This is a genomic window from Streptomyces sp. M2CJ-2 (assembly GCF_016757295.1).
Lineage (GTDB): Bacteria > Actinomycetota > Actinomycetes > Streptomycetales > Streptomycetaceae > Streptomyces.
Map to the genome: position 1 here is coordinate 1 of NZ_JAESIF010000004.1, position 57,671 is coordinate 57,671.

General features: G+C 71.6%; 47 protein-coding genes, 1 pseudogene and 2 riboswitches (1 of these 50 running past the window's edge). Of the genes and pseudogenes, 32 read left to right on the top strand and 16 right to left on the bottom strand.

The window, feature by feature from the left end; translation table 11 throughout:
* A partial coding sequence (locus JL475_RS05595; RefSeq protein WP_202275975.1) for a maltotransferase domain-containing protein occupies window positions 1-687 on the bottom strand: 687 nt, incomplete at its 3' end.
* 282 nt (window positions 688-969) lie between these two features.
* On the bottom strand, window positions 970-2,193 hold the full coding sequence (locus tag JL475_RS05600) for a S8 family peptidase (protein WP_202275976.1): 1,224 nt from the start codon (window positions 2,191-2,193) through the stop codon (window positions 970-972).
* A gap of 306 nt (window positions 2,194-2,499) precedes the next feature.
* On the opposite strand from JL475_RS05600, the gene JL475_RS05605 reads away from it, so the two are divergent.
* The gene (locus tag JL475_RS05605) at window positions 2,500-5,169 is read left to right on the top strand and encodes a glycosyltransferase family 1 protein (RefSeq protein ID WP_202275977.1); all 2,670 of its coding nucleotides are present in this window, start codon (window positions 2,500-2,502) and stop codon (window positions 5,167-5,169) included.
* 42 nt (window positions 5,170-5,211) lie between these two features.
* Here JL475_RS05605 and JL475_RS05610 read toward each other — a convergent pair whose 3' ends face one another.
* The 4 genes and pseudogenes from JL475_RS05610 to JL475_RS05625 form a co-directional block, all read right to left on the bottom strand.
* Window positions 5,212-5,733 carry a DUF1990 family protein gene (locus JL475_RS05610; RefSeq protein ID WP_202275978.1) on the bottom strand — a complete coding sequence of 174 codons (522 nt, stop codon included), beginning with the start codon at window positions 5,731-5,733 and terminating at the stop codon, window positions 5,212-5,214.
* 144 nt (window positions 5,734-5,877) lie between these two features.
* Window positions 5,878-7,557: pseudogene (locus tag JL475_RS05615) on the bottom strand (M4 family metallopeptidase); the annotation flags it as partial.
* Between the two features lie 321 nt (window positions 7,558-7,878).
* A complete protein-coding gene (locus JL475_RS05620; protein WP_202275979.1) occupies window positions 7,879-9,741 on the bottom strand; it encodes an ABC transporter ATP-binding protein in 1,863 nt (620 codons plus the stop codon).
* Window positions 9,738-11,567: an ABC transporter ATP-binding protein gene (locus JL475_RS05625; RefSeq protein ID WP_202275980.1), complete on the bottom strand. Its 1,830-nt coding sequence runs from the start codon at window positions 11,565-11,567 to the stop codon at window positions 9,738-9,740. Before JL475_RS05625 ends, JL475_RS05620 begins: the two co-directional genes overlap by 4 nt.
* A gap of 381 nt (window positions 11,568-11,948) precedes the next feature.
* Here JL475_RS05625 and JL475_RS05630 point away from each other — a divergent pair, with 381 nt between their 5' ends.
* The 5 genes from JL475_RS05630 (at window position 11,949) to JL475_RS05650 (ending at window position 17,080) form a co-directional block, all read left to right on the top strand.
* The gene (locus JL475_RS05630; protein WP_237406342.1) at window positions 11,949-13,289 is read left to right on the top strand and encodes a transposase; all 1,341 of its coding nucleotides are present in this window, start codon (window positions 11,949-11,951) and stop codon (window positions 13,287-13,289) included.
* A gap of 43 nt (window positions 13,290-13,332) precedes the next feature.
* Window positions 13,333-14,274, top strand: a complete 942-nt coding sequence (locus JL475_RS05635) for an ABC transporter ATP-binding protein (protein WP_202275981.1) — start codon at window positions 13,333-13,335, stop codon at window positions 14,272-14,274.
* Entirely contained in the window at window positions 14,271-15,032 is a 762-nt protein-coding gene (locus JL475_RS05640; protein WP_202275982.1) for an ABC transporter permease, read from the top strand. Before JL475_RS05635 ends, JL475_RS05640 begins: the two co-directional genes overlap by 4 nt.
* 142 nt (window positions 15,033-15,174) lie before the next feature.
* Window positions 15,175-16,425, top strand: coding sequence for a sensor histidine kinase (locus tag JL475_RS05645; RefSeq protein WP_202276358.1), 1,251 nt, complete (start codon window positions 15,175-15,177; stop codon window positions 16,423-16,425).
* Window positions 16,418-17,080: a response regulator transcription factor gene (locus tag JL475_RS05650; protein ID WP_202275983.1), complete on the top strand. Its 663-nt coding sequence runs from the start codon at window positions 16,418-16,420 to the stop codon at window positions 17,078-17,080. The genes JL475_RS05645 and JL475_RS05650 overlap by 8 nt, the downstream gene beginning before the upstream one ends.
* 39 nt (window positions 17,081-17,119) lie before the next feature.
* Here JL475_RS05650 and glgX read toward each other — a convergent pair whose 3' ends face one another.
* Window positions 17,120-19,402 carry a glycogen debranching protein GlgX gene (gene glgX / locus JL475_RS05655; protein WP_202275984.1) on the bottom strand — a complete coding sequence of 761 codons (2,283 nt, stop codon included), beginning with the start codon at window positions 19,400-19,402 and terminating at the stop codon, window positions 17,120-17,122.
* A gap of 254 nt (window positions 19,403-19,656) precedes the next feature.
* Here glgX and JL475_RS05660 point away from each other — a divergent pair, with 254 nt between their 5' ends.
* The 4 genes from JL475_RS05660 to JL475_RS05675 all read left to right on the top strand — a co-directional run bounded on the left by JL475_RS05660 (window position 19,657) and on the right by JL475_RS05675 (window position 24,152).
* Window positions 19,657-20,895 (top strand): Ig-like domain-containing protein, encoded by a 1,239-nt coding sequence (locus JL475_RS05660; RefSeq protein ID WP_202275985.1) that lies wholly within the window; start codon window positions 19,657-19,659, stop codon window positions 20,893-20,895.
* A 327-nt stretch (window positions 20,896-21,222) separates the two neighbouring features.
* Window positions 21,223-22,401: an Ig-like domain-containing protein gene (locus JL475_RS05665; RefSeq protein ID WP_237406344.1), complete on the top strand. Its 1,179-nt coding sequence runs from the start codon at window positions 21,223-21,225 to the stop codon at window positions 22,399-22,401.
* A gap of 206 nt (window positions 22,402-22,607) precedes the next feature.
* Window positions 22,608-23,375, top strand: coding sequence for an enoyl-CoA hydratase/isomerase family protein (locus JL475_RS05670; protein ID WP_202275989.1), 768 nt, complete (start codon window positions 22,608-22,610; stop codon window positions 23,373-23,375).
* A 273-nt stretch (window positions 23,376-23,648) separates the two neighbouring features.
* Window positions 23,649-24,152, top strand: coding sequence for an ATP-binding protein (locus JL475_RS05675; protein WP_237406346.1), 504 nt, complete (start codon window positions 23,649-23,651; stop codon window positions 24,150-24,152).
* Between the two features lie 23 nt (window positions 24,153-24,175).
* Here the strand turns inward: JL475_RS05675 and JL475_RS05680 are convergent, their stop codons facing one another.
* Together JL475_RS05680 and JL475_RS05685 are read right to left on the bottom strand one after the other, a co-directional pair.
* Window positions 24,176-24,733: a GH25 family lysozyme gene (locus tag JL475_RS05680; RefSeq protein WP_202275993.1), complete on the bottom strand. Its 558-nt coding sequence runs from the start codon at window positions 24,731-24,733 to the stop codon at window positions 24,176-24,178.
* 170 nt (window positions 24,734-24,903) lie between these two features.
* The gene (locus JL475_RS05685; RefSeq protein ID WP_109381225.1) at window positions 24,904-25,308 is read right to left on the bottom strand and encodes a cold-shock protein; all 405 of its coding nucleotides are present in this window, start codon (window positions 25,306-25,308) and stop codon (window positions 24,904-24,906) included.
* Window positions 25,309-25,623: 315 nt separating this feature from the next.
* On the opposite strand from JL475_RS05685, the gene JL475_RS05690 reads away from it, so the two are divergent.
* Entirely contained in the window at window positions 25,624-26,484 is an 861-nt protein-coding gene (locus JL475_RS05690; protein ID WP_237406348.1) for an SGNH/GDSL hydrolase family protein, read from the top strand.
* 37 nt (window positions 26,485-26,521) lie between these two features.
* Here the strand turns inward: JL475_RS05690 and JL475_RS05695 are convergent, their stop codons facing one another.
* From JL475_RS05695 to gcvT, 4 genes are all read right to left on the bottom strand, one after another.
* On the bottom strand, window positions 26,522-27,889 hold the full coding sequence (locus tag JL475_RS05695; RefSeq protein WP_202275997.1) for an L-serine ammonia-lyase: 1,368 nt from the start codon (window positions 27,887-27,889) through the stop codon (window positions 26,522-26,524).
* A gap of 194 nt (window positions 27,890-28,083) precedes the next feature.
* Window positions 28,084-29,343: a serine hydroxymethyltransferase gene (gene glyA, locus JL475_RS05700; RefSeq protein WP_202275999.1), complete on the bottom strand. Its 1,260-nt coding sequence runs from the start codon at window positions 29,341-29,343 to the stop codon at window positions 28,084-28,086.
* 15 nt (window positions 29,344-29,358) lie between these two features.
* A complete protein-coding gene (gene gcvH / locus JL475_RS05705; protein WP_202276001.1) occupies window positions 29,359-29,736 on the bottom strand; it encodes a glycine cleavage system protein GcvH in 378 nt (125 codons plus the stop codon).
* 159 nt (window positions 29,737-29,895) lie between these two features.
* Entirely contained in the window at window positions 29,896-31,023 is a 1,128-nt protein-coding gene (gcvT, locus tag JL475_RS05710) for a glycine cleavage system aminomethyltransferase GcvT (RefSeq protein WP_202276013.1), read from the bottom strand.
* Between the two features lie 190 nt (window positions 31,024-31,213).
* Window positions 31,214-31,311, bottom strand: a riboswitch (glycine riboswitch).
* Window positions 31,312-31,528: 217 nt separating this feature from the next.
* Here gcvT and JL475_RS05715 point away from each other — a divergent pair.
* From JL475_RS05715 to JL475_RS05765, 11 genes are all read left to right on the top strand, one after another.
* Entirely contained in the window at window positions 31,529-32,194 is a 666-nt protein-coding gene (locus JL475_RS05715; RefSeq protein WP_202276015.1) for an AAA family ATPase, read from the top strand.
* 99 nt (window positions 32,195-32,293) lie between these two features.
* Window positions 32,294-33,085, top strand: a complete 792-nt coding sequence (locus tag JL475_RS05720; RefSeq protein ID WP_202276017.1) for an enhanced serine sensitivity protein SseB — start codon at window positions 32,294-32,296, stop codon at window positions 33,083-33,085.
* A gap of 181 nt (window positions 33,086-33,266) precedes the next feature.
* A complete protein-coding gene (locus JL475_RS05725; RefSeq protein WP_202276360.1) occupies window positions 33,267-34,016 on the top strand; it encodes an enhanced serine sensitivity protein SseB C-terminal domain-containing protein in 750 nt (249 codons plus the stop codon).
* Window positions 34,017-34,442: 426 nt separating this feature from the next.
* Window positions 34,443-36,113, top strand: coding sequence for an ABC transporter substrate-binding protein (locus JL475_RS05730; RefSeq protein WP_202276019.1), 1,671 nt, complete (start codon window positions 34,443-34,445; stop codon window positions 36,111-36,113).
* A 117-nt stretch (window positions 36,114-36,230) separates the two neighbouring features.
* Entirely contained in the window at window positions 36,231-37,235 is a 1,005-nt protein-coding gene (locus tag JL475_RS05735; RefSeq protein ID WP_202276021.1) for an ABC transporter permease, read from the top strand.
* Between the two features lies 1 nt (window position 37,236).
* Window positions 37,237-38,196, top strand: coding sequence for an ABC transporter permease (locus JL475_RS05740; protein WP_202276023.1), 960 nt, complete (start codon window positions 37,237-37,239; stop codon window positions 38,194-38,196).
* Window positions 38,197-38,202: 6 nt separating this feature from the next.
* Window positions 38,203-39,204 carry an ABC transporter ATP-binding protein gene (locus JL475_RS05745; RefSeq protein WP_202276025.1) on the top strand — a complete coding sequence of 334 codons (1,002 nt, stop codon included), beginning with the start codon at window positions 38,203-38,205 and terminating at the stop codon, window positions 39,202-39,204.
* Window positions 39,201-40,463 carry an ABC transporter ATP-binding protein gene (locus JL475_RS05750; protein WP_202276038.1) on the top strand — a complete coding sequence of 421 codons (1,263 nt, stop codon included), beginning with the start codon at window positions 39,201-39,203 and terminating at the stop codon, window positions 40,461-40,463. The genes JL475_RS05745 and JL475_RS05750 overlap by 4 nt, the downstream gene beginning before the upstream one ends.
* A 144-nt stretch (window positions 40,464-40,607) precedes the next feature.
* Window positions 40,608-41,267, top strand: coding sequence for a trimeric intracellular cation channel family protein (locus JL475_RS05755; RefSeq protein ID WP_202276040.1), 660 nt, complete (start codon window positions 40,608-40,610; stop codon window positions 41,265-41,267).
* Between the two features lie 70 nt (window positions 41,268-41,337).
* Window positions 41,338-42,201, top strand: a complete 864-nt coding sequence (locus tag JL475_RS05760) for a thioesterase family protein (protein ID WP_202276042.1) — start codon at window positions 41,338-41,340, stop codon at window positions 42,199-42,201.
* Between the two features lie 217 nt (window positions 42,202-42,418).
* Window positions 42,419-43,588, top strand: a complete 1,170-nt coding sequence (locus JL475_RS05765; protein WP_202276044.1) for a cysteine desulfurase family protein — start codon at window positions 42,419-42,421, stop codon at window positions 43,586-43,588.
* Between the two features lie 20 nt (window positions 43,589-43,608).
* Window positions 43,609-43,785, bottom strand: a riboswitch (TPP riboswitch).
* A gap of 84 nt (window positions 43,786-43,869) precedes the next feature.
* On the opposite strand, the gene JL475_RS05770 is transcribed toward JL475_RS05765, so the two are convergent.
* A complete protein-coding gene (locus tag JL475_RS05770) occupies window positions 43,870-44,535 on the bottom strand; it encodes an N-acetylmuramoyl-L-alanine amidase (RefSeq protein WP_202276046.1) in 666 nt (221 codons plus the stop codon).
* Between the two features lie 59 nt (window positions 44,536-44,594).
* Between JL475_RS05770 and mnmA the strand changes: the two genes are divergently transcribed.
* The gene (mnmA, locus tag JL475_RS05775) at window positions 44,595-45,740 is read left to right on the top strand and encodes a tRNA 2-thiouridine(34) synthase MnmA (RefSeq protein WP_202276048.1); all 1,146 of its coding nucleotides are present in this window, start codon (window positions 44,595-44,597) and stop codon (window positions 45,738-45,740) included.
* 108 nt (window positions 45,741-45,848) lie between these two features.
* Here the strand turns inward: mnmA and JL475_RS05780 are convergent, their stop codons facing one another.
* The gene (locus JL475_RS05780) at window positions 45,849-46,628 is read right to left on the bottom strand and encodes an alpha/beta fold hydrolase (RefSeq protein ID WP_202276050.1); all 780 of its coding nucleotides are present in this window, start codon (window positions 46,626-46,628) and stop codon (window positions 45,849-45,851) included.
* An 80-nt stretch (window positions 46,629-46,708) separates the two neighbouring features.
* On the bottom strand, window positions 46,709-47,050 hold the full coding sequence (locus JL475_RS05785) for a DUF427 domain-containing protein (RefSeq protein WP_202276052.1): 342 nt from the start codon (window positions 47,048-47,050) through the stop codon (window positions 46,709-46,711).
* Window positions 47,051-47,158: 108 nt separating this feature from the next.
* Here JL475_RS05785 and JL475_RS05790 point away from each other — a divergent pair, with 108 nt between their 5' ends.
* The 9 genes from JL475_RS05790 to gatB form a co-directional block, all read left to right on the top strand.
* A complete protein-coding gene (locus JL475_RS05790; protein ID WP_202276054.1) occupies window positions 47,159-47,698 on the top strand; it encodes a TIGR00730 family Rossman fold protein in 540 nt (179 codons plus the stop codon).
* Window positions 47,699-47,716: 18 nt separating this feature from the next.
* Window positions 47,717-48,415, top strand: a complete 699-nt coding sequence (locus tag JL475_RS05795; RefSeq protein ID WP_202276056.1) for an SDR family oxidoreductase — start codon at window positions 47,717-47,719, stop codon at window positions 48,413-48,415.
* Window positions 48,416-48,472: 57 nt separating this feature from the next.
* On the top strand, window positions 48,473-49,480 hold the full coding sequence (locus JL475_RS05800; RefSeq protein ID WP_202276058.1) for a methionine synthase: 1,008 nt from the start codon (window positions 48,473-48,475) through the stop codon (window positions 49,478-49,480).
* Window positions 49,481-49,494: 14 nt separating this feature from the next.
* Complete coding sequence (ligA, locus tag JL475_RS05805; RefSeq protein ID WP_202276060.1) at window positions 49,495-51,690, top strand: NAD-dependent DNA ligase LigA; 2,196 nt, start codon at window positions 49,495-49,497, stop codon at window positions 51,688-51,690.
* 259 nt (window positions 51,691-51,949) lie between these two features.
* Window positions 51,950-54,340, top strand: coding sequence for a bifunctional diguanylate cyclase/phosphodiesterase (locus JL475_RS05810; RefSeq protein WP_202276062.1), 2,391 nt, complete (start codon window positions 51,950-51,952; stop codon window positions 54,338-54,340).
* A gap of 251 nt (window positions 54,341-54,591) precedes the next feature.
* The gene (gene gatC / locus JL475_RS05815; RefSeq protein WP_031117542.1) at window positions 54,592-54,888 is read left to right on the top strand and encodes an Asp-tRNA(Asn)/Glu-tRNA(Gln) amidotransferase subunit GatC; all 297 of its coding nucleotides are present in this window, start codon (window positions 54,592-54,594) and stop codon (window positions 54,886-54,888) included.
* Window positions 54,889-54,893: 5 nt separating this feature from the next.
* Window positions 54,894-56,387, top strand: a complete 1,494-nt coding sequence (gene gatA, locus JL475_RS05820; protein WP_202276064.1) for an Asp-tRNA(Asn)/Glu-tRNA(Gln) amidotransferase subunit GatA — start codon at window positions 54,894-54,896, stop codon at window positions 56,385-56,387.
* A complete protein-coding gene (locus JL475_RS05825) occupies window positions 56,384-56,623 on the top strand; it encodes a hypothetical protein (RefSeq protein ID WP_202276066.1) in 240 nt (79 codons plus the stop codon). The genes gatA and JL475_RS05825 overlap by 4 nt, the downstream gene beginning before the upstream one ends.
* Window positions 56,624-56,638: 15 nt before the next feature.
* Window positions 56,639-57,671, top strand: the 5' portion of a protein-coding gene (gatB, locus tag JL475_RS05830; RefSeq protein ID WP_202276068.1) for an Asp-tRNA(Asn)/Glu-tRNA(Gln) amidotransferase subunit GatB. Its footprint extends 482 nt past the window's final position; 1,033 of the gene's 1,515 nt are visible here — the first part of the coding sequence; the start codon lies at window positions 56,639-56,641; its stop codon lies off the right edge, out of view.

The window sequence follows — 57,671 nt, forward strand, 5'->3', positions numbered from 1 at the left end:
CCAGGAGCCGTACAGGGCGCGTTCGCGTTCCACCAGCAGGGGCATCGGGTCGCCGGTGGTGACCGGTTCGCGCAGTGGGTGGCGGGCCAGGACCGCGTCCACCTCCGGCGTCAACGCCGCCGCCAACCGGGTGGCCGTCGGCCGCCGTTCGTCGCGCAGCGCGTCCACCGCGGCGAGGAGCACGGCCCGTCGGTCCGGTTCCGGCACTTCGGCCGCCGCCCGTTCGTGGAGCAGGGCGCCCTCCTCCAGCACCAGCTCCGTGTCCGTACCCGCCGGGATCTTGATGTGCGCGTGGCGGCGCCAGGTCGTCACCGGGTCGCCCCACGCCTCCACGGTGTACGTCCAACGCCCCGTCGCGTCGGCGCAGACGGTCGCCCCCCACCGGTCCGTGCCCGGCGCCAGCTCCCGCATCGGGATGAACGGCCGCCGACGGCCCTCGGGGTCCTTCAGGACGACGTTGGCGGCCACCGCCTCGTGCCCCTCACGGAACACGGTGGCCGTCACCTCGAACGTCTCACCGACGACGGCCTTCGCCGGCCGGCGCCCCTGAAGGACCATCGGCCGGACGTCGAGGACGGGGATGCGCCCCAGGGAAGTCGAGTTCACCGCGGCCGGTGGGGGCGCTCCGGCGGCGGGCTTCGGAGAAGGCGTCGGGGGGGCCGACGACGAATGATGCGTGGCGGGCATGACCGCTCCTGTCCGCGTCAACGTGGGTGGGCGGATGACTGTGGGGAGGTGGGTCCTGCTTGATGCTGCGTGAGGTTCCTGAGGGGTGTACCGCAGGAGCCTTCCCACACTGTTCGGGTGGGCAATCCGGCGCTTTGTTAACTACTCGCGCGTATGTCGACATACAAGACCGGCCCCGTCCGTGTGGGACGGAGCCGGTCCTGGAAGAGCCCGCTCCCGACTCCCGCCCGCTTCCCCGCGGGTGCCCGGGTGATCGTGGTGCGGGAGCCCGGCAAGCGCGCACTACCGCGTCGGTGTCCGGAGCAGCCGGTCCGGCGAACCGAGCCCGCGGCCGCTCACCTTCCCGCTCGTCGACCCTTTGACCAGAGCGTTCGTCACCTGTGCCGGGGTGGCCCGCCGATGCTCGGCGAGGTACAGCGCCGCCGCGCCCGCCGCGTGCGGGGACGCCGTCGACGTGCCCGAGGCGGTGGTGTGCCCGGTGTCGCTCGCGGCCGACGCCGAGGTGATGGACACCCCCGGGGCGAACAGATCGACGGCGGAACCGTGGTTGGAAAAGGCCGGTTTCTTGTCCTGCCGGTCGGTCGCACCCACCGTGATCGCCTGCTTCACACCCGCGGGCGAGTACAGCGCCGCAGCCGCCCCCTCGTTTCCCGCGGCGACGGTGTAGCTGACGCCGGACGCGATGGACGTCCGTACGGCGGCGTTCAGTTGGGCGTTGTGGAAGCCGCCGAGGCTGAGGTTGGCGACCGCGGGCTTGACCGCGTTCCGGGTCACCCAGTCGATGCCCGCGAGCACCTGGGCCGTGGTGCCCGAGCCGTTGTCGTCGAGCACGCGGACGGAGACGATCCTGGCCCGCTTCGCGACGCCGTGGCTCTTCCCCGCGATGATGCCGGCCACATGGGTGCCGTGGCCGTTGCCGTCCTGGGCGGTCCGGTCGTTCTGGACGAAGTCCCAGCCGTGCCGGGCCCGGCCGCCGAAGTCGCGGTGCGATATTCGTACGCCGGTGTCGACGACGTAGACCGTCACCCCCGCGCCCGCCGCGGTCGGCACGGTGTACCGCTCGTCCATCGGCAGGTTCCGCTGATCCACGCGGTCCAGTCCCCAGGACGGCGGGTTCTGCTGCGTGTCGTTCGGCCCCTTCGGCGTTCGGGCCGGTGTCACCCGGGTGTCCTGGGTGACCGAGGCGACCTGTGGGTCGGCCGCGAGCCGCGCTGCCGCTCTCGCGTCGGCCCGGACGGCGTAGCCGTTGAGCACGGTGCCGTAGGTATGGCTGATTCTCGCCCCGTAGCGCCGCACGAGATCCCTGCCGATCGCCGAGCGTGCCGCGGTCCCCTTCTCCAGTGTCACCAGGTAGCTGCCGGCCACGGAGCCGGGTGCCCCGGCGCCGGATATCCGCCCCTCAGGCGCGGCGTGCGCGGGCAGGGTCGCGGCCGAAACCGTCGCGGTGCACAGGACCGCCGTCATGACCCCCGCCCGGTGCAGACGCCGCGTTCGCGTCCGTGCCATGGTCAGAGTTCCCCTCCTTGACTCCGCGTACGGCGAATCGGTGTACGGCGTCGTGGCCGGGGCGCACCCGGCGCGCGACGCCGTACGCCACCGTGGCAGCGTCTCGTGCGGAACGGAACGCCACAAGGACGCCTGCGGGTGGGGAATCGGCCATATCCGCCATGAGGTGAATCGTTCAGGTCGGGGTACGGCGGGGCCGGATTGCCCGGCTTCCGCCGTGGAGGGCGTTCCCGCCGGTACTGTCGTGCGCGACGACCGGACGCACACAGCCGTCCTTCCGCACCGCGACTCGCGCCGAGGTGGAACTTGAAGGCGATCCGTCGATTCACCGTCCGACCCGTTCTCCCCGACCCCCTCCGGCCCCTCAGCGAACTGGCCCGGAACCTGCGCTGGTCCTGGCACACGCCGACCGGCGACCTGTTCCGATCCGTCGACCCCGAACGCTGGACCGCCTGTGGCCGAGACCCCGTACGGCTGCTGGGCAGTGTGCCGCCCGACCGGCTCACGGAACTGGCCGGGGACCGCCCGTTCCTGGACTGTCTCGACGCCGTCGCGGGCGACCTGCACACGTACATGACCGGCGACCGCTGGTACCAGGACCGGTCCGGTCCCCGGTCGCAGGGTGACCGACTGCCCGCCGCCATCGCCTACTTCTCCCCGGAGTTCGGCATCACGGCCGCCCTGCCGCAGTACTCCGGCGGGCTCGGCATCCTCGCCGGCGACCACCTCAAGGCAGCCAGCGACCTCGGCGTCCCGCTGATCGGCGTCGGTCTGCTCTACCGGCACGGCTACTTCCGCCAGTCGCTGTCCCGGGACGGCTGGCAGCAGGAGCACTACCCCGTCCTCGACCCCAACGAACTGCCCCTCGCCCAGCTCAAGGAACCCGACGGCACCCCCGTCCTGGTGATCCTCGCGCTGCCCGGCGGCCGCTCGCTGCGCGCCCGGATCTGGCTGGCCCAGGTGGGCAGGGTCCCGCTGCTCCTGCTGGACTCCGACGTCGAGGAGAACGACCTCGGCGAACGCGGCGTCACCGACCGGCTCTACGGAGGCGGCAGCGAGCACCGCCTGCTCCAGGAGATGCTGCTCGGCATAGGAGGGGTCAGGGCGGTGCGCGCGTACTGCAGGCTGACCGGGCATGCGCCGCCCGAGGTGTTCCACACCAACGAGGGCCACGCCGGTTTCCTCGGCCTGGAACGCATCGCCGAACTGCGCGCCGAAGGACTGGAGTTCGGCCCCGCACTGGAGACGGTCCGGGCGGGGACCGTGTTCACCACGCACACCCCCGTACCGGCCGGCATCGACCGCTTCGACCGCGGGCTGGTCGCCCGCCACTTCGGCCCCGACGCCGAACTGCCGGGCATCGAGGTCGACCGCATTCTCCGGCTCGGCATGGAGACGTACCCCGGCGGCGAGCCCGACCTCTTCAACATGGCCGTCATGGGCCTGCGCCTGGCCCAGCGCGCCAACGGCGTCTCCCTGCTGCACGGCAGGGTCAGCCGTGAGATGTTCGCCGGGCTCTGGCCCGGATTCGACCCCGAGGAGGTGCCCATCACCTCCGTGACCAACGGGGTGCACGCGCCGACCTGGGTCGCCCCCGAGGTGCTCCGGCTCGGCGCCCGGCAGATCGGCGCCGAGCGCGCCGAGGAGGCGCTGAGCGTCGGCGGCTCGGACCGCTGGGACTCGGTCGGGGACATCCCCGACGGGGACATCTGGGAGCTGCGTAGGTCCCTGCGCTCGCTGCTGGTGACGGAGGTGCGGGAGCGGCTGCGCGCCTCGTGGCGGCAGCGCGGCGCGGGGACGGCGGAGCTCGGCTGGATCGACCGGGTGCTCGACCCGGACGTGCTGACCATCGGGTTCGCCCGGCGGGTTCCCTCGTACAAGCGGCTGACGCTGATGCTGCAGGACCGGGACCGGCTGACGGACCTGCTGCTGCACCCCGAGCGGCCGGTGCAGATCGTGGTCGCGGGCAAGGCGCACCCGGCGGACGAGAGCGGCAAGCGGCTCATCCAGGAGCTGGTCCGGTTCGCCGACGACCCGCGGGTGCGGCACCGGATCGTCTTCCTGCCCGACTACGGCATGGCGATGGCGCAGAAGCTCTACCCCGGCTGCGACATCTGGCTGAACAACCCGCTGCGTCCGCTGGAGGCGTGCGGGACCAGCGGTATGAAGGCCGCCCTCAACGGCTGCCTCAACCTCTCGGTGCTGGACGGCTGGTGGGACGAGTGGTTCCAGCCCGACTTCGGCTGGGCCGTCCCCACCGCGGGCGGAGCGGGCGGGGGCGCCTCCACGCTTTCGGCAGTGGGGGACGACCCGGACCGGCGCGACGCCGTGGAGGCCGCCGCGCTGTACGACCTGCTGGAGCAGCGGATCACGCCGCGCTTCTACGAGCGCGGTGAGAGCGGGCTGCCCGACCGGTGGCTGGAGATGGTCCGGCACACCCTGAGCCTGCTCGGCCCGAAGGTGCTGGCCGGCCGCATGGTCCGCGAGTACGTCGAGCGCCTGTACGCGCCCGCCGCGCGCGCCCACCGGGCGATGGGACCCGACCGTGCGCGCGACCTCGCCCGGTGGAAGACCCGGGTGCGCGCCGCCTGGCACGAGGTGAGCGTCGACCACGTCGAGACGTCCGGGACGACGACGGCCACCGCGGAGCTCGGCACCACCCTCGCGCTGCGGGTGCGCGTCGGCCTCGGCGACCTCGATCCGGACGACGTCGAGGTCCAGGCGGTCTCCGGGCGGGTGGACGAGGAGGACCGCATCACCTGCGCGACGCCCGTCCCGCTGAAACCGGTGGGGGCCGCCGACCTGGAGGGCCGCTGGGTGTACGAGGGCCCGCTCTCCCTGGACCGCACCGGGCCCTTCGGCTACACGGTCCGTATCCTGCCCAGCCATCCGCTGCTGGCGCACGGCACCGAGATGGGTCTGGTCGCGGTCCCCTCGGAGGAGGTGTCCGATGCGGCGGGGCTGCTGATGCGATAGGCCGCAGCACCGGCGGACGGACCGCAGGTGACGCGAAGGGCCTCAGAACTCCTCGAGGCCCTTCGTGGCCAGGCGCCGCAGCACCGTGCCGCAGCGGCGGGCGTAGGCGTGCTGCATTCCGCGGGCCGCCGGACCGGCCGCACGGGCGTACCAACGGGCCGCCTTGCTGAACGCGGAGACGGTCAGCCAGACCGTTCCGTCACCGGTGCGGTGCACGACGAAGGCCTCTTCGCCGCACTCCGGGTGACCGGGTAGGGTGCCGTACGCCCAGCCGGCCCTGCGGTCCTCCTCCACCGTCCAGACCACCCGGCAGGGTGCCTTGACCACCCCGGCGAGCGTGACGGTGACGTCGACACCGGGCGCCGCGCGGTCGGCGGTGGTGGCGAGGCCGACGCCCAGCGCCCGGTGCAGTTCCCAGGTGAGCACCGCCTCCGCGCCCTGGCGGAAGACCGCCTCGCCCTCGCCGAGGCGGGTGCGTACGTGCAGGGGATGGAACCCGGGAGGGCAGAAACCCGGCTCCCGGGTCGCGCCGACGTGGTCGTAGGTGAAGTCCGCCGAAGACATGGAACCCAAGGGTAGGGCGGCCCCGCACACCCGGTGGCACGGGGGCGCCCGTACCGGAGGATCGGACTCCGGTACGGGCGCCCCCGTGCCGCGTACGGCGGGCCCGCGGCCTACCGGCCGCCCGGCGCGGCGCCCTCAGCCACTGGCGCGGGCGCCGACGTTGACGGCGGCCCAGGCGTTCTGCACCGCCTTGTACTCGGCGCTGTTCGTGCCGTACAGCTCACCGGTCGCCGCCAGGGTGCCGGTGCGGGCGCCGGCGTAGTTGGTGGTCGAGGTGAACTTGGTGGTCAGCGCGCGGTACCAGATCTTCTCCGCCTTGGCGCGGCCGATGCCGGTGACCGGCAGGCCGTCCGAGGTGGGCGAGTCGTAGCTGACGCCGTTGATGGTCTTGGCGCCGCTGCCCTCGCTCAGCAGGTAGAAGAAGTGGTTCGCGGGGCCCGAGGAGTAGTGCACGTCGATCGAGCCGAGCCCGGAGTACCAGGAGTCCTTGGACGAGCCGTCCTTGCTCGGCTTGTCCATGTAGCGCAGCGGGGTGCCGTTGCCGCGGATGTTGATCTTCTCGCCTATGAGATAGTCACCGACGTCCGAGGAGTTGCCCGCGTGGAACTCGACCGTCGCGCCGAAGATGTCGCTGGTCGCCTCGTTGAGGCCGCCGGACTCCCCGCTGTAGCGCAGGCCGGCGGTGTTCGAGGTGAGGCCGTGGGTCATCTCGTGCGCGGCCACGTCGATCGAGGTCAGCGGGTTGGCGTTGCCCGATCCGTCGCCGTAGGTCATGCAGAAGCAGCTGTCCGACCAGAAGGCGTTGACGTAGTTGTTGCCGTAGTGGACCCGGGAGTAGGCGCCCACCCCGTCGCCGCGGATGCCGTTGCGGCCGTGCACGTTCTTGTAGTAGTCCCAGGTCAGCGCGGCCCCGTAGTGGGCGTCGGCGGCGGCCGACTCCGCGTTGGAGGGGCTGCCGTTGCCCCAGACGTCGTCGGAGCCGGAGAACAGGGTGCCGGTGCCGGAGGTGCCGCGGTTCAGGTTGTACGTCCTGTGGTTGCCGCGCGCCCCGTCGGTGAGGTTGTACGACGACCCGGATCGGGCGGTCGTCAGGCCGACGGTGCCGCTGTAGACGGTGTGGCCGGTGCCGGTCTGGACGGCCTGCCACTCGTACAGCTTCTCGCCCGTGGTGGCGTCGGTGACGACGTGCAGCTCCTGCGGGGTGCCGTCGTGCTGGAGCCCGCCGACGACGGTCTCGTACGCGAGGGTCGGCGCACCGTCCGCGGCCCAGACGACCTTGCGCGGGGCGCCCTCGACGTCGGGGCTCTTGGCGTCCTCGGCCTTCGCGGCGCCGAGGGCCTGCTGCTCCGCCTCGGCGGCGGGCACCGCGGCCTTGGTGGTGGCGGGCTTCACCGAGGCCCGGGTGGCCTTGACGACCGACTCGGTCTCGCCGGGCTTCTCGCCCTGCACGACCAGGTCGCCGCCGAGGACGGGCAGGCCGTCGTAGGTGCGCTCGTAGCGGACGTGGACGGTGCCGTCGCGGTCCTTGAGGACGTCACGGACGACGAGCTGCTCCTTCTCGCCCAGGCCGAGGTCCGCGGCGGTGTCCGCCTTGGTGGCGTTCGCCTCACGGATCAGCTCGGCGCGCTGGGCGGGGGTGAGCCGGACCGACTCGGCGGCCGGGTTCGCCCGGCTCGCGGCCGACGGGGTGTCGTCCGGGGCGGCGGTGGCGCTGCCGGACTGCACGGCCGTGGCGACCAGGGCGGCGACCCCGGCGAGGGCGACGGCGGCGGTGCGGCGGCGTGCGGTGTGGGGGGTGCGTCCGTGGGAGGACCTGCTTCTCAACACTGACTCCTTCTGCGCGGCCGCGGGTTGTGCGGCCAGGGGAGACCGGCCGACTGGTGAGCCGGCCGGGCAGAACAAGGCGGTACGCGGTACCACGTGCTGCTGTGCTGGAGCGGTGGCCGGGGCACGACGGTTCGACGGCGCTGTGGGGTTGCCGCGCGGTGGCCTTGGGAAGAGTCGCAGGAGACCGCGGTTCCTGTCAGGAGCGCGTCAAGACATTGGCCGAAAACGCCCCGTTGTCCGGGAGTTCGGGTTCGATAAACGGAGCGTTTCGCCGGCGGTGGCGGTGGTGGCGGTGACTTCGCGTTTGCCCGCTTCCGTCTAGGCCAGGCTGTCCCGCCAGGCGCGGTGGAGGTCCGCGAAGCGGCCGGTGCCCGCGATGAGTTCGGCCGGGGTGCCGTCCTCCACGATGCGGCCGTGTTCCATCACCAGGACGCGGTCCGCGATCTCCACGGTGGACAGACGGTGGGCGATCACCACCGCCGTGCGCCCCCGCAGGACCGTCGCCATCGCCCGCTGCACCGCCCGCTCGCCAGGGATGTCCAGGGAGCTGGTCGCCTCGTCCAGGATCAGTACGGCCGGGTCGGCGAGCAACGCCCGGGCGAAGGCCACGAGTTGGCGCTGACCGGCCGAGATGCGGCCGCCGCGCTTGCGTACGTCGGTGTCGTAGCCGTCGGGCAGGGCGGCGATGAAGTCGTGCGCGCCGATCTCCTTCGCGGCCCGCTCGATCTCCGCACGGGTGGCGTCCGGGCGGCCGATGGCGATGTTCTCGGCGACCGTGCCGGAGAACAGGAACGCCTCCTGCGTCACCATGACCACCCCGCACCGCAGTTCGGGCCCCGCGAGGTCGCGCAGGTCGACGCCGTCCAGCAGGACCCGGCCGTCGGTGGGGTCGTAGAAGCGGGCGAGCAGTTTGGCCAGCGTCGACTTGCCCGCGCCGGTCGAGCCGACGACGGCGACGGTCTGCCCGGCCGGGAGGGTGAGGTCGAAGCGGGGCAGCACCTCGCCGCCGGTCCGGTACGCGAAACGGACCGAGTCGAAGACGACTTCGCGCCCCGGGTGCCGCGAGGGCGCCTCCGGAAGCTCCCGGGGGGCCGCGGGCTCCGGCACGGACGGGACCTGTGCCAGGAGTCCGGCGATCTTCTCCAGCGAGGCGGCCGCCGACTGGTACGCGTTGAGGAACATGCCCAGCCGGTCGATCGGGTCGTACAGCCGCCGCAGGTACAGCACCGCCGCCGCCAGCACACCGAGCGCGAGCGTCCCGTCCGCGACCCGGTAGGCACCCCACAGCACGATCAGCGCGACCGTCGTGTTGGCGACCACCCGGGAACCGACGACATAGCGGGCCATCTCCAGCAGGGCGTCCCCGTTGGTCCGCTCGTGCCGCCGGTTCAGCGCGCCGAAGTCGGCGTCGTTGGCGGCCTCGCGGCGGAAGGCGCGCACCGGGCGGATGCCGTTCATCGTCTCGACGAACTTCACGATCACCGCGGCGATCGCCGTCGACCGCTGCCGGTACACCTCCGTGACGCGCCGCCGGTACGACCGTACGAGTGCGTACAGCGGGACGAAGGACGCCGCCGCCATCGCGCCCAGCCCGAGGTCCAGCCAGAGCAGCAGCACCGAGACGTAGACGCAGGACACGATGACCGTGACCAGCTCCTGCAGGCCCTCCTCCAGCAGCTCCCGCAGCGACTCGACGTCCGTGGTGGAGCGGGAGATGAGCCGGCCCGAGGTGTAGCGCTCGTGGAAGTCGACGCTGAGCGCCTGCGCGTGCCGGAAGATCCGGCCGCGCAGATCCAGCAGCACGTCCTGGCTGACCCGGGCGGCGGTGGCGATGAACGCGTACTGCAGCACACCGCCCGAGGCCGCGCACAGCAGGTAGCCCACCGCGACCGCGATCAGCGGCCCGTGGTCGGCGGACCGGAACGCGGGCACGCCCCGGTCGATCGCGTACGCCACCAGCAGCGGACCCGCCTGCACCGCCGTCTGCTGGAGCAGCAGCAGGAGCGCGGTGAGGGCGACCCTGCCCCGCATCGGGGCCAGCAGGGAACGCAGCAGGACGCCGGTGGCGCCCGGGGGAGTGGGCAGTACGTCCTGGTCGAAGGGGTCGCCGGCCTGCGGGGTGCGCGGCTCGCCGTTCTTGCCGTCCTCGTCCCGCGCGGGCGTGGTGGGCGCCGCCGTCATCGCTGGTCCTCCTGTTCCCCCGCCGGGTCGCCGGACATGAGGTGGGCGTACTCGGGGTGGGTGCGCAGCAGTTCGTGGTGGGTGCCGACCGCCTTGATCCGGCCGCCGGAGAGCAGGGCGACGCGGTCGGCCAGCAGCACCGTGGACGGGCGGTGCGCCACGATCAGGGCGGTGGTGTCGGAGAGCACCCGGCGCAGGGCGGCCTCGACCGCGGCCTCCGTGTGCACGTCGAGCGCGGACAGCGGATCGTCCAGCACCAGGAACTCGGGCTGCCCGACCACCGCGCGGGCCAGCGCGAGACGCTGCCGCTGCCCGCCGGAGAGGCTGAGCCCCTGCTCGCCGACCTGCGTGTCGGTGCCCTGGGGCAACGCGTCCACGAAGTCGGCCTGCGCCACGCCCAGCGCCCGCTCCAGCTCGGCCCTCCCGGCCCCGGGCCCCGCGCCCATCAGCACGTTCTCCCCGACCGCGGCCGAGAACAGGGTGGGCTCCTCGAAGGCGACGGAGACCCTGCTGCGCAGCTCCTCGCGGGAGAGCGCGGTGATGTCCGTGCCGTCCAGGGTGATCCGCCCCGAGGTCGCCTCGTGCAGCCGCGGGACCAGGGCGGTGAGCGTGGTCTTGCCGCTGCCGGTCGCGCCGACCAGGGCCATCGACTCACCGGGCCGGATGTGCAGGTCGACGCGGTCCAGGACGGGCGGGGAGCCGGAGGGGGCGTCGGGGTAGCGGAAGGTGACGTCGTGGAAGCGCAGCCCGCCGTCGCCGCCCTCGGGGGTGACCGATGTCCGTGCGCCGTCGGGACCCGGGGACTCCTCCTCGGCGTCCATCACCTCGAAGTACCGCTCGGTCGCGGTCGCCGCCTCCTGGCTCATCGCCAGCAGGAAGCCGATCGAGTCCACGGGCCAGCGCAGTGCCAGGGCCGTCGACAGGAACGCCACCAGGGTGCCCGCGGACAGGTCCCCGTCGGCCACCCGCATGGCCCCCAGCACCAGTGTCGTGCCGATGGCCAGCTCCGGGAGCGTCACGATGACGCTCATGATGGAGGCCAGCAGCCGGGCCTTGTGCAGTTCCGTCCCGCGCAGCTCCTTCGACAGCTCCCGGAACGCCCGCGCCTGGCTGCGGTGCCGTCCGAACCCCTTGATGACGCGGATGCCGAGCACGCTCTCCTCGACGACCGTCGTCAGGTCGCCGACCTGGTCCTGGGAGAGCCGGGACGCCTTGGAGTACCGCTTCTCGAAGGCCACGCAGATGACCATCACCGGCACGGCCGGAATCAGGACCACCAGCCCCAGAGCCCAGTCCTGGACCAGCATGATGATCACACCGACAAGGATCGTCACCCCGTTGACCAGAAGGAACGTCAGCGGGAAGGCCAGGAACATGCGCAGCAGCATCAGGTCCGTGGTCCCCCGGGACAGCAACTGCCCCGACGGCCAACGGTCGTGGAACGTCACCGGCAGCCGCTGCAGACGCCGGTACAGGTCCGCCCGCATCCCCGCCTCGACCCCCGACAGCGGGCGCGCCACCAGCCACCGCCGGAACCCGAACAGCAGGGCTTCCGCGAGCCCGAGCAGCAGCAGGTACAGCGCGCCGAGCCACACACCCGCCGGGTCCCGGTCGGCGATCGGACCGTCCACCATCCACTTCAGGACCAGCGGGATGACCAGGCCGATGCACGAGGCGAGGATCGCGATGAAGGCGGCGGTGAACAGCCGCGCCCGCACGGGCCGCACGTACGGCCACAGGCGCAGCAACGTACGGACCGTGGACCGCGCTTCGGGCGCTTCGCGCGTTTCGAGAGACGGGGGCGCGGGTGGGGGTGTCGTGACCATCAGCAGTGAGCCTACGGAACACAACTGACACTGCCCACCGAGTTTTGGCCGGACCGGACTCGGTCTTCGGACCTACGACCTGCGGCCCCGGCTTCCCGGGCGCGGGAACCGTGGGGGTCGTACCACCTGGTTTTCGGGCAGGGTGCCCGGTCCTTCGGGGTCGGGGCGGGTGTCCGCTTCCGCGTGGTGGCTCAGGGGCGTCGCAATTGTTTCCGGGGTGGTGCGATGTTGTGCCCTCGACGGTGCCGGGGCGGCCTTAGGTGGGCGCGGCGGTCTGGGAGTGGAAGGCGTCGTTGCGGATGGTGGCGTGGTCGGTCACTCGTTCGGGTGGGTGTGGCGGGAAGCGAGGAGGGCGGCGAGTGGTGGGGCTAGGTTGGCGGCATGTCACGGTTTCGGATGTACCCGACAGGTGAGCAGGCGGGCGTCATGCTCGGGCACTGCGCGCACGCCCGGTACGTGTGGAACCTGGCCGTCGAGCAGCATGCGCACTGGCGGCCGGGCGGCAGGTCCGCGCCGGGTTTCGCGGAGCAGTGCCGTCAGCTCACCGAGGCGCGCCGGAACAGTGCGTGGCTACGTGCGGGGAATGCGGAGGTGCAGCAGCAGGCGTTGCGGGACTTCGCCAGAGCCAAAGCCGCGCGTTTCGCTTCCGGGTTCGGCGAGCCGACCTGGCGGAAGAGGTTCGTGCATGAGGGCTTCCGGGTCATCGGCACCGACCGGATCCCGGAGTCCAATCCGGACGGCACCCCGAGGCTGAACGCCAGGGGCAGGCAGGTCATGGGCCGCTCGGTGGTGGTGCAGAAACTCAACCGCCGGTGGGCCCGGGTGAAGGTGCCGGGCTGCGGCTGGGTCCGCTTCCGTCTCACCCGGCGCGAGCTGCCCTCGGCGAAGACGTTCCGGGTCACTTTTCGCAACAACCAGTGGCACATCGCCTTTGCCGTGATCCCCGAGCCGGTCGAGGCGCCCGGCGCGGACAGCATCGTCGGTGTCGACCGGGGCGTGAAGATCACCGCTGCCCTGTCCGACGGGCGGAGGCTGAACTGCCCCCAGCTCACTCCCCGGGAACGGGCGCGGGTCCGCAAGCACCAGCGCCGGGCGGCCCGCGCCCCCAGGGGCAGCGATCGCAAGCGGGAGGAGTACGCGAAGGTCGCCCGGCTCAAGGCGCGGGAGGCGGCCCGGCGCAAGGACTGGTGCGAGAAGACCTCCACCATGCTCGCCCGTACCTACCGCCTGGTCCGGTTCGAGAAACTGAACATCACCACGATGACCCGCTCGGCGAAGGGGACCGCCGAACAGCCGGGCACGCGGGTGCGGCAGAAGGCCGGGCTGAACCGGGTGATCCTCGCCCAGGGCTGGGGCCTGCTGCGCCGCCGGACCGGGGAGAAGGCTCCCGGGCGGGTGGAGGACGTGCCCGCCCCGTACACCTCGTTGCGGTGCAGTGCCTGTGGCTGGATCGAGAAGGACTCGCGCAAGAGCCAAGCCGAGTTCGTCTGCGTGTCCTGCGGGTTCAGCTGCAACGCGGATGAGAACGCAGCGGTCAACGTCGCGGCAGGACAGGGCGGGATCCCCCGCCCCCGGCGGGCAGCCGGTGCCGGAGGGGTGACAGCGGCCACCGGCCGTTCGAGCGCCCGTGAACCTCGACCCACCCGGGTTGGAATCCCCCTGTCTATAAGAGGGGGAGGATGTCAACCCATCAGCCGATCGGTTGATGAGTCTCGAGCGTGACGGCCGATGTACGGGCGCCCCGTCCACCGGGACGCTGGGTGTCATGCCCGTCATCGAAGTCACCGATCTGCGCAAGTCCTACGGGGGCCGGCCCGCCGTGGACGGCGTCTCCTTCACCGTCGAGGAGGGCGAGATCTTCGGCGTCCTCGGCCCCAACGGCGCCGGCAAGACGACCACCGTCGAATGCGTCGAGGGCCTGCGCGTCCCCGACGCGGGCCGCGTCCGCGTCACCGGCCTCGACCCGGTCGCCGACCACGGGCAGGTCGCCCAGGTCCTCGGAGCCCAGCTCCAGCAGAGCCGGCTCCAGGCCAAACTCACCGTCCGCGAGGCCCTGGAGCTGTACGCCGCCTTCCACCCGCGACCCGCCGACTGGCGGCCCCTGGCCGAACGCCTCGGCCTGACCCCGCACCTGAACAGCCGCTTCGGCAAGCTCTCCGGCGGGCAGCAGCAACGCCTGTCCATCGCGCTCGCCCTCATCGGCGACCCCCGGATCGTCGTCCTCGACGAACTCACCACCGGACTGGACCCCCGCGCCCGCCGCGACACCTGGCAGCTCATCGAGGACATCCGCGCGAACGGCGTCACCGTCCTGCTGGTCACCCACTTCATGGAGGAGGCCCAGCGCCTCTGCGACCGGATCGCGGTGATCGACAAGGGCCGGGTGGCCGCCCTGGACACCCCGGCCGGGCTGATCCGCCGCTCGGCGGGCGCCACCGTCATCAGCTTCACGCCCTCCGCGCCCCTGGACGAACACGACCTGAACGGCCTGCCCGGCCTCGCCTCGATCGAGCACCAAGGCGGCCGCGTCACCCTGTCCGGCACGGACGAGACCGTCAACGCCGTCATCACCCTCCTCGCCCGCGCCCGTGTCACCGCCCACCAGCTCCGGGTCACCGACGCCACCCTGGACGACGCGTTCCTGGACCTGACCGGGCAGCCCGACACCACACCCGAGCCCGACGCCACCGAGGAGGTCCCGGCGTGACCACTTCCGTCCTCACCCCTGTCCTCAACGCAGCCGTCCTGCGCAGCGAGATCCGCCTCTTCCGCCGTGAGCCCGGCGGAATCTTCTGGATCCTGCTGTTCCCCACCCTCCTGCTGGCGATCCTCGGCTCCATCCCGTCCTTCCGCGAGACCGACCCGTCCTTCGGCGGACTGCGCCCGGTGGACGCGTACGTCCCGGTCGCCGTGCTGCTCGGCCTGATCGTCGGCGGTCTGCAGGGCATGCCGCAGACCCTCACCGGCTACCGCGAACACGGCATCCTGCGCCGGATGGCCACCACCCCGGTACGGGCCACGGCCCTGCTCGGCGCGCAGATGCTGGTGCACGGCGGGGCCGCCCTGCTCTCGGCGCTGCTCTCGCTGGCCGTCGGCCGGCTCGCCTTCGGAGTGCGGCTGCCGCGCCAGCCCCTCGGCTACCTCCTCGCGCTGCTCCTCGCCGTGTTCGTCACCCTCGCCCTGGGCGCCGTGCTCTCCGCGCTGTCCCGCACGACGAAGATCGCGGGCGCGGTGGGCTCCGCCGCGCTGTTCCCGGCGATGTTCTGCGCGGGGGTGTGGCTGCCGGTGCAGGCCATGCCGGACCTGCTCGCCGACATCGTCGGCTGGACCCCGTTCGGCGCCGCCGCCGAGGCGCTGAACCAGGCCGCCGCCGGCGCCTGGCCCGGCTGGACCCACCTGGCCGTCCTGGCGGTTTGGACCCTGCTGCTGACGGCCGCCGCCGCACGCTGGTTCCGCTGGGAGTGAGCGGATGACCGGGCGGGTGACCGAGACCACCGAGACCACCGAGACCACCGAGACCACCGAGACCACCGAGACCACCGAGAACACCGAGAACACCGAGAACACCGAGAACACCGAGACCACCGAGAACACCGAGAACGGCGCCATGTCGGACGGGGCGGCGGTCGAGCAGCGCTGGGCGGTGTTCCACCGCTGGGGGCCGTACGTGCTGCTCGCGGCCGGCACCCTGCTCTCGGTGGCGGCAGCCGACGCGGTCGGCATGACCCGCGGTGAGCGGTGGGCGGGCGGTGTGCTGGTCGTCGCGGCCGTCGTTCTGCAACTGGCCTGGGGCAGCGCGGAGCGCAGACGCCCCGGGCCGTCCGCCGAGAGCGCCTGCTACTACGCCGTCCGCTGGGCCGTCGGGTTCGCGCTCACCTGGCTGAACCCGCTGTTCGCCTTCTACGCGGTCATCGGCTACTTCGGCGTCGGGCGCCAGCTCCCGAGACGTCTGGTCCGGTGGGGCCTGCTCGCCACCGCGGTGACCACGGCGGGCTCACAGTCGGGCGGGATGCCGCCGCGCGACGGCCTGGGCTGGGTGTTCTTCGGCGCGGTCCTCCTGGTCAACGCCCTGCTGGTGGCCCTGTTCGCCCACTTCGGCGAACTGGAGGAGGAGCGTACCCGCGCGCAGGCCGCCACCATCGCCGAACTGGAGCGCACCAACGCCGCGTTGCAGCAGGCCCTCGGCGAGAACGCCGCCCTGCACACCCAACTCCTCGTCCAGGCAAGGGAGGCGGGGGTCGCCGATGAACGCCGACGGCTGGCCGCCGAGATCCACGACACCCTCGCCCAGGGCCTGACCGGCATCATCGCCCAGCTCCAGGTCGTCGCGAACACCCGCGACCCCGACCTGGCCCGCGTCCACGTGGTGCGGGCCACCGACCTGGCCCGCGAGAGCCTCGGCGAGGCCCGCCGCTCCGTGCACAACCTCGCCCCGGTCGCCCTCGACCGGGACGGACTGCCGCAGGCCCTGGAGAAGACGGTCGCGGAATGGGGCGAACGCACCGGCGCCCGCGCCGACTGCACGGTCACCGGCACCGTCGAGCCCCTCCACGAGGAGGTCGCCGCCACCCTGCTGCGGATCGCCCAGGAGGCCCTGTCCAACGCCTCCCGGCACGCCCGCGCCACCCGGGTCGGCGTCACGCTCTCCTACATCGGCGACGAGGTCACCCTCGACATCCGCGACGACGGCCGCGGCTTCGACCCGCGGGTGCGCCCCGCCCGCACCGGCAGCGGCGGCTTCGGCCTCGACGGGATGCGCGCCCGCGCGGAGCGCATCGCCGGCTCCCTCACCGTGGAGTCCGAGCCCGGCCACGGTACGGCGGTGTCGGCTCGCGTACCGTTGGTCCGCCATGACTGACACCCCGGCCACGACGGACCCCCCGGCCGTCTCCGTGCTGATCGTCGACGACCACCCCGTCGTACGGGACGGCCTGCGCGGCATGTTCGAGTCCGCGCCCGGCTTCCGCGTCCTCGGCGAGGCGGCGAACGGCGTCGAGGCACTGGAACGGGCCGCCGCCCTGGACCCGGACGTGGTGCTCATGGACCTGCGCATGCCGGGCGGTTCGGGCGTGGACGCCATTCGGGAACTGTCCCGCCGGGGCGCGCGGGCCAAGGTGCTCGTCCTGACCACCTACGACACCGACTCCGACACCCTGCCCGCGATCGAGGCGGGCGCGACCGGCTATCTGCTGAAGGACGCGCCGCGCGAGGAGCTGTTCACGGCCGTGCGGGCGGCGGCCGAGGGCCGTACGGTCCTCTCCCCGGCGGTGGCCTCCCGCCTGGTCTCCGCGGTCCGCTCCCCCCGCTCGTCCGGCGGCGAACCGCTGTCCGCCCGGGAGCGTGAGGTCCTCGGCCTGGTCGCCCGGGGCACCTCCAACCGTGAGATCGCCCGCGAACTCTTCATCAGCGAGGCGACCGTGAAGACCCACCTCACCCACCTGTACGCCAAACTGGGCGTCAAGGACCGCGCCGCGGCCGTGGCGGCCGCCTACGACCGCGGCATCCTCGGCTGACCGCGCCCCCGGCTCCCCTCCCCGCTGCCTGCCGGCCCACTACCGGACCCGCAGCAGCAGCACCGTCCGCCCCGGCACCGTGATCGTCGTGTCCGCCGGGTGGACCGTGCCCGGCGCGTCCGCCTGGTCCTCCCGGCCGGTGTCCAGGACCACCTCGTAGCGCCGCGCCCACGGCGGCCCCGGCAGCAGGACGTCCACCGGTGCGTCACCGGCGTGCAGCACGGCGAGGAAGCTGTCGTCGCGTATCGGCTCCCCGAGTTCGTCGTGGTCCGGGATGTCCCGCCCGGAGAGGTACATGCCGAGCGTGGCGGCGGGCGCGTACCAGTCCTCCTCGGTCATCTCCGTGCCCCGCGCGGTGAACCAGGCCAGGTCGCGCAGGCCGTCGGGGGAGTGAGCCCGCCCGGAGAAGAACGCCCGGCGGCGCAGCACCGGATGGCGGCGGCGCAGGGCGATCAGCCGGGACGTGAGGTCGAACAGGGCCTTCCACCCCGGTTCCGCCAGCAGCTCCCAGTCCACCCAGCCGATCTCGTTGTCCTGGCAGTAGGCGTTGTTGTTGCCGCGCTGCGTGCGCCCCATCTCGTCACCGGCGACCAGCATCGGCACACCCGTCGACAGCAGCAGCGTGGTCAGCAGGTTGCGCAGCTGCCGCCGCCGCAGCGCCAGGACGTCCGGGTCGTCGGTCTCGCCCTCGGTGCCGCAGTTCCAGGAACGGTTGTCGTCGGTGCCGTCCCGGTTGCCCTCGCCGTTGGCCTCGTTGTGCTTGCGGTCGTACGACACGAGGTCGCGCAGCGTGAACCCGTCGTGCGCGGTGACGTGGTTGACCGAGGCGTACGGGCGCCGCCCGCCCCAGTCGTAGAGGTCGCTCGAACCGGAGAGCCGGTAGCCGATCTCCCTCAGGTCCGCCGCCGCGGGCCGCCAGAAGTCCCGCACGGCGTCGCGGTACCGGTCGTTCCACTCCGACCACAGCGGAGGGAACGCCCCCACCTGGTAGCCCCCGGGGCCCACGTCCCACGGCTCGGCGATCAGTTTCACCCCGCGCAGCACCGGGTCCTGGGCGATCACCGAGAGGAACGGGGAGTTCATGTCGACGTCGTGCGCGGAGCGGGCCAGCGCCGCCGCTAGGTCGAAGCGGAAGCCGTCGACGCCCATCTCGGTCACCCAGTAGCGCAGCGAATCCATGATCAGGCGCAGGACGTGCGGCCGGCCGACGTCCAGGGTGTTCCCGCAGCCGGTGTAGTCGGCGTACCGGCGGGCGTCGGCCTGGAGCCGGTAGTGGCCGCGGTTGTCGACGCCCTTCAGGGACAGCGTGGGACCCAGCTCGTTCGACTCGGCGGTGTGGTTGTAGACCACGTCGAGGACGACCTCAATGCCCGCCGCGTGCAGGGCGCGCACCATCCGCTTGAACTCGCCGACCTGCTGCCCGGCCGTCCCGGAGGCCGCGTAGCCGGCGTGCGGGGCGAAGTAGCCGATGGAGTTGTACCCCCAGTGGTTGCGCAGCCCGCGCCGCAGCAGATGGTCCTCGTGCGCGAACTGATGCACCGGCAGCAGCTCCACGGCCGTCACGCCCAGCTTCACCAGGTGCTCGATCGCGGCCGGATGCGCGAGCCCCGCGTAGGTGCCGCGCAGCTCCTCGGGGACGCCGGGGTGGCGTCGGGTGAACCCCCTGACGTGCAGCTCGTAGAGGACCGTGTCCGCCCACGGGGTGCGGGGCCGGCGGTCGGCCGCCGCGTCGTCGGTGCCGTCGGTGCCGTTGTCGGGCTCGTGGACGACGACGGCCTTCGGCACGTACGGGGCGGAGTCCCGGTCGTCGCGCACGGTGTCCGCGACATGCTGCTCCGGCCAGTCCCGGACGTGCCCGTACACCTCGGGCGACAGCCCGTGCGTGGCGTAGTCGCCGTCCACCGCGCGGGCGTACGGGTCGAGCAGCAGCTTCGCCGGGTTCCAGCGGGCGCCGGTCCACGGATCCCAGCGGCCGTGCACCCGGTAGCCGTAGCGCCGGCCGGGCAGGACGCCGGGTACGAAGCCGTGCCAGACGCCGTTCGTCAGCTCGGTGAGCCGGGCCCGGACCTCCCCGCCGCCCTCGTCGAACAGGCAGACCTCGACCCCCTCCGCGCCGCCCGCCCACAGGGCGAAGTCGGTCCCCGGCACCCCGTCCGGGCCGGCCCGGAAACGGGCGCCCAGCGGTGCCGGCGGGCCGGGCCGCACGGGCACGGCCGCCGGCGGCGGTGTCGCCGCCCGCACGCCGTTGACGGCGACGGCCGGGCGCCCGTCGCCGGTGGCCCGTTCCCCGGCCACCGACTCCTGCTCGGCTGCGCTGGACACCTGTCCGCCTCCCGCGGCTCGTGGGACGACGGCGGGCAGGGAAAGCGGCCGCGGCTCCCCGGCGCGTCGTCCTCCCCACAGTTCTGCCCAGAGCATGCCGCGCACTCACGTGCCGCCGAGAGCACGACCTGTCCGCGGGGCGGCACACCTGGAGCGGGGGCGCACCCACGGATTCCCCCAGAGGGCGTACCCCCGCGTGCCCCGAGGGGGCGCATGGTCGTTTCCCGACGGCGCGGACCGTCGTTGGGTACCGCGTGAGCCACGTACAAGGGCGCGCACGGCGCGCGAGGGCCGCACTGGCCGCCGTACTGACATGGACAGGATTGTTGTTGGCCGGAACCGTCGGCTGTACCTCGGAGGGCGCGATCGGAGGGGCGTTCGGCCCTCCGGCGCCCGAGGAGGTCATCCGGGTCGCGCCCGCCGACGGCAGCAAGGAGGTGCGCCCCGGCAGCATGCTGCGGGTGCGGGCGCCCGAAGGGCGGCTGGAGTCGGTGAAGGTCGTCAGATCGCAGGACGCGCGGGAGTCCCCGGTCCCCGGGCGCATCTCCGCCGACGGGCGGAGCTGGAAGCCCGACGACGAACGGCTGGCGCTCGCCGCGAAGTACACGGTCGACGCCGTGGCCCTGGACGGCGCCGGCCGACGCTCCTCCCGCCGCACCACGTTCACGACGTACGTCCCCGAGGAACGCTTCATCGGCTACGTCGCCCCGGAACACCGCTCCGTCGTCGGCACCGGGATGATCGTCTCCCTGGCGTTCAACCGTGAGATCGTCCACCGCGCGGCGGTCGAACGGGCCATCCGGGTCACCTCCCGCCCGGCCGTCGACATCCGCCCGCACTGGTTCGGCAAGGACCGGCTCGACTTCCGGCCCGAGAAGTACTGGAAGCCCGGCACCGAGGTCACCGTCGAGCTGGGCCTGCGGGACGTCGAGGGCGCGCCCGGCGTGTACGGACTCCAGCACCGCACGTTCTCCTTCACCGTCGGCCGCAGCCAGATCTCGGTGGTCGACGCGGGCCGGCACACCATGAAGGTGAGCCGGGACGGTGAGGAACTCGCCACGGTGCCGATCACGGCCGGGGCGCCGAAGACCCCCACGTACAACGGGAAGATGGTGATCACCGAGATGCTCGAGGTCACCCGGATGAACGGCGCGACCGTCGGCTTCACCGACGCCGACGGCAAGGGCGAGTACGACATCCCCGACGTCCCGCACGCCATCCGCCTGACCGCATCTGGCACCTTCCTGCACGGCAACTACTGGGCCGATGAGGACATCTTCGGCGACACCAACGTCAGTCACGGGTGCGTGGGACTGCACGACGTGAAGGGCGGTGGCGCGGACACCCCGGCGGGCTGGTTCTTCGACCGCAGCCTCATCGGTGACGTCGTCGAGGTGGTCAACAGCAAGGACACGACGGTCGCCCCCGACAACGGCCTCGGCGGCTGGAACATGGACTGGAAGGAGTGGACGAAGGGCAGCGCCGTGAAGTGACCTCTCGCAGTGTCTCCTCGAGGTGACTCCTCGCAGTGTTTCCACGAGGTGACTCCTCGTGGTGCCCTCGCGCGGACCGCCGGGAGGGCGCCCCGGTTGTACGCCGCAGGCCATTGAAGTTGGAACGGAACGGTGACAAACCCGTCGCGTCCAACGCCCCTGGCCTGTGGTTACTATGCGCCGAAGCGCGCGAGGGGCGCGCGGGGGCGCGGGTCCGGCCAGGCCCGCCGAGGGGAGAAACAAGTGAACGTGGGGCCGGTTCCGGGGGCGTCGGTTGACGCGCGGAGGCATGGCGGCAGGAAGCTGGCGGCGCTGGCACTCGGAGTGATGCTGGCGGTCACCGCGTGCGGCGGCGGGGAGACGGGCCCGGGCTCCGGGTCGGCCTCGGCCGAGGGCAAGGGCAAGGACTCCGGCGCGGCGCAGAGCAAGCAGTCCGAGGCGGTCATCGGCATAGCGCCCGAGGACGGTGCCGAGTCCGTGAAGACCAACGGTGCGCTGAAGGTCGACGCGACCAAGGGGAAGCTGACCGAGGTCGTCGTCAAGGCCCCGGACGGCAAGAAGGTCGACGGGGAGATATCCGGTGACGGCGCCAGTTGGACGCCGTCGACCCACCTGGCCGCCGCCACCAGGTACACGGTGCACGCGGTCGCCAAGGACTCCGCCGGCCGCACCGCCGCAGAGGACTCCAGCTTCACCACCCTGACGCCGAAGAACACCTTCGTCGGCACCTTCACGCCCGAGGACGGCTCCAAGGTCGGCGTCGGCATGCCGTTCTCGCTCCGCTTCACCCGGGGCATCACCAACCCGGACGACGTCAAGAAGGCCGTCCGCGTCACGACCGAACCGCCCGTCGAGGTCGAGGGCCACTGGTTCGGCAACGACCGGCTCGACTTCCGGCCCGAGAAGTACTGGAAGTCCGGCACCAAGGTCACCGTCGACCTCGACCTCGACGGCGTCGAGGGACGCCCCGGCGTCTACGGCAAGCAGTCCAAGACCGTCTCCTTCACCATCGGCCGCAGCCAGGTCTCCGTCGTCGACGCCAAGAAGCACACCATGAAGGTCGAGCGGGACGGCAAGGTCATCAAGACCATCCCGATCACGGCCGGCGCCCCCGGCACCGAGACCTGGAACGGCAAGATGGTCGTCAGCGAGCGGCTCAAGGTCACCCGGATGAACGGCGCGACCGTCGGCTTCACCGACGCCGACGGCAAGGGCGAGTACGACATCAAGGACGTGCCGCACGCCATGCGTCTGAGCACCTCCGGCACCTTCATCCACGGCAACTACTGGGGCGGCGGCGCCTTCGGCAACTACAACGCCAGCCACGGCTGCATCGGGCTGCGCGACACCAGGGGCGGCTGGGACAAGAAGGCCCCGGGCGCCTGGTTCTACGAGAACACCATGATCGGCGACGTGGTCGTCGTGAAGAACTCCAACGACGCCACCATCGCCCCGGACAACGGCCTCAACGGCTGGAACATGTCCTGGGAGGAGTGGAAGGCGTAGGACCGGCCCGGTCCGTCACGGCATACGCGGCCCCGCTGCCCGACAAGGCACCGGGGCCGCTGCCGTCGGCCGGGTGTGATCGACCGCACCGGACCGGTCGCCGTTGGTCACCGTGCTGTGTCTGTCCGGGGGCAACCCCGGACCCCCGGCCGGATGTGATCGACAGCACCGGACCGGTTGCCGTTAGTCGCCGTTAACCTGCTGGCATGACCGTACATCTCGAAGTCGCCGAGGGCGTCGGCACGCTGCGCCTGGACCGCCCGCCCATGAACGCACTGGACGTCGCCACGCAGGACCGGCTGAAAGAACTCGCCGAGGAGATCACGCGCCGCGAGGACGTGCGCGCCGTCGTGATCCACGGCGGGGAGAAGGTGTTCGCGGCGGGCGCGGACATCAAGGAGATGCAGGCCATGGACCACACCGCGATGGTCCTGCGCGCCCGCGCCCTGCAGGACTCCTTCACGGCCGTGGCCCGCATCCCCAAGCCGGTGGTGGCCGCGGTGACCGGTTACGCGCTCGGCGGCGGCTGTGAACTCGCGCTCTGCGCCGACTTCCGCATCGCCGGGGAGAACGCCAAGCTGGGCCAGCCGGAGATCCTGCTCGGGCTGATCCCGGGAGCCGGCGGTACGCAGCGCCTGGCCCGCCTCATCGGCCCGTCGAGGGCGAAGGACCTCATCTTCACGGGCCGTCAGGTGAAGGCCGACGAGGCGCTCGCACTGGGCCTGGTGGACCGTGTGGTCCCCGCAGCCGAGGTCTACGAGCAGGCGCACGCGTGGGCCGCGCGGCTCGCCAAGGGGCCGGCGATCGCGCTGCGCGCGGCCAAGGAGTCGATCGACACCGGTCTGGAGACCGACATCGACACCGGCCTCGCCGTCGAGCGCAACTGGTTCGCGGGCCTGTTCGCCACCGAGGACCGTGAACGGGGGATGCGCAGCTTCGTGGAGGACGGCCCCGGCAAGGCAAAGTTCCTCTGAACCCTCTTCCGAGGGCTTGCAATTGACGCGATGTCTGATCCGGGCCCCTCGACGGGGCGGTTTATGGGAGCCTTAACGGGCCCTTAAGTCTGCCGCGTCGAGGGAGTCTGTCGATTGCCGCACAGCGAGCCGTTGCCGCAGGTAGCAGGGGCCGCTGACGGCCCCGAAGTGCCTGAGGCATATGCCGGCGGCCCGGCCCGGAGCGGGGGCGTGCGGGGGGCGCATTCCCCCGGAACGACCCCGGACGCCCCACCGGACGGCCATGATGGGGCCATGGCGGGGCTGGATGGCAGGGAACAGCCGCGGGGAGACGGACGTGCGACCGCGTCGCGCTGGTCGCCGACGGTCGAGGACGAACGCGCCCAGAAGGCGCTGGAGTTGTTCGGCAACCCGACGGAGGCAGAGGTTCCGTTACCGTCCCGCCCCGAGTCCGCCGCCACCGCACGCCGACTCACCCAGATCGTGCTCCTGCGCCAGTGGGGCCTCACCGCCGCGACCACCGAGGACGCCGTTCTGCTCGTCTCCGAGCTCGTCGGCAACGCGGTACGCCACACCGGTGCCCGCGTCTTCGGTCTCCGGCTGCGCCGCCGCCCCCGCTGGATCCGCGTCGAGGTCCGCGACCCGTCCCGCGGCCTGCCCTGTCTCATGCCGGTCCAGGAGCTGGACGTCAGCGGGCGCGGCCTCTTCCTCGTCGACACCCTCGCCGACCGCTGGGGCGTCGACCTGCTCCCGCGGGGCAAGACGACCTGGTTCGAGATGCGCGTCACCGACCGCTGAACCGCGGCCGTCACCAGGTCCCCTCACATGCCGTCGGCCCACTCCTCCAGGGCCGCGCGGTCGGGGAAGTCGGCGACGTTCTTGTCCAGGGGGGCGTCGGTGTACTGGTGGAAGCGCCACTTCGCCTTGATGCGGGGCTTGCCCGCGGTGACGTGGTCGGCGATCCAGAGGCCGTCACCGGCGTAGGAGGTGGTGTCGACGTCGAGCCAGAAGTGCCTGTTCGCGTACAGGATCACCCGATTGTGCGGCCGTAGCTCCTTCACCTTGCGGATGAAGCGGTCCTTCCCCGCGTTGCTCGCGCGGGTGCCCTCGCCGGTCGTCTCCCAGTCGACGGCGAGGACGTCGCCCCGCCGCCCGGGCGCCTCGGAGACGAAGTGCTCCGCCTGTGCGGTCAGGTTGCCCGGCCACAGGAAGTGGTAGAAGCCGACGACCAGTCCGGCCTCGCGGGCGTTCTCCGTCTGGGCGGAGAGTCCGGGGCTGACATAGGAACGGCCTTCCGTCGCCTTGATGAAGACGAAGGAGAGGCCGTCGGTGTCGAACGACGAGGACTGGTACGAACTCACATCGATGCCGCGCAGCATGAGGCTCCCTGCGGTGCTGGTGGGGGGAGGGGAGTCGAATGGCTCACTGCGCTCACGGTGGCACGCGAGTCCTACGCAAGTGGTGGAAACGTCAACTTCTCCCCGCAAGGAGTGAGGAAGGACCGCGACTCCCGCTCCGGCAGACCTGCCCCCAGGGCCCTGGGCCGGTCTCAGCCGTCGCACCAGCCGTGGGTCTTGCCGAACTGCAGCAGCCCGCGGCGTGCCTGGAGGATCTGCTCGCCGGTCAGCGTGGGCGCGGCGGACAGCAGGACCTCCGTGACCTCCTGGAGGTACTCCTCGGCGGTGAGCACGTCGCACAGCGAGTCGTCGCCGTCCGGATGCCTGCCCACGGCGGAGGACACCCCGCCGGCTCCCTGGGCCAGCCGCACGCCCGAGGCCTTGAGACCCCGGTCGCCCTCCTCGATCTCGAACTCCACGGCGATCCCGGGACGCAACTGGTGCTCCGGGATCCGTACGTCGTTGACGTGGAGGAAGACGTCCTCCCCGCCGTGCTCGGGAGCGATGAACCCGTAACCCCGTACGGCGTCGAACCGCACCACACGACCAGCAACCATGATTCCGACCCCCAGCAGAACACCGGACCCCGTACCCGAGCCCCTGTCCGGACCCCGTGCCCGGACCGGAGTCCCAACAGACAAGAGTACGCCGAACGGGCGGCGGCCGAACAGGTGAACCTGAGGCTTCGCCCCCGCCCTGACCGGTTGACCGGAACCTCCTTGCACAGCGGGGAAGCCCGGCGGGCAGTGGTCCGGTGGCGTCTTGCTCCGGAGGGACCGGTTCCCGCAGGCCGCCGTGCGGCGGCACCCCTGCTCGAGCAAGATCATGGCAAGGCGGGACCACGTCCGCGCACGTGCCGAATGGAGACGTCCTTGAAAACAGCCCTGCGCCTGGCCCTGGCCACCGTTCTGTCCACCGGGGCCGTAGGGGCCACGACATCGGCCCCGGCCGCGTCCGCCGCAGCCGAACCACCGCGGTACGTCGCGCTCGGCGATTCCTACGCGGCCGCACCGCTGGTGCCGCCCACCGACCCGGCCGACCTGAAGTGCCTGCGCTCCCTGGCCGACTATCCCCACATCGCGGCCAAGGCCCTCGGCGCGAAACTCACCGACGTCAGCTGCTCCGGCGCCACCAGCCGCCATCTGAGCACCGCCCAGCACCAGGGAACCGCGCCCCAGTACGACGCGCTCACGCCCGACACCGACATCGTCAGCGTCACCATCGGCGGCAACGACGCCGGCCTCTTCGGCGAGCTGCTGGGCTGCGTCAACATCCTGCCCCCGCCTTACGGCACCAGCTGCGCGAAAGAGAACACCGCCGGCGGCACCGACAAGGTCAGGGCCCGCATCGACGCCTGGGCACCGGCCTTCGCCGCGGTCCTGGACGGCATCGCGCGACGGGCACCGCGTGCCGAGGTCTTCGTCGTCGGCTACGGCAACTACTTCCGCAAAGACGGCTGCCACCCCGCCCAGCCCTTCTGGAAGCAGGACGCCAACCACCTCCAAGGCGCGATCAACCACCTCAACACCGTACTGAGGAAGGCGGCCGAAGAGCACGGCGCCGCCTTCGTCGACACCTACACCCCGAGCATCGGACACGACGTCTGCGCCGCCCCCGCCGACCGCTACGTCGAGGGACTGGTCCCCACCCGTGCGGCCGCGCCGCTGCATCCCAACGCCTCAGGAGCCCGGGCCGTCGGAGAGGCCCTCGCCGCGGCCGTTCGCGCGGCGTAGGCGCCGTCCCGCGGCCTTCGGGTCAGGGCCTGTTCCCTCAGCACTCGATGATGTTGACCGCCAGCCCGCCCCGGGCCGTCTCCTTGTACTTGACGGACATGTCCGCGCCGGTGTCCTTCATCGTCTTGATGACCTTGTCGAGGGACACCTTGTGCGAGCCGTCGCCGCGCAGGGCCATGCGCGCGGCGGTGACGGCCTTCACCGCCGCCATGCCGTTGCGCTCGATGCACGGGATCTGGACGAGGCCGCCGACCGGGTCGCAGGTCAGGCCGAGGTTGTGCTCCATGCCGATCTCCGCGGCGTTCTCGACCTGTTCCGGAGAGCCGCCCATCACCTCGGCGAGGGCGCCCGCCGCCATCGAGCAGGCGGAGCCGACCTCGCCCTGGCAGCCGACCTCGGCGCCGGAGATGGAGGCGTTCTCCTTGAAGAGCATGCCGATCGCGCCGGCCGCGAGCAGGAAGCGGACCACACCCTCCTCGTCGGCACCGGGGACGAAGTTCATGTAGTAGTGCAGGACGGCGGGGATGATGCCGGCCGCGCCGTTGGTCGGGGCGGTGACGACGCGGCCGCCCCCGGCGTTCTCCTCGTTCACGGCCATGGCGTAGAGCGTGATCCACTCCATGGCGAGGGCCTTCGGGTCGCCCTCGGAGCGCAGCTTGCGCGCCGTGTTCGCGGCGCGGCGGCGCACCTTCAGTCCGCCCGGCAGGATGCCCTCGCGGGACATGCCGCGCGCCACGCACGCCTGCATCACCCTCCAGATCTCCAGCAGATCCCGGCGGACCTCCTCCTCGGTCCGCCAGGAGCACTCGTTCTCCAGCATCAGCGCGGAGATGGACAGACCCGTCTCCCGGGTCAGGCGCAGCAGCTCGTCGCCGGTGCGGAAGGGGTACTTCAGGACCGTGTCGTTGAGCTTGATGCGGTCCGCGCCCACCGCCTCCTCGTCGACGACGAAGCCGCCGCCCACCGAGTAGTACGTCTTCGACAGCACCTCGGCGCCGGACGCGTCGAAGGCCTGGAGGGTCATGCCGTTCGCGTGGTACGGGAGTGCCTCGCGGCGGTGCAGCACCAGGTCGTCGTCGAAGGAGAACGCGATCTCGTGGTCGTCGAGCAGCCGCAGGCGGCCCGATTCCTTGATCTTCTCCACCCGTTCGTCGGCCGTCTCCACGTCCACCGTGCGGGGCGAGTCGCCCTCCAGGCCGAGCAGCACCGCCTTGGGGGTGCCGTGGCCGTGGCCGGTGGCGCCCAGCGAGCCGTACAGCTCCGCCCGGACCGAGGCGACCGAGTTCAGCAGGCCCTCGTTGTCCAGCCGCCGGGCGAACATGCGGGCGGCCCGCATCGGGCCGACCGTGTGCGAGCTGGACGGGCCGATGCCGATCGAGAAGAGGTCGAAGACCGAGAGGGCCACGGGAGGACTCCTAGGGGTTCGGTGGACGGCGCTGTCCGCCGGGGTGGGGCCGGGAAAGGCCGGGGGAGAGGGCTCGGCACTGGAGGCGTGCGGTGCATGGTGCGGGGCACCGTGCCCACCGGTCCAGTGTGCGCGATGCCCCGCCCGTACGAACAAAAGCGTACGAAATTCTGAAAACTGCGAGAATTACGAAACTACTTCAGACCCGGGTACAGCGGGTACTTCTCGGCGAGCGCCGTCACCCGGGCCCGGAGCGCGTCGACGTCGTAGGACGGCTTCAGCGTCTCGGCGATCACGTCCGCCACCTCGGCGAAGTCCTCGGCCGTGAAGCCGCGGGTGGCCAGGGCGGGCGTGCCGATCCGCAGACCCGAGGTGACCATCGGGGGGCGCGGGTCGTTCGGGATCGCGTTGCGGTTGACGGTGATGCCGACCTCGTGGAGACGGTCCTCGGCCTGCTGCCCGTCCAGCTCGGAGTCGCGCAGGTCGACCAGGACCAGGTGCACGTCCGTGCCGCCGGACAGCACGTCCACGCCCACGGCCTTGACGTCGTCCTTGACCAGGCGCTCGGCCAGGATGCGGGCGCCCTCCAGGGTGCGGCGCTGCCGGTCCTTGAAGTCCTCGGACGCGGCGACCTTGAAGGCGACCGCCTTGGCCGCGATCACGTGCTCCAGCGGGCCTCCCTGCTGGCCGGGGAAGACCGCGGAGTTGATCTTCTTGGCCAGCTCGGCCGTGGAGAGGATCACACCGCCGCGCGGACCGCCGAGGGTCTTGTGCGTGGTCGTGGTGACGACGTGGGCGTGCGGTACCGGGTTCGGGTGCAGGCCCGCCGCGACCAGACCGGCGAAGTGCGCCATGTCGACCATGAGGTACGCGCCGACCTCGTCCGCGATCCGGCGGAACGCGGCGAAGTCCAGCTGACGCGGGTACGCCGACCAGCCGGCGACGATCAGCTTCGGCTTGCTCTCCTTGGCCAGCCGCTCGACCTCGGCCATGTCGACCTGGCCGTCGTCACCGACGTGGTACGCGACCACGTCGTAGAGCTTGCCGGAGAAGTTGATCTTCATGCCGTGGGTCAGGTGACCGCCGTGCGCGAGGTTCAGGCCCATGATGGTGTCACCGGGCTTGAGCAGCGCGAACATCGCGGCGGCGTTGGCCTGCGCACCCGAGTGCGGCTGCACGTTGGCGTGCTCGGCGCCGAAGAGTTCCTTGACCCGGTCGATGGCGATCTGCTCGATCACGTCGACGTGCTCGCAGCCGCCGTAGTAGCGGCGGCCGGGGTAGCCCTCGGCGTACTTGTTGGTGAGGACCGTGCCCTGGGCCTCCATGACCGCGACCGGGGCGAAGTTCTCCGAGGCGATCATCTCGAGGGTGGACTGCTGGCGGTGCAGCTCGGCGTCGACCGCCGCCGCGACGGCCGGGTCGAGCTCGTGCAGCGGGGTGTTCAGAAGCGACATGGGGTTACGGCCTCCTCAGCCCTGGATGAAGGCGTCGTACTCGGCGGCCGAGAGCAGGTCGGCCGGCTCGTCGCTCACCCGCACCTTGAACAGCCAGCCGCCCTCGAAGGGGGCCGAGTTCACCAGCGACGGGTCGCTCACCACGTCCTCGTTGACCTCGGTGACCTCGCCGGTGACCGGGCAGTACAGGTCGCTGACCGACTTGGTCGACTCCAGCTCGCCGCAGGTCTCACCCGCGGTCACGGTGTCGCCGACCCCGGGAAGCTGGACGAACACGATGTCGCCGAGCGCGTTGGCCGCGTGCTCCGTGATGCCGATCGTCGACACGCCGTCCTCGGCGGCCGTCAGCCACTCGTGCTCCTTGCTGTAACGCAGCTGCTGGGGGTTGCTCATGATCTGGATCCTCCTGTGTGCGAGGGACCGCCGGGACCGACGGCGAGGAAAGGGGGTGAAAGGGGTGAAGGGGGGACGGGGGAAATGGGGATGAAAGGGGGCCGGGGGCACGGGGCCGGCTGATGCGGCTGCGCACGCGGCCCACGTCCTAGGACGGTGTCACTTCTGCCGCTGGTAGAACGGCAGCGCCACGACCTCGTACGGCTCGTGGCTGCCGCGGATGTCCACGCCCACGCCCGGGGTGCCCGGCGCCGAGTGAGCCACGTCGACGTACGCCATCGCGATCGGCTTGCCCAGCGTCGGTGCGGGCGCGCCGGAGGTGACCTCGCCGATCACCTCGCCGCCGGACACCACCGGGTACCCGGCGCGCGGGACCCGGCGGCCCTCGGCGACCAGGCCCACCAGGGCGCGGGGCGGGGTCCGCTCGGCGCGGGCGGCGGCCTCGGTCAGGGCGGCACGGCCCACGAAGTCGCCCTCCTTCTCGAACTTCACGACCCGGCCGAACCCGGCGTCGAACGGCGTCAGCGAGGCGCTCAGCTCATTGCCGTACAGCGGCATGCCGGCCTCCAGGCGCAGCGTGTCCCGGCAGGCCAGCCCGCACGGGGCCAGCCCCACGCCCTCGCCCGCCCCGGTCAGCGCCTGCCACACCTCGACCGCGTGCTCCGGCGCGACGAACAGCTCGAAGCCGTCCTCGCCGGTGTAGCCGGTACGGGCGATGAGCGCGGGGACGCCGGCGACCGTACCGGGCAGGCCGGCGTAGTACTTCAGGCCGTCCAGGTCGGAATCGGTCAGGGTCTTGAGGATGCCGGCGGCCTCGGGGCCCTGCACCGCGATCAGCGCGTACGCGTCGCGGTCGTCGCGGACCTCGGCGTCGAAGCCCGCCGACCGCTCCACGAGGGCGTCCAGCACCACCTGGGCGTTGGAGGCGTTGGCGACGACCAGGTACTCGGGGGCCTCGGGCTCACCGAGCCGGTAGACGATCAGGTCGTCCAGGATGCCGCCGTCCTCGTTGCAGATCATGGTGTAGCGGGCGCGGCCGGGCTTGACGGTCCCGATGTTGCCGATCAGGGCGTAGTCCAGGAACCGCGCCGCCTGCGGGCCGGTGACGGTGATCTCGCCCATGTGCGAGAGGTCGAAGAGGCCCGCCTTCGTGCGCACGGCGTTGTGTTCGTCGCGCTCGGAGCCGTAGCGCAGGGGCATGTCCCAGCCGGCGAAGTCGGTCATCGTGGCGCCGAGCGAACGATGCAGGGCGTCGAGCGCTGTCCGGCGGAGTTCGGTACTGCTCATCGGTCGGTCTCCCAGGGCGATGGGGTCCCCCGTCGGCCGGGGCCGGGCACGGGGAGGGTGAGGACGTTCCTCCCCATCTGTCATCGGAACCTGAGAGGTTCGCCATGACCGTCCGCGCAGGGGACGTCACGGCTTGCACCTTGGGTGGAGCCGCCGGAAACTCGCACGGCGGCCCGCTTTTCAGATGTGCCTGGCCCGCGCGGTAACGGTGCCTGAGAGATTCAAGGGAGGGACTTGCTCCTTCGGCGCCCCGGCGAAATATGCCAGGGACTCTCCCGCGCGGATTCAAACGGCCGGTATGCAGTTGGCGCGCTCATCATTGCATGCATCGTGGGGCTTCGGCAGGGGGACCTTTCCCTCGTACGCACAGGGTGTCCAGGCCTGTACGGACGGCTGTGACAGGTCTGTGTCGGGAAACGGACGGAATGAAGAGGCTCCGCCGTTACCGTCTCTTTACACTCGGTGGGGACGGTGCTCAGGCGCCTGCCCCAGGGGAGGACTCACGGTGAACAGGACCACGGCGTACGCCACCACGGGTGTCGCGCCGCCCGGGCAGCAGGCCCCTTCGGCCGGGGAGGCCCACGGCGCGCTGCCGGCGCCCGTCGTCCGCGACCTGCGCGAGAGCGCCGGCCGCGGTCCGCACGCCCTGCGCTTCGGCCCCCGCGACCTCGTGGTGGTCACCGGACTGCCCGGCAGCGGCAAATCCACACTGATGCGGCGCGCGGTGCACGGCACCCGGATCGACTCCCAGGACACCCGCGACCGCTGGGACCGCCGCATGCCGCGCCTCCTGCCGTACGGGGTGTACCGGCCCCTGGTCCGCCTCGACCACTACGCCGGGCTGCGCCGCGCCCTGCGCACCGGCGAGGGGGTCGTCGTGCACGACTGCGGTACCCACGCCTGGGTGCGCCGCTGGCTGGCCCGCGAGGCCCGCCGCCGGGGCGCGGGGCTGCATCTGCTGCTGCTCGACGTCCCCCCGGAACAGGCGCTGGACGGCCAGCGTGAGCGCGGCCGCGGCGTCTCCCGGTACGCCTTCCTGCGGCACCGCACCGCCGTCCACCGGCTGCTGCGGTCCGTGGAGCGCGGCGACCCGCCCGCGGGCTGCGGCTCGGCGGTCCTGGTCGACCGGGACGCGGCGAACGCGCTGCGCCGCATCGACTTCACGGGCTGACGGCCGCAGGGGGCGGGCGGTCGCACGGGCTGACGGCCGCGGCGCGGCAGCGGTTAGCCTTTTCAGCCACAGCAGTGGTTCCAGGCAGGCGGTAGGCAGATGGACTTCCCGGCGGGCTTCTCCGCGGACTTCCCGGCACAGACTCACCCCCATCCGCACGGAGGATGGCCCGGCAACGAGTTGGAGGAGGTGCTCTCCGCCTCCCTCGGCGTGCCCTCGGCGGACGGCCGGATCATCGAGGTGCTGGGCAGGAGCTTCGTCTGGGTTCCGCTGCCGAACGGCGGCGGCCCGCACAGCGGCCCGCTGGACCTGCCCACCCTGGAGATCGAGGGACAGGCGTACGTCCCGGTCTTCAGCTCCGAGGAACAGTTCCGCCAGGTCGTCGGCTCCCACATGTCGTTCACCGTCGCGCCCGCGGTGGAGTTCGCGCGGGGTCTGCCGCCGCAGGCCGGGATCGCGGTGAACCCCGGCGGCGTGGTCGGCGTCCCGCTGCCGCCGCCCGCCGTGGCCGAACTGTGCCGCGCCGGACGCGGCCCGCTGGACGGTCCGGCGGGCGGCGGCCGGGTCAAGCTGTTCGAGCCCGACTGGCAGGACGATCCGGTGGACTTCCTCGCCGCCGCGGGCGCGGAGTTCGAGGCGATCGGCGTCGTCAGCACCGCACGCCGCTGCCTCGCCGAGGTCGAGACCGCGGACCCGGTGCTGTTCGTCGGGGTCGAACTGTCCCAGTGGGAGGGCGATCTGCAGACCCTGCCCGGCGAGGCCCTGGGCCGCGCGCTGGGCCTCCGGCCGGTGAAGTGGCCCGTCAACCTGGTCCTCCTGGACGTGGCCCAGGACCCGGTCGGCGAATGGATGCGCGACCGCGTCCGCCCCTTCTACCAGCGCGAGGGCTGACCCGCCCGGCGGAGCGAGCGGGAGGTCGCCCGTCCGTCGGCTCGCCGGTGCCCGGCGGACGGGCGGAGCCCCCCGGGCCGCGGGCGGCTTAAGCTAGGTTCGTTGGCTGGGGCGAGGGTGTTGTACGGAGGGGCGATACAAAGTGAGCGCTGGCACCGCGGCGGCCGGACAGGTCGAGCACATGCTGCGCCAGGTGACCCCCGGGCGTTACGACGCCTATGAGGCGTTGCTGCGCGCGCTCGCGACCCCCTCCTCCGGTCATGTCTGGATGCTGCTGTGGCACGGTCAGGCCGGCTCCCCGGACGCCCAGTACGGGAACATGGAGGTCGACGGCTTCGGCTACGCGCCCTGCGTGACCTCCGCCCAGGAGCTGTCCGCCAGTGGCTGGAACCGGTCGTACGAGGTGGTCGACGGCCTCGAGGCCGCCCGCGCCCTCTACCCCGACCGCTACGGCCTCTGGCTCAACCCGCACGCCCCCGGCGGCGGCCTCGGCATCCCGTGGCTCGATCTGCGCCGACTCGCCACCGGCCTCGACCGGCAGCCCGCCGGGCCCCTGCGGCTGTCCGAACCCGCCATCGAGATCCCCCAGTTCTACGCCCTGCTCACGCAGAACGCGCACCGTACGCCCGCCGTGCGCGCGTTGCGCCGCGCCTGGGTGCAGCCGGCGCTGGGCGCGCCGTACCTCGCCATCGGACTCGACGTGTACGACACCTCGCCGCCGGCCGTCGACGCGGTGCGCGCGATGATGCAGCAGTCCATCGGTGCCGTCCCGGACGGGCTCCCGGTGTCGACCGTCGCGATGACCGACGAGCACGACCCGGTCGCCATGTGGCTGCGGGCCAACGCCCGCCCGTTCTACGACCGTGAGGCCCACGGGGCCGTTCCGCCCCCCGTCGCCGGCTCCGGCTACCCGCCCGCGCACCAGCGCTGACCGGGCCGTCTCCGCGAGAGGCCGGGACGGCCGGGGCCGTCGTGCCCGCCGTTCCTGACTCAGCGTGACGGTGTCCAGATGGTGGACATGAGTGCCGGCGGCGGACGTTCGTGCCGTCGACGAGACTGATGTCACGTCAGTCTTCAGGTCATGTGCGCTCGGCTATGGCTGGCTGACCGCCCGTCACCTGCGGTTTCACCCGTTCTTCACACCGTTCGGCGCTTATCGGGCGGCGGTTGGGGGGATGTCGGATGTCTCGAGACGGTCACTTCCCGGCGGAGGGGCGCCTGAAGCGTCCCTTATGTCAACTGTTCAGATCTCAGGTAGGTATCACCGGTATCCGGACTGTTCTCGACTCGCTGTGAACATCTGTAGTGTTCGGCCGGTCAAGATGCATCCACATAGCGGACCCGGAGTGGCCCCAATATGCGCATAACCAAGTCCCGAGCGGCTCGGGCGATCACGGCCGCGGTGGCGGTCGCTCTGATCGCCACGGGCTGCTCCAGTGAACGGGACAGTGACAACAAGAGCGAAGGCAGGAAGGACACCTTCGTCTTCGCCGGTGCCGGTGACCCAGGCTCCCTGGACCCTTCCCTCGCGAGCGACGGTGAAACCTTCCGTGTGACGCGGCAGGCGTTCGAGGCTCTCATCGAGCACGAGTCCGGCGGCAGCGAGATGGTCGGCGGTCTCGCCGAGGACTGGTCCAGCAACGACAAGGGCACCGTCTGGACCTTCAACCTCCGCAAGAACGTGAAGTTCCACGACGGCGAGGCGTTCAACGCCGAGGCCGTCTGCGCCAACTACGACCACTGGTTCAACTGGACGGGCACCTACCAGTCCAGCGCGGTCTCCTACTACTGGCAGACCATCATGGGCGGCTTCGCGAAGAACGAGGACAAGGAGGCGCCCGAGGCGAACTACAAGTCCTGCACCGCGAAGGACGAGAACACCGCCGTCATCGAGGTCAAGGAGCCTTCCGCCAACCTCCCCGGCGGCTTCTCCCTCAACGCCCTGGCGATCCACTCGCCGAAGGCGATCGAGGAGTACAAGAAGCAGGACGCCTCCGCCAAGGGCGACGCCATCACGTACCCCAAGTACAGCCAGGAGGCCGGCACGGTCGCCGGTACCGGCCCGTACAAGATCACGAAGTGGAACAAGGGCAACAAGGAAGTTTCCCTCGAGCGCTTCGACGACTACTGGGGCGAGAAGGCGAAGATCAAGAACCTGGTCTTCCGCACGATCTCCGACGAGCAGACGCGCCGCCAGGCGCTGCAGGCCGGTGACATCGACGGCTACGACCTCGTCGCTCCGGCCGACGTCAATACCCTCGAGAAGGAGGGTTTCGCCGTCCCGACCCGTGGCGTCTTCAACCTCTTCTACGTGGGTATGAGCCAGGAGGCCAACCCCGCGCTGAAGAAGAAGGAAGTCCGCCAGGCCATCGCGCAGTCGATCGACCGGGAGAACCTGGTCAAGACCCAGCTGCCCGAGGGCGGCAAGGTCGCCGACCAGTTCATGCCCGACACGATCGAGGGCTACTCCAAGGACGTCAAGCAGTACCCCTTCGACACGGACGCCGCCAAGAAGCTCCTGAAGAAGGCCGGTCAGGAGAAGCTGAAGGTCGACTTCTGCTACCCGACCGAGGTCACCCGCCCGTACATGCCTGCCCCGCAGGACCTGTTCGAGCTGATGAAGGCCGACCTGGAGAAGTCCGGCATCACCGTCACGCCGAAGGCCATGAAGTGGGCCCCGGACTACCTGGACGCCACCGAGGCGGGCTCCTGTGACCTGCACATGCTCGGCTGGACCGGTGACTTCAACGACGGCTTCAACTTCATCGGCACCTGGTTCTCCGGGTACGACAAGCAGTGGGGCTTCAAGGACAAGAAGGTCTTCGACGCCGTGAACGCCGGCTCGAAGCTCGGCAAGCACGACGAGCGCGTCGCCGCCTACAAGAAGGCCAACGAGGTCGTCATGGAGTACCTGCCGGGTGTCCCGGTCTCGTCCTCCCCGCCGGCCATCGCCTTCGGCAAGAACGTGAACCCGCCGAACGTCTCCCCGCTGACGCAGGAAGTCTTCTCCGAGGCCTCCTTCAAGTAAGCGCGTAAGCGGCAGGAAACGAAGAAACGAAAAACGGGGGGTCCGCCCGGCCGTCGGAAACCGGCGGCCGGGCGGGTCCATTCATGTAAGACATCACGCAAGAAAGGGGCATGCGGGGTGCTGCGTCTCGTCGTACGAAGACTGCTCCAGCTCATACCCACGCTGCTCGGCCTGTCGGTACTGCTCTTCCTGTGGCTCGACCGGCTGCCCGGCGGACCCGCCTCAGCGATCCTGGGGGAAAAGGCCACCGAGGCCGAAGTAATCCGCATCAACCGTGCGCTCGGGCTGGACCAGCCCGTCTACGTCCAGTACTGGCGCTTCCTCAAGCGCATCGCCGAACTCGACCTGGGCACCTCCACCCAGACCGGACAGCCGGTGTGGGACGAGTTCGCCCAGCGCTTCCCCGCGACCGTGGAGCTGTCCCTCCTCGCGATCCTCATCGCCGTGGTCGTCGGCATCCCGCTCGGTTACTTCGCCGCCCGCAACCGCGGCGGCTGGCTCGACGTCACCGCGGTCTCCGGTTCGCTCATCGGCATCTGCATCCCGGTCTTCTTCCTTGCCCTGATCCTCAAGAGCGTCTTCGCCGTCGAGCTCGGGTTCTTCCCCGTCTCCGGACGCCAGGAGACCGGCATCGACGCCACGAGCGTGACCGGTCTCGCCGTCCTGGACGGCATCCTCACCGGGGAGTTCGACGCCACCGGGGACGCGCTCCACCACCTGGTCCTGCCTGCCGTCGCCCTGTCCTCCATCCCGCTCGCGGTCATCGTGCGCATGACCCGCGCCAGCGTCCTCGAGGTGCAGGACGAGGACTACGTCCGCACCGCCGAGGCCAAGGGCCTCAAGCGGAGCGTCGTCCGCGGCCGGCACGTGCTGCGCAACGCGATGCTCCCCGTGGTGACCGCGGTCGGCCTGCTCACGGGCTCCCTGCTGTCCGGCGCGGTCCTGACCGAGTCCGTGTTCGACTTCGGCGGTATCGGCTCCTTCATCCGGACCGCGATCGACGGCCGAGACTACCCCGTGCTCGTCGGGTTCATCATGTTCATCGCGATGGTGTACGTCCTGATCAACCTGCTGGTGGACGTGGCGTACAGCCTCATCGACCCGAGAGTGCGGGTGCACTAGCGTGAGCGTCGCCACCAAGACCGAGAAGATCCAGCGCCTCGCGGAACTGACCGCGACCAAGGAGACCGGCACCGGCGCCAGCCTGTGGCGGGAAGCCTTCCGCCGCCTGAGGCGCAGCAAGATGGCGATCATCGGCGCGGCCGTCATCGCCCTGTTCGTCCTCGTCGCGATCGTCGGGCCCTACCTCACCCCGTACGCCCCGACTGCCCAGACCTGGCGGGGCGAGGTCTTCCCCAACCGGGGTGAGTTCGTCGGCCCGCGCGGCGGGAACTGGTTCGGAGTCGACCACCTCGGCCGGGACATGTTCTCCCGCATGCTGGTCGGCGCCCGCCAGACGCTGCTCGTCGGCGTCGTCGCCACGCTCATCGGCCTGACCATCGGCTTCCTGATCGGTGGCTTCTCCGGAGCCGCCGCCACCCTCGGCGGCGACACCGGAAGGCGCATCGACTCCGTCATCATGCGCTTCATCGACATGATGCTGGCGATGCCCTCGCTGCTGCTGGCCGTGTCCATCGCGGCCGTCATGGGCCAGTCGCTGACCACCGTGATGATCGCCGTGGGTGTGGTCCAGATCCCGGTGTTCGCCCGGCTGCTGCGCGGCTCCATGCTGGCGCAGGGCGGCGCGGACTACGTGCTCGCGGCCAAGTCCCTCGGTGTGCGCAAGCGGCGCATCGTGGTCTCGCAGATCATCCCCAACTCGCTCAGCCCGGTGATCGTGCAGGCCACGCTCTCCCTGGCCACCGCGATCATCGAGGCGTCCGCCCTGTCCTACCTGGGCCTGGGCAACCCCGACCCGGCCATCCCCGAGTGGGGCGTCATGCTCGCCCAGGCGCAGCGCTTCTTCGACAACGCGCCGATGATGGCGGTCTACCCCGCCGTCGGCATCATCATCACCGCCCTCGGCTTCACCCTCCTCGGCGAGGCCATGCGGGAAGCCCTCGACCCGAAGCTGAGAGGCTGAACCACCATGTCTCTGCTCACTGTCGACGAACTGACCGTCACCTTCGGCGGCCGCGGCCGCAAGGAGTCCCGGGCGGTCGACGGCGTCTCCTTCGAGGTCGACCAGGGCCAGGTCGTGGGCCTGGTCGGCGAGTCCGGCTGCGGAAAGTCCGTCACCTCCCTGGCCCTGATGGGCCTGTTGCCCCCCAAGGGCGTCACGATCGGGGGCCGCGCCGAATTCGACGGCACGGACCTGTTCACCATGAGCCCGTCCGCCCGCCGCGACCTGCGCGGCAGCGAAATGGCGATGATCTTCCAGGACCCGCTGTCCTCGCTCAACCCGGTCGTGCCGCTCGGCGTGCAGGTCACCGAGATCCTGGAGCGCCACCGCGGGATGAAGGGGGAGGCCGCCCGCAAGGAGGCCGCCCACCTGCTGGACCGGGTCGGCATCCCCGACCCGACCCGGCGGCTCAAGGAGTACCCGCACCAGCTCTCCGGCGGTATGCGCCAGCGCGCGCTGATCGCCATGGCGGTGGCCTGCGCCCCGCGCATGCTCATCGCCGACGAGCCCACCACGGCCCTCGACGTGACGATCCAGGCGCAGATCCTGGAACTGCTCAAGGAGCTCGTGGACCAGGAGGGCACCGCCCTGCTGATGATCACTCACGACCTCGGCGTGGTCGCCGGCCTCTGCGACCAGGTCAACGTGCTCTACGCGGGCAAGGCCGTGGAGACCGCCGGGCGCCGCGACCTGTTCGCCCACCCCACCCACCCCTACACGCACGGACTGCTGGGCTCCATCCCGCGCCTGGACTCGCCCCGGGGCGAGTCCCTCAAGCCCATCCGCGGCTCCATCAACGACCGCGTAGCCTGGGCCGACGGCTGTGCCTTCGCGCCGCGCTGCGACCGGTACGAGATGGGCTGCCTGACCGGCACCCCGCAGCTCACCGAGCCCCGCACCGCCGGTCACCAGGCGCGGTGCGTCAACCCTGTGCTCGACGACGCGAAGGCCGAGGAGGTCCCCGCATGAGCCTGCTCGAACTGGACGGCGTCAAGGTCCACTTCCCCATCAAGAAGGGCGTGCTGTTCGACCGTACGGTCGGCCACGTCTACGCCGTGGACGGGGTGTCCCTGAAGGTCGAGGCCGGTGAGACCTACGGCCTGGTCGGCGAGTCCGGCTGCGGCAAGACCACCCTCGGGCGGTCCGTGCTGCGACTGGTGGACATCACCGAGGGGTCCGTCGTCCTCGACGGCACCGACCTGGCGAAGCTGCCCGGTGAGGAGATGCGCCGCTTCCGGCGCCGGCTCCAGATGGTCTTCCAGGACCCGCTGGGCTCGCTCAACCCCCGGCAGAACATCGAGTCGATCCTGTCCGAGGGCATGGTCGCCCACGGCATCGGCAAGAACCAGGAGGAGCGCCGCGAGAAGATCAAGTCGATCCTGGAGCGGGTCGGCCTGCCCTCCAACGCCCTGGCCCGCTACCCGCACGAGTTCTCCGGCGGCCAGCGCCAGCGCATCGGCATCGCCCGCGCCCTCGTCCTCGAACCCGACGTGATCATCTGCGACGAGCCGGTCTCCGCGCTCGACGTGTCGATCCAGGCCCAGGTCATCAACCTGCTGGAGGAACTCCAGGAAGAACTCGGCCTGACCTACCTGGTGATCGCCCACGACCTCGCGGTCGTCCGGCACATCTCCGACACGATCGGCGTGATGTACCTGGGTTCGCTGGTCGAGGAGGCGTCGAGCGACACGCTGTACGCCGAGCCCAAGCACCCGTACACCAAGGCCCTGATGTCGGCGGTGCCGGTGCCGGACCCGGAGGTGGAGGACAAGCGCGAGCGCATCCTGCTCACCGGCGACCTGCCCTCCCCGGCGAACCCGCCCAGCGGCTGCCGCTTCCACACCCGCTGCCCCTGGGCGCAGGCCGAGCGGTGCGCGACCGAACGGCCGGAACTGAAGGACGTCGGCGGCGGTCACCGGGTGGCCTGCCACTACACCGCCGAGATCGCGTCGGGAGAGCTGAAGCCGACCCGGCCGATGGACATCGAGGCCGTCACGGAGACCGAGGCCATCGAGGACGCGCTGGTGGAGCGGATCGAGGGCGAAGCGGAGGGCCCCACCGCGCTCCTGCCGGCCGACTCGACGACCAAGCCGGACGCCGCCGTGGTCAAGGAGAAGGTACCCGCGGCGGCCGAGGCCCCGGGCGACCCGACGGCCGACGCCGTCGCGAAGGACCAGGACGTCGCGGCGCCGGACGCGTCCGGTGAGGGTTCGGCCGGGATCGACTGACGGACCGCCACATCCCTCGGATTCCCGGAGCACCGGACGGAGCTGAACCGTTCGGTGCTCCGGGAACTCCTCGGGCCGCACGTCCGTGCCACCCCTCGCCTTGCTTTACAAGGCGAGGGGTTCCTGCTGAGTGAGAATGTGAAAGTGCTCCAGCAACTCTTCAGCCCGTCCCTCCTGCACGCGCTCGACCTGATCGGCATCTTCGTCTTCGCGATCTCGGGTGCCCTGCTGGCCGTCCGCAAGAACCTCGATGTCTTCGGCATGGCGGTCCTCGCGGAGGCCACCGCCCTCGGCGGCGGACTCTTCCGGGACGTGGTCATCGGCGCCGTGCCGCCCGCCGCCTTCACGGACCTGGGGTACTTCGTCACCCCGCTGCTCGCCGTGGTGCTGGTGTTCTTCCTGCACCCGCACGTGGAGCGCATCCAGAACGCCGTCAACTTCTTCGACGCCGCCGGGCTCGGTCTGTTCTGCGTCGTCGGCACCGCCAAGGCGTACGACTACGGGCTCAGCGTGACCTCCTCCGCCTGCCTCGGCCTGGTCACCGCGGTGGGCGGCGGCGTGGTGCGGGACGTGCTCGCCAACGAGGTGCCCTCGCTGCTGCGCTGGGACCGCGATCTCTACGCGGTACCGGCGATGGTCGGCGCGACCATGGCGGCGCTGTGCATCCGCTTCGACGCGCTGAACTCGTTCACCAGCACCCTTTCCGTGCTCACGGCGTTCACGCTGCGGCTGCTGGCGTTGCGGTACCACTGGCGGGCGCCCCGCGCGTGGCAGCGGCGCTCGACGGCCCGCGAGGAGGAGTAGGACGGGCCGACGCAGGGGAGGACGTCCGACAAAGCTACCGCTTAGTAGCTACTTCTTGTACTCTTCATCCATGCCAGAAGCAGCCTCCGCCCGGGTCGCGAGCCGGGCCACCGTCGGTGACAGCGAGTTCGACCGCGACACCGCGGTGACGCTCCGCGCGCCGGGCGTCTACGACGTCGACCTCTCCGACGGCTGGACGATCATCAACGCCGTCAACGGCGGCTATCTGCTGGCCGTCCTGGGCCGCGCCCTCGCCGACGCCCTGCCGCACCCGGACCCGTTCACCATCTCCGCGCACTACCTGACCGCCTCCCGGCCGGGCCCGGCGGTCGTCCGCACCGAGACCGTGCGCACCGGGCGCACCCTGTCGACCGGTCAGGCGTCCCTCCTCCAGTACGACGACGAGGGCCGCGAGGTCGAACGCATCCGCGTACTGGCCTCCTACGGCGACCTGGACACCCTCCCCGACGACGTCCGCACGGCGGCCCGGCCGCCCGCGCTGCCGCCCATGGAGCAGTGCTTCGACCCCGAGGACGGTCCGACCCCCGTCGACGGCAGCTCCGCCATCACCGAGCGGCTGATGCTCAAGCTCGACCCGTCGACCCTCGGCTGGGCCCTCGGGCAGCCCTCCGGCAAGGGGGAGATGCGGGCCTGGTTCGGGCTCGCCGACGGCCGGGACGCCGACCCGTTCTCCCTGTTGCTCGCCGTGGACGCGCTGCCGCCCACCGCCTTCGAGATCGGGCTCACCGGCTGGGTCCCCACGGTCGAGCTGACGGCGCACGTCCGCTCCCGTCCGGCGCCCGGCCCGCTGCGGGTGTCGATCACCACCCGCAACCTCGCCGGCGGCTTCCTGGAGGAGGACGCCGAGGTCTGGGACAGCACGGACCGGCTGGTGGCCCAGTCCCGCCAGCTCGCCCGCGTACGGCTGCCCTGAGGGGTCCGGCAGGCATCGTGCCGGGGCTGCCGGGTCCGCTTGTCCTCAATGTGGCCCTCGGCCTCGGTGGCGTGGAGCTGTCGGCCCGGCCGGCGTTCCCGCAGGTGAGCGACGTCGTTCCGGGGGGCTTCTGAGCCGGGGCGCTCGAACCGGCGTCGTTTCCCGGCCGACCGCGCCCCCGGGGCCGCCGGACAGGGCCCGTAGAATCGGGCTCACCATGGCATACCTCGACCACGCCGCGACCACCCCGATGCTTCCCGAGGCGGTCGAGGCACTCACCGCGCACCTGGGCGTCACCGGCAACGCCTCCTCCCTGCACGCGGCCGGCCGGCGCGCCCGCCGGAGCGTCGAGGAGGCCCGCGAAACCCTCGCCGAAGCCCTCGGCGCCCGCCCCAGCGAGGTGGTGCTCACCTCCGGCGGGACCGAGGCCGACAACCTCGCGGTGAAGGGCCTGTACTGGGCCCGCCGTGACGCGGAGCCGGCCCGCACCCGCGTCCTCGCGAGCCCCGTGGAGCACCACGCCGTCCTCGACGCCGTGCACTGGCTCGGCGAGCACGAGGGCGCCACCGTCGAGTACCTGCCGGTCGACTCCCACGGCCGGGTCCACCCGGACGCGCTGCGCGAGGCGATCGCCCGCAACCCCGACGACGTCGCCCTGGCCACCGTGATGTGGGCGAACAACGAGATCGGCACGCTGCTGCCGGTCCGTGAACTCGCCGAGGTCGCCGCCGAGTTCGGCGTTCCGCTGCACTCCGACGCGGTCCAGGCCTTCGGCCAGGTGCCCGTGGACTTCGCCTCCTCGGGGCTCGCCGCGATGACCGTCTCCGGCCACAAGATCGGCGGCCCGTACGGCATCGGGGCGCTGGTCCTGGGCCGCGAGCACACCCCCGTGCCGGTGCTGCACGGCGGAGGTCAGGAGCGCCACGTGCGCTCCGGCACGCTCGACGTGCCCGCGGTCGCCTCCTTCGCGGTGGCCGGCCGACTGGCCGCCGAGCAGCAGGAGTGGTTCGCCCGCGAGGTCGGAGCCCTCCGCGACGACCTGGTCGCCGCGGTCCGCGAGGCCGTCCCGGACGCCGTCCTCGGCGGCGACCCCTCGCCCGGGGGGCGGCTCCCGGCCAACGCCCACTTCACGTTCCCCGGCTGCGAGGGCGACTCCCTGCTGCTCCTGCTCGACGCCCAGGGCATCGAGTGCTCCACCGGTTCCGCCTGCACGGCGGGCGTCGCCCAGCCCAGCCACGTCCTCCTGGCCACCGGCACCGACCCGGACCTGGCCCGCGGCACCCTCCGCTTCTCCCTCGGCCACACCTCCACCCGGGCCGACGTCGAAGCCCTGGCCAAGGCCATCGGCCCGGCAGTGGAACGGGCCCGGGCGGCGGGGCTCAGCTAGGCCCCGTCCGGGCACGACAACGACCTACGAGGCGGGTTCCCTTCGCCGGTATGACCCGGATCAGGTGACTAGGGGTCGCCTTCCGGTCCAAATGCGACCTTCCGGCCTCTCAGCCCGACCGTCGATGTCGGCACCAGCGGAAGCCGCAACCTCACGCTGAAGTCGGCTACTCCGGTCGAACTCCCTCACTCGTCTCGTAGGCCTGTTTTCATAATAGAACGTCCACCGCTGGAGGGAAGAGTCCGGATTGAGATTTTTCATCCTTTTTTCGGGTGGCGGGGTCAGGCCGTCGCCGTGCGCGCCTGACGTACGAGTTTCATGTAGCGGTCCCAGTCCCAGTGCGGGCCCGGGTCGGTGTGATCCGTCCCCGGCACCTCGATGTGGCCGATGATGTGCTTCCGGTCGACGGGTATGTCGTAGCGCGCGCAGATCCGGGCCGTGAGCCGGGCGGAGGCCTCGTACATCTCGTCCGTGAGGTCCTGCGGCCGGTCCACGAACCCCTCGTGCTCGATGCCGATGCTGCGCTCGTTGTAGTCGCGGTTCCCCGCGTGGTACGCCACGTCGAGCTCGCGGATCATCTGGGTGATCCGCCCGTCCTGCCCGACGACGTAGTGCGTGGCCGCCCGGTGCCCGGGGTCCTGGAACGCCCGCACCGCGCTGTCGAAGCTGCCCTGGGTGACATGGACGATCACCATCTCGATGCCGTAGTCGTCGGGCCGGTCCGCGCGCCGCCAGTTGGCGTCCGAGGCCGCGACCCAGCGGGCACCCGAGAAGTCGACCGCGCCCGGCTCGCGCGGCTTCTCGATCCCGGGCACACGCCACCACAGGCGGCCCAACTCGTCCCGCGCCAGCACGGCGGTGCCCGCGGCGGCAGCCACCCCGCCGACGATCAGGGCGCGCCGCCCGATGCGCCGGTCGCCGTCCTTGGAAGCTCTTCTCTCCCCCATGCCGGCCACAACGGATATCCGGTGGCTCCGGTTCCCGTGCCCCGTACCCTGGAGGGGTTATGACTGAAATCCCGCAGCCCTCCAGCCCCCGCCCCCGCCCCCTCCGGGTGCTGGCCGCCATGTCCGGCGGAGTCGACTCCGCCGTGGCCGCCGCCCGTGCCGCCGAAGCGGGACACGACGTGACCGGCGTCCACCTCGCGCTCTCCGCGAACCCCCAGTCCTTCCGCACGGGCGCGCGGGGCTGTTGCACCATCGAGGACTCGCGCGACGCCCGCCGCGCCGCCGACGTCATCGGCATCCCGTTCTACGTGTGGGACCTCGCCGACCGCTTCCGTGAGGACGTGGTGGAGGACTTCGTCGCCGAGTACGAGGCGGGCCGCACCCCCAACCCGTGCCTGCGCTGCAACGAGAAGATCAAGTTCGCCGCGCTGCTGGACAAGGCGCTGGCCCTCGGCTTCGACGCCGTGGCCACCGGCCACTACGCGCGGGTGGTCACCCTGCCCGACGGCACGCGAGAGCTGCACCGCGCCTCCGACATGGCCAAGGACCAGTCGTACGTCCTGGGCGTGCTGGACGACCGGCAGCTCGCCCACGCGATGTTCCCGCTCGGCGACACGGTCACCACCAAGGAGGAGATCCGCGCGGAGGCCGAGCGGCGTGGGCTCGCGGTCGCCAAGAAGCCCGACTCGCACGACATCTGCTTCATCGCCGACGGCGACACCCAGGGCTTCCTCGCCGACCGCCTGGGCCGGGCCGAGGGCGACATCGTCGACGAGTCCGGCAGCAAGGTCGGCACGCACGAGGGCGCGTACGGCTTCACCATCGGCCAGCGCAAGGGCCTGCGGATCGGCACCCCCGCCCCCGACGGAAAGCCCCGCTACGTCCTCGACATCTCCCCGGTGACCAACACCGTCACCGTCGGCCCCGCGGACGCCCTCGACGTCGGCGCCCTCACCGCGATCAACCCCCGCTGGTGCGGCACCGCCCCGACCGGCCCCGGCACCTACACCGCCCAGCTCCGCGCCCACGGCGACGAGACCGAGGTGACGGCGGAACTCGTCGACGGCACCCTGGAGGTGTCGTTCGCGGAGCCGGTCCGAGGAGTCGCCCCCGGCCAGGCCGTCGTCCTCTACGCGGGGACCCGCGTCGTCGGCTCCGCCACCATCGCCACGACCTCCCGCGCGAAGACCCCCACGACGGTCTGACCCCGGGGCGTCCGACGGGGCCGGCGCGGTGAGCTCGCCGAAACGGTGCCGGGCCCGGCCGCCCGGGCCGTCCGTGCTCGCCGCCTGACCGCGGTGCCGTTCGGGGCCTCAGCGGGCGAAGAAGTCCGTCAGGACCGGGGCCAGGACGTCCGGTTCGACCATGTGGGTCTGGCCGGCCAGGGTGCGGCAGGTGCCCCGGGGGGCGGCGTCCGCGATGGCCCGGGCGGCCTCGCGCATCCAGGCCGGACTCGCGTCGCCCGCGATGGACAGCACCGGCACGGGGATCGACGCCAGCAGCTTCACGGGGACACCGCCGCCGCCCATGACGGCGTCGTCGTGGGCGAGGCTCGGCGCCATCGACTCCATACCGGCCCACATGGGGGACTGCCGGGCGCTCTGGATCACCGCCTCGCCGAGCCCGGTGAGGCGGAGGAAGAGCTCCACCGCGTCCCCGCGGCGCCCCTCGGCGAGTGCCTGCGTCAGGCGCTCGGTGTACTGCGCGCGCTCGCGCAGGTCCTCCTCGGACATCGCGTACGGCGTCTCGTACACGGCGACATGGCGCACCGGCAGACCGCTCGCCGCCGCGCGCAGCGCCAGCGCGCCGCCCGAGGAGACGCCGTACAGCGACGCCTCCCCGCCCATCGCCGCGATCAGCGCCGCCAGGTCCTCGACCTCGCGTTCCACCGCGTACGGCGGGGTGTCCCCGCTCGCCCCGCGGCCCCGGCGGTCGTAGACGACGACCCGGAACCGCTCCGAGAGCGGTGCGGCCAGTGGCGCCACCGTGGCGCCCGTCGACATCGCGCCGCTGACGAGGACGACCACGGCACCCCGTCCGGCGCTCTCGTGGGCGATGAGGGTGCCGTCACGCGAAACGATGTTCTTGTCCATGTCTCCGCAGACTGCCGCACCGCGGCCCGATCATGGGTGAGGCGGGCCGCGCGTCCGTCGATCGCAACCCTTCTATCCGATCATCGGACTTCCACGTCGTAGAAACACAGGTGGTCCTTGATGTCGCCGACGGCGGACTTCGGGTCCGGGTAGGCCCAGACGAGATCGGCCGCGTCCGGGCGGGACCAGTAGGAAGCGGTGCCCTTGAAGGGGCAGTGGGTGTGGGTCCCGGACGGGGTCAGCAGGTCGAGCCGTACGTCCTCGGGCGGGAAGTAGTACCGAGCGGGGCAGCCCGTCTCGCGCAGCACCAGCGCCCGATCGCTCTCGGCCAGGACCTCCCCGCCGTGCACCACGCGCACGTGCCGGTCGCTCCGCTCGACGGTGATGCGGTGCCCTCGGGGTTCTCGGGGTTCTCGGGTCACGATCGCTCCTCCTCGGCCGTCCGCCTGTTGCCGGTACAGCGCACACCGGCCCCGGGTTCTTCCAGGGGGCTCGGTCGGGGCGCCGGGCCGGGCCCGTACTGTGGGCCCGTGAACATCTGTGTCTTCCTCTCCGCGGCCGACCTCGACGAGCGTTACACGGGCCCCGCGCGGGAGTTCGCCCGACTGCTGGGCAAGGGCGGCCACACCCTGGTGTGGGGCGGTTCCGACGTCGGTCTGATGAAGGTCGTCGCCGACGGGGTGCAGGAGGCGGGCGGACGGCTCCTCGGCGTCTCGGTGGAGTTCCTGGCGGCGACGGCACGCCGGAACGCCGACGAGATGGTGATCGCCCCCGACCTGGCGGAGCGTAAGCGCCTGCTCCTCGAGAAGGCCGACGCGGTGGTGATCATGGTGGGCGGTACCGGCACCCTGGACGAGGCCACCGAGATCCTGGAGCTGAAGAAGCACGGGCACACGGACAAGCCGGTGGTCCTGCTGAACACCGCGGGCTTCTACGACGGCCTCAAGACGCAGTTCCGGCGGATGGAGGACGAGGGCTTCCTGCCCCGCGCCCTCACCGACCTGGTGTTCTTCGCCGAGGACCCCGTAGGCGCACTGGCGTACCTGGAGGAGAGCCAGGGCATCGAGTGACCCGCCGATGATGCGAGCATGGCGGGCATGGCTACACATGTGATCACCGGAGCGGGCTCCGGCATCGGCGCGGCCGTCGCCCGCAGGCTGCACGCGCGCGGGGACGAACTCGTGCTGCACGCGCGCGAGGCGGGGCGGGCGAAGGAGCTGGCGGCCGCGTTCCCCGGGGCACGGACCCTCGTCGGCGACCTGGCGGAACCCGAGAGGCTCAGCTGGGCCTTCTCCCACCAGTCGCTCCCGGACCGGGTGGACTCCCTGCTGCACATCGCCGGCGTCGTCGACCTCGGCACGGTCGGCGAGCTGACCCCGAAGACCTGGCGGCACCAGCTCGACGTCAACCTCGTCGCCCCCGCCGAACTCACCCGCCACTTCCTGCCCCAGCTCCGCGCGAGCCGGGGCCACGTGGTCTTCGTCAACTCCGGCGCCGGGCTGAACGCCCACGCCCAGTGGTCCGCCTACGCGGCCTCCAAGCACGGCCTGAAGGCGCTCGCCGACTCGCTGCGCCAGGAGGAGCACGGCAACGGAGTCCGCGTCACCTCGGTCTACCCCGGCCGCACCGCCAGCCCCATGCAGGCCAAGGTCCACCAGCAGGAGGGCAAGGACTACGACCCCGGCCGGTGGATCGACCCCGAGTCGGTCGCCACGACCGTCCTCATGGCCCTCGACCTGCCCGGGGACGCGGAGGTCAACGATCTGACGGTACGGCCGGGACGCTGACCCCAGGGGCGTAGGACCGGGACGCGGGATGCCCGGACCGTTCCGTACGCTTCTCCGGTGAGCGATAACAGCCAGTTCAGCTTCGGGGCCGCGACCGGGGTCGGGTCGATGCCGGGCGGGGACGCCCGCGAGGCCGTCAAGACCGTCACCGGAAGCTTCGAGGACTTTCCGTTCCTGCCCGAACTGCCCGCCCGGGGACCCGGCGCGGACATGATCGGACGGACCGCCGGGATGCTCGTCGAGCTGTACGCGCGCGTGGAGCCCAGCGGCTGGCGGATCGGGGACCGGCCGGGGCGGGACACCAGGCGGGCCCGTTCCTGGCTCGGTGAGGACCTCGACGCGCTGGAGGAGTTCACCCAGGGGTACGAGGGCCCGCTGAAGGTGCAGGCCGTGGGTCCGTGGACGCTCGCCGCCCAGCTGGAGCTGAGGAACGGGGAGGCCGCCCTCTCCGACCCCGGCGCCTGCCGTGACCTCACCGCCTCGCTCGCCGAGGGGCTGCGTCTGCACCTCGACGAGATGCGGCGCCGGGTGCCCGGCGCGCGGCTCGTCCTCCAGCTCGACGAGCCGTCCCTCACCGACGTCCTGCGCGGCCGGGTGCGCAGCGCCAGCGGCTACCGCACCCACCGCGCGGTGGACCGGCAGCTGGTCGAGGCCGCGCTCCGGGACGTCGTCGGGGTGCACGACGACGGGCCCGTCGTGGTCCACTCGTGCGCGCCGGACGTACCGTTCGCCCTGCTGCGCCGGGCGGGCGCGCAGGCGATCTCGTTCGACTTCTCGCTCCTCACCGAGCGTGACGACGACACGATCGGAGAGGCGGTGGAGAGCGGCACCCGGCTGTTCACCGGGGTCGTGCCGGGCACGGACGGCCCGCTGTCAGACCCTGCCGGTAGCGTCATGGGTGTCAGAACGCTGTGGCGCAGGCTGGGGCTGCGGCCGGACCTTCTCCCGGAGGCGGTCACGGTCACTCCGGCGTGCGGACTCGCGGGGGCCTCCCCGGAGTACGCGCGCAAGGCCTACGCGCACTGCGTCCGGGCGGCGAGATCCCTGGCGGACAACCCAGAGTAACGGGAGGACACACGGTGGCGGGTGACAAGCAGGCGGAGACGACGAGCGTGCCGGCCGAGGCACGGGAGCAGCACGCCAAGCTCGCTGAGCAGATCGAGGAGCACCGCTTCCGGTACTACGTGAACGACGCGCCCGTCATCAGCGACGCCGAGTTCGACCGGCTGCTGCGGGAGTTGGAGGCGCTGGAGGAGGAGCATCCGGAGCTGCGCACGCCCGACTCGCCGACCCAGAAGGTCGCCGGGGCGTACGAGACGGAGTTCACCTCCGTGCAGCACGTCTCGCGCATGCTCTCCCTCGACAACACCTTCAACGACGACGACCTCGCCGCATGGGTCGAGCGCATCCACAAGGAGCTGGGCGAGCAGAAGTTCCACTTCCTGTGCGAGCTGAAGGTCGACGGCCTGGCCGTCAACCTCACCTACGAGCGGGGCCGGCTCGTCCGCGCGGCGACCCGGGGCGACGGCCGCACCGGCGAGGACATCACGCCCAACGTCCGTACCATCGCCGAGATCCCGGACCGGCTGGGGGGCGACGAGGTGCCCGACCTCGTGGAGATCCGCGGCGAGGTCTATTTCCCGATGGAGAAGTTCCAGGAGCTCAACGCGCGGCTGGTCGCGGCCGGTGACAAGCCGTTCGCCAACCCGCGCAACGCGGCGGCCGGTTCGCTGCGTCAGAAGGACCCGCGGGTCACCGCCACCCGCCCGCTGCACATGGTGGTCCACGGCATCGGTGTCCTGGAGGGCTACAAGGGCATGACCCGCCTCTCCCAGGGCTACGACCTGCTCAAGACCTGGGGCCTGCCCACCTCCGAGCACAACAGGGTCGTCGACGGTCTCGCCGGCGTACGGGAGTTCATCGCGTACTACGGCGAGAACCGGCACTCCGTGGCGCACGAGATCGACGGAGTGGTGGTCAAGCTCGACGAGATCCCGCTCCAGGGCCGTCTCGGCTCCACCTCGCGCGCCCCGCGCTGGGCCATCGCGTACAAGTACGCGCCCGAGGAGGTCAACACCAAGCTGGTCAACATCCGCGTGGGCGTGGGCCGTACGGGCAGGGTCACGCCGTACGCGCAGGTCGAGCCGGTCACCGTGGCCGGTTCCGAGGTGGAGTTCGCCACGCTGCACAACCAGGACGTGGTCAAGGCCAAGGGTGTCCTCATCGGTGACACGGTGGTGCTGCGCAAGGCCGGTGACGTCATCCCGGAGATCCTCGGCCCGGTCGCCGACCTGCGGGACGGCAGCGAACGCGAGTTCGTGATGCCGGCCGAGTGCCCGGAGTGCGGCACGCCGCTGCGCCCGATGAAGGAGGGCGACGTCGACCTGCGCTGCCCCAACGCCCGCACCTGCCCTGCCCAGTTGCGGGAGCGGCTGTTCTACCTCGCCGGGCGCAAGGCGCTGGACATCGAGCACTTCGGCTATGTGGCCGCCGCGGCGCTGACCGGGCCGCTGGAACCGAAGGAGCCGCCGCTGAGGGACGAGGGCGACCTGTTCGACCTCACCGTCGAGCAACTGCTGCCCATCAAGGCGTACGTCCTCGACCAGGACAGCGGTCTGCCCAAGCGGGATCCGAAGACCGGAGACGAGAAGATCGCCACCGTCTTCGCCAACCAGGAGGGCGAGCCGAGGAAGAACGCGGTCGCGATGCTGGCGAACATCGAGGCGGCCAAGGAGCGTCCGCTGGCCCGCGTGCTGACCAGTCTGTCGATCCGTCATGTCGGCCCGGTCGCGGCGGAGGCGCTGGCCCGCGAGTTCCGCTCCATCGACCGCATCGAGCAGGCCACCGAGGAGGAGCTGGCGGGCACCGAGGGGGTCGGCCCGACCATCGCCGCCTCCCTCAAGCAGTGGTTCGCCGAGGACTGGCACCGCGAGATCATCCGCAAGTGGCGGGCGGCCGGTGTCCGCATGGAGGACGAGGGGTCCGGCGAGGACGAGGGCCCGCGTCCACTGGCGGGACTGACGGTCGTGGTGACCGGCACCCTGGAGCACTACACCCGGGACGGCGCGAAGGAGGCGCTGCAGACCCGGGGAGCGAAGGTGACCGGTTCGGTCTCGAAGAAGACGTCCTTCGTCGTCGTGGGAGACAATCCCGGGTCGAAACACGACAAGGCGATGCAGCTCAAGGTGCCGGTTCTGAACGAGGAGGGCTTCACCGTTCTTCTCGAGGAAGGGCCGGAAGCCGCCTCCGACGTGGCACTTCAGGCCGAGGAGTAGCGGTGGGAGGCCACCCGATCGGCGCATACCAGACGCATACGGGTGGCTGGGGCGCATTCGGGCAACCGTCGGCGACCGGTGCCCCTGAAAGCCCTCTGCGGCCTAGTGTTGGGATGTGCGCCTGCCGTGCCCAGCTGCGGTCGGGGCATCCCTGTGTTCATGACGGGGCCGTGGAAGGGCTTTCTGTCACGGAGCCGCTGAGGGTAGTCGGGCATCGAGCCGTGCGGCGTGGGCACCGCCGGCTGTGAGAGGGACGGGAATGGAACCCACCGAGAGCGCCGCCCCGGGCTCACGGCTGCGCCTGGGCCTGCGCCGCATGGCGGCCGTAGGGCGACGCAGACGTGGGGACGGGCGGCCCGCGGGGCATCCGGGCACCCAAGGGCGCCCGGTGGCGTACACCGTGGACGCACGCGGCGCCGGACCGCCGGCCGTAGGGCAGTCGGTCGCCGGACAGGCGGCTGTCGGACGGCCTGCGGCCGGACACACTCCCGGGCGGCCCCCGCGCGGTTCGGGACGGTCGCCGCGCGGTCCCCGAGCGTCCTCGCCGGGCACCGGACTGCCCTCGCACCGCACCGGACTGCCCGAAGCGGACACCGAACGCCACCCGTCCTGGCCCGCGTTGCCCACCACGGTCGTCGCGGCGGCCGCGTTCGTCCTGGGCGTCGGCTTCCTGCGGGCGTTCACCGGCGGTCACGCGCTCTTCCCGTCCGGCCGGGTCGGCTGGTCGCTGGCCGTGCTGACCGGGATCATCGTCGGCCACCTGGTGATGCTGGGCCGCTCCCGCTGGTGGGGCGGCACCGGCTCGGGCAGCGCCGTCACCCTCGCGGTGCTGCTGCTCTACGGCGGGGTCCCGGCCGGTCTGGTCAGCCTCACCGTGGTCGTGCTGGTCGGCATAGCCAGGCGGGGCCGTTGGCGTCAGGGCGTCCTGCACGGCGCGGTGGACCTGCTCGGTATCAGCGCCGGCGCGCTGGTGCCGGCGCTCTTCGGGGCCGTACCGTCCGTCGAGTCCCCCTCGACCCCGGACACCTGGGGCCTGCACACCGCCGCCGAGGTGGTGCTGGCCGTCGCCGCGTATCTCGCGGTCACCCGCACCCTCCTCTGGTACCTGCACACCCCGCGCGCCGGACTGCCCACCGTCGCCCGCACCGCCCTGGTCAGACAGGGCCTGGTCGCGGTCGCGCTGCTCGGCATAGCACCGCTGATCTGCGTGGTCGCGTACGCCCGGCCGATCCTGCTGCCGCTGTTCGCCATCCCGCTGATCGCGCTCGACTCCACCCTGTGGATAGCCAGGGCCCGGGCGGAGGAGCAGTTGCGCGATCCGCTGACCGGGCTGCCCAACCGCCAGTGGCTGCTGGAACGTATCTGGACCGCGCTGGACGACGCCGAGCGCGTCGGCGCCCGCGCCGCCCTGATGCTGATCGACCTCGACCGTTTCCGATCGGTCAATGACACTCTCGGTCACCTTGCTGGTGACCGGCTGCTGCTGCAGATCGCCGACCGGCTGAGGCTGGCCCTGCCGCGCGGGGCGGAGGCCGCGCGGCTCGGTGGCGACGAGTTCGCCGTGTTACTGCCGGTCGCCGACTCCACGACGTCCGCGACCCGGGTCGCCCGCGGTCTGGTCTCCGTGCTCAGCTCGCCGCTCGACCTCGACGGGCTCACCCTCGTGCTGGAGGCCAGCGCGGGTGTCGCCGTCTTCCCCGACCACGCCCTCGACGCCGAGGGGCTGCTGCGGCGGGCGGACGTGGCGATGTACCAGGCCAAACGGGACCGTACCGGCGTCGAGGTCTACGAGTCCAAGCGGGACTCCAACACCCCCGACCGGCTGGGACTCCTGGGCGACCTGCGCCGGGCCCTGGACGCCCACGAGGTCCAGCTCCACTACCAGCCCAAGGTCCGTTTCGACGGACAGGTCGCGGGCCTGGAGGCCCTGGTCCGCTGGGTGCACCCGGAGCGCGGCAGGGTCCCGCCGGACGAGTTCATAGCGATCGCCGAGTCCTCCGGCCTGATGCCGCACCTCACCGAGTACGTGCTGGAGACGGCTCTCGGGCAGGTCGCCCGGTGGCGCTCCCAAGGCCTGTTCGTGCCGGTCGCGGTCAACGTCTCCCCGCGTGACGTCCACACCCCCGGCTTCGCCGGCTCCGTCGCGGCGCGACTGGCCCGGCACGGCGTGCCGGCCGGAGCGCTCCAGCTCGAGATCACCGAGCACGTCCTCCTGGAGGACCCGCAGCGCGCCGCAGACACCCTCAACGGGCTGACCGGCCACGGCGTGAAGATGTCCCTGGACGACTTCGGCACCGGCTACTCCTCACTCGTGCACCTGCGGCGGCTGCCCGTCAGCGAACTGAAGATCGACCGCTCCTTCGTGGCCCGGCTGGCCGTCGACCCCGAGGACGCCGAGATCGTGCGCTGTACCGTCGACCTCGCCCATTCGCTCGGCCTGCTCGTCGTCGCCGAGGGCGTCGAGGACGACGAGACCTGGGAACGCCTGCGCGACCTCGGCTGCGACGCCGTCCAGGGCTGGCTGGTCGCGGCCGCGATGCCGCCCGACGAGACCACGGCCTGGCTCCTCGCCCGCGGCTCCCGAGGCTGGCAACGCCCGGCAGAGGCCCTCCCGGTGGCGGCATCCGACGACTCGACCCGCCCGGCCTGACACCGTCCCGTGCCGACCGGGTGAGCGCGGCCGGCGGTGGTGTCGGGGGCGGTGCCGGCCCGGGTTCCGGCGTCCTGATCACGGAATCGGTCCGCCGTGATTCCGGGGGCGGGGGAAACCGTTTCACGGGTACGGGGCGGCGCCCCATAGGATTGGGGCCTGTCGTCACCTTCCCGCCCGCCGCTCCACGCCTGGCCCGGATCGCGACGGCCCTAGCCCCGAACCGCACACTCACCCCAGAGGATCGCTGCATGCCTGGCATTACGCGCGAGGAGGTCGCCCACCTCGCCCGGCTGGCGCGTCTGGAGCTGAAGCCCGAAGAACTCGACCACTTCGCAGGCCAGCTCGACGACATCATCGGCGCGGTGGCCCGCGTCAGCGAGGTCGCCGACCAAGACGTACCGCCGACCTCGCACCCGCTGCCGCTGACGAACGTCATGCGCCCGGACGAGGTCCGTCCCTCGCTCACCCCCGAGCAGGCGCTCTCCGGCGCCCCGGCCCAGGAGCAGCAGCGTTTCAAGGTGCCGCAGATCCTGGGGGAGGACTGAATTCCATGACGGACATCATCAAGCTCACGGCCGCCGACACCGCCGCGAAGATCGCCTCCGGCGAGCTCACGGCCGTCCAGGTCACCGAGGCACACCTGGCCCGGATCGAGGCCGTCGACGAGAAGGTGCACGCCTTCCTGCACGTCGACCGCGAGGGCGCCCTCGCGCAGGCCCGTGCCGTCGACGAGAAGCGCGCCAAGGGGGAGAAGCTCGGCCCGCTGGCCGGTGTGCCCCTCGCGCTCAAGGACATCTTCACCACCGAGGGCATCCCGACCACCGTCGGCTCCAAGCTCCTCGAGGGCTGGATCCCGCCGTACGACGCGACGCTCACCCGGCGGCTCAAGGCCGCCGACGTCGTCATCCTCGGCAAGACCAACATGGACGAGTTCGCCATGGGGTCGTCGACCGAGAACAGCGCCTACGGCCCGACCGGCAACCCCTGGGACCTCACCAAGATCCCCGGTGGCTCCGGCGGCGGGTCGAGCGCCGCGCTCGCCTCCTTCCAGGCCCCCCTGGCCATCGGCACCGACACCGGCGGCTCCATCCGCCAGCCGGCCGCCGTCACCGGAACGGTCGGCGTGAAGCCGACCTACGGCGCGGTCTCCCGCTACGGCATGGTGGCGTTCTCCTCCTCCCTCGACCAGGGCGGCCCCTGTGCCCGCACGGTCCTGGACGCGGCCCTGCTGCACGAGGTCATCGCCGGGCACGACCCGCTCGACTCCACCTCCATCGACGCCCCGGTCCCGCCGGTCGTCGAGGCCGCCCGTAACGGCTCCGTCCAGGGCATGCGCGTCGGCGTGGTCAAGCAGTTCCGCGGCGAGGGCTACCAGGCCGGCGTCATCCAGCGGTTCGACGAGTCCGTCGAGCTGCTCAAGGAACTGGGTGCCGAGATCGTCGAGCTGGACTGCCCGTCCTTCGACCTCGCCCTGTCGGCGTACTACCTGATCGCCCCGTCCGAGTGCTCCTCCAACCTCGCCCGCTTCGACGGCCTGCGCTACGGCCTGCGGACCGGCGACGACGGCACGCACTCCGCCGAGGAGGTCACCTCGCTGACCCGCGAGGCGGGCTTCGGCCCGGAGGTCAAGCGCCGCATCATGCTCGGTACGTACGCCCTGTCGAGCGGCTACTACGACGCGTACTACGGCAGCGCCCAGAAGGTCCGTACGCTCATCAAGCAGGACTTCGACAAGGCGTTCGAACGGGTCGACGTGATCGTCTCCCCGACGACCCCCACCACCGCCTTCGCGATCGGCGAGCGCGCCGACGACCCGATGGCGATGTACCTCGCCGACCTGTGCACCATCCCGACCAACCTGGCGGGCAACGCGGCCATGTCGCTGCCCTGCGGCCTCGCACCCGAGGACAACCTGCCGGTCGGGCTGCAGATCATCGCCCCGGTCATGAAGGACGACCGCCTCTACAAGGTGGGTGCCGCCGTCGAGGCCGCCTTCGTGGAAAAGTGGGGCCACCCGCTGATCGAGGAGGCTCCGTCGCTGTGAGCGCACTGTCCAAGGCCAAGGGCTTCAAGAAGTCCAAGTCGGGTCTGTACGTCTCGATGGCCACCTCGGCGTTCGGCGCCGTGGGTGTCTACAAGCAGATCAAGAAGGCGCGTGGCGAGAACGACACGCTGCGGCTGGTCGACGCCGTCGTCACCGCCGCCGCGGCCGTCACCAACCTCGCCATCCTCTACCGCGAGCTGAAGCGCCTCGGCGACGACGACGTCCTGCTGGGCTGAGAGGGAAGTTTCACCGTGACCACCACGACCGACCTGGTGTCGTACGAGGACGCGCTGGCGTCCTACGACCCCGTCATGGGCCTCGAGGTCCATGTCGAGCTCGGCACCAGGACCAAGATGTTCTGCGGCTGCTCGACCACACTGGGCGCCGACCCCAACACCCAGACCTGCCCCGTCTGCCTCGGCATGCCGGGCGCGCTCCCCGTCGTCAACGCGACAGGCGTCGAGTCCGCGATCAAGATCGGCCTCGCGCTGAACTGCGAGATCGCCGAGTGGTGCCGCTTCGCCCGGAAGAACTACTTCTATCCGGACATGCCGAAGAACTTCCAGACCTCCCAGTACGACGAGCCGATCGCCTTCAACGGCTACCTCGACGTGCAGTTGGAGGACGGCGAGACCTTCCGCGTGGACATCGAGCGCGCCCACATGGAGGAGGACACCGGCAAGTCGACGCACGTCGGCGGCGCCACCGGCCGTATCCACGGCGCGTCCCACTCCCTGCTCGACTACAACCGCGCCGGCATCCCGCTGATCGAGATCGTCACCAAGCCGATCGAGGGAGCGGGCGAGCGTGCCCCCGAGGTCGCCCGGGCCTACGTCCGTGAGCTGCGCGAGCTCATCCGGGCGCTCGGCGTGTCCGAGGCCCGGATGGAGATGGGCCAGATGCGCTGCGACGTCAACCTGTCGCTGCGCCCGCACGGGCGGGAGAAGTTCGGCACCCGCTCGGAGACGAAGAACGTCAACTCGCTGCGGTCCGTGGAGCGCGCCGCCCGCTTCGAGATCCAGCGGCACGCCGCCGTGCTGAACGACGGCGGGACGATCATCCAGGAGACCCGGCACTTCCACGAGGACACGGGGTCGACGACCTCCGGCCGCGTGAAGGAGGAGGCCGAGGACTACCGGTACTTCCCGGAGCCCGACCTGGTCCCGGTGGCGCCGTCCCGCGAGTGGGTCGAGGAACTGCGCGCCGGGCTGCCCGAGCTGCCGCTGGTGCGCCGCAACCGGCTCCGCGAGGAGTGGGGCGTGACCGCCACCGACATGCAGGCGA

What these genes read in the sequence shown, in the direction of transcription:
- JL475_RS05685 (WP_109381225.1), bottom strand. Translation starts at nt 25,308, where the DNA reads ATGGTTGCTGGTCGTGTGGTGCGGTTCGACGCCGTACGGGGTTACGGG.
- JL475_RS05750 (WP_202276038.1), top strand. Translation starts at nt 39,201, where the DNA reads ATGAGCCTGCTCGAACTGGACGGCGTCAAGGTCCACTTCCCCATCAAG.
- gatC (WP_031117542.1), top strand. Translation starts at nt 54,592, where the DNA reads ATGCCTGGCATTACGCGCGAGGAGGTCGCCCACCTCGCCCGGCTGGCG.
- JL475_RS05635 (WP_202275981.1), top strand. Translation starts at nt 13,333, where the DNA reads ATGCCCGTCATCGAAGTCACCGATCTGCGCAAGTCCTACGGGGGCCGG.
- JL475_RS05780 (WP_202276050.1), bottom strand. Translation starts at nt 46,628, where the DNA reads ATGGACAAGAACATCGTTTCGCGTGACGGCACCCTCATCGCCCACGAG.
- JL475_RS05675 (WP_237406346.1), top strand. Translation starts at nt 23,649, where the DNA reads ATGGCGGGGCTGGATGGCAGGGAACAGCCGCGGGGAGACGGACGTGCG.
- JL475_RS05725 (WP_202276360.1), top strand. Translation starts at nt 33,267, where the DNA reads ATGCTGCGCCAGGTGACCCCCGGGCGTTACGACGCCTATGAGGCGTTG.
- JL475_RS05810 (WP_202276062.1), top strand. Translation starts at nt 51,950, where the DNA reads ATGGAACCCACCGAGAGCGCCGCCCCGGGCTCACGGCTGCGCCTGGGC.
- gcvT (WP_202276013.1), bottom strand. Translation starts at nt 31,023, where the DNA reads ATGAGCAGTACCGAACTCCGCCGGACAGCGCTCGACGCCCTGCATCGT.
- glyA (WP_202275999.1), bottom strand. Translation starts at nt 29,343, where the DNA reads ATGTCGCTTCTGAACACCCCGCTGCACGAGCTCGACCCGGCCGTCGCG.
- gatA (WP_202276064.1), top strand. Translation starts at nt 54,894, where the DNA reads ATGACGGACATCATCAAGCTCACGGCCGCCGACACCGCCGCGAAGATC.
- JL475_RS05620 (WP_202275979.1), bottom strand. Translation starts at nt 9,741, where the DNA reads ATGACGGCGGCGCCCACCACGCCCGCGCGGGACGAGGACGGCAAGAAC.
- JL475_RS05670 (WP_202275989.1), top strand. Translation starts at nt 22,608, where the DNA reads ATGACCGTACATCTCGAAGTCGCCGAGGGCGTCGGCACGCTGCGCCTG.
- JL475_RS05745 (WP_202276025.1), top strand. Translation starts at nt 38,203, where the DNA reads ATGTCTCTGCTCACTGTCGACGAACTGACCGTCACCTTCGGCGGCCGC.
- JL475_RS05730 (WP_202276019.1), top strand. Translation starts at nt 34,443, where the DNA reads ATGCGCATAACCAAGTCCCGAGCGGCTCGGGCGATCACGGCCGCGGTG.
- JL475_RS05765 (WP_202276044.1), top strand. Translation starts at nt 42,419, where the DNA reads ATGGCATACCTCGACCACGCCGCGACCACCCCGATGCTTCCCGAGGCG.
- JL475_RS05680 (WP_202275993.1), bottom strand. Translation starts at nt 24,733, where the DNA reads ATGCTGCGCGGCATCGATGTGAGTTCGTACCAGTCCTCGTCGTTCGAC.
- JL475_RS05720 (WP_202276017.1), top strand. Translation starts at nt 32,294, where the DNA reads ATGGACTTCCCGGCGGGCTTCTCCGCGGACTTCCCGGCACAGACTCAC.
- JL475_RS05600 (WP_202275976.1), bottom strand. Translation starts at nt 2,193, where the DNA reads ATGGCACGGACGCGAACGCGGCGTCTGCACCGGGCGGGGGTCATGACG.
- JL475_RS05770 (WP_202276046.1), bottom strand. Translation starts at nt 44,535, where the DNA reads ATGGGGGAGAGAAGAGCTTCCAAGGACGGCGACCGGCGCATCGGGCGG.
- JL475_RS05630 (WP_237406342.1), top strand. Translation starts at nt 11,949, where the DNA reads ATGTCACGGTTTCGGATGTACCCGACAGGTGAGCAGGCGGGCGTCATG.
- JL475_RS05795 (WP_202276056.1), top strand. Translation starts at nt 47,717, where the DNA reads ATGGCGGGCATGGCTACACATGTGATCACCGGAGCGGGCTCCGGCATC.
- gcvH (WP_202276001.1), bottom strand. Translation starts at nt 29,736, where the DNA reads ATGAGCAACCCCCAGCAGCTGCGTTACAGCAAGGAGCACGAGTGGCTG.
- JL475_RS05625 (WP_202275980.1), bottom strand. Translation starts at nt 11,567, where the DNA reads ATGGTCACGACACCCCCACCCGCGCCCCCGTCTCTCGAAACGCGCGAA.
- JL475_RS05760 (WP_202276042.1), top strand. Translation starts at nt 41,338, where the DNA reads ATGCCAGAAGCAGCCTCCGCCCGGGTCGCGAGCCGGGCCACCGTCGGT.
- JL475_RS05665 (WP_237406344.1), top strand. Translation starts at nt 21,223, where the DNA reads ATGCTGGCGGTCACCGCGTGCGGCGGCGGGGAGACGGGCCCGGGCTCC.
- mnmA (WP_202276048.1), top strand. Translation starts at nt 44,595, where the DNA reads ATGACTGAAATCCCGCAGCCCTCCAGCCCCCGCCCCCGCCCCCTCCGG.
- JL475_RS05650 (WP_202275983.1), top strand. Translation starts at nt 16,418, where the DNA reads ATGACTGACACCCCGGCCACGACGGACCCCCCGGCCGTCTCCGTGCTG.
- JL475_RS05645 (WP_202276358.1), top strand. Translation starts at nt 15,175, where the DNA reads ATGTCGGACGGGGCGGCGGTCGAGCAGCGCTGGGCGGTGTTCCACCGC.
- JL475_RS05610 (WP_202275978.1), bottom strand. Translation starts at nt 5,733, where the DNA reads ATGTCTTCGGCGGACTTCACCTACGACCACGTCGGCGCGACCCGGGAG.